The 55,256-nt window shown below is 72.0% G+C and carries 53 protein-coding genes (2 of these 53 cut by a window edge); 22 read left to right on the forward strand and 31 right to left on the reverse strand.

Annotation, left to right across the window (positions count from 1 at the left end; genetic code table 11):
• The 9 genes from ACIOMQ_RS00240 to ACIOMQ_RS00280 all read right to left on the reverse strand — a co-directional run.
• On the reverse strand, positions 1-1,305 hold the 5' portion of the coding sequence (locus tag ACIOMQ_RS00240) for a hypothetical protein (RefSeq protein ID WP_402187328.1). The gene continues 111 nt to the left of window position 1, outside the view; 1,305 of the gene's 1,416 nt are visible here — the first part of the coding sequence; the start codon lies at positions 1,303-1,305; the stop codon falls past the left edge of the window.
• A 79-nt stretch (positions 1,306-1,384) separates the two neighbouring features.
• A complete protein-coding gene (locus ACIOMQ_RS00245) occupies positions 1,385-3,307 on the reverse strand; it encodes a DUF3492 domain-containing protein (protein ID WP_402187331.1) in 1,923 nt (640 codons plus the stop codon).
• A 190-nt stretch (positions 3,308-3,497) separates the two neighbouring features.
• Complete coding sequence (locus ACIOMQ_RS00250) at positions 3,498-5,108, reverse strand: ABC transporter ATP-binding protein (RefSeq protein WP_362200555.1); 1,611 nt, start codon at positions 5,106-5,108, stop codon at positions 3,498-3,500.
• Positions 5,105-6,094: an ABC transporter permease gene (locus ACIOMQ_RS00255; RefSeq protein ID WP_402187333.1), complete on the reverse strand. Its 990-nt coding sequence runs from the start codon at positions 6,092-6,094 to the stop codon at positions 5,105-5,107. Before ACIOMQ_RS00255 ends, ACIOMQ_RS00250 begins: the two co-directional genes overlap by 4 nt.
• Positions 6,091-7,074, reverse strand: coding sequence for an ABC transporter permease (locus ACIOMQ_RS00260; protein ID WP_401753870.1), 984 nt, complete (start codon positions 7,072-7,074; stop codon positions 6,091-6,093). The genes ACIOMQ_RS00255 and ACIOMQ_RS00260 overlap by 4 nt, the downstream gene beginning before the upstream one ends.
• Before the next feature lie 2 nt (positions 7,075-7,076).
• Positions 7,077-8,801 carry an ABC transporter substrate-binding protein gene (locus tag ACIOMQ_RS00265; protein WP_402187336.1) on the reverse strand — a complete coding sequence of 575 codons (1,725 nt, stop codon included), beginning with the start codon at positions 8,799-8,801 and terminating at the stop codon, positions 7,077-7,079.
• A 240-nt stretch (positions 8,802-9,041) separates the two neighbouring features.
• Positions 9,042-9,137: an Ms4533A family Cys-rich leader peptide gene (locus ACIOMQ_RS00270; protein WP_322110005.1), complete on the reverse strand. Its 96-nt coding sequence runs from the start codon at positions 9,135-9,137 to the stop codon at positions 9,042-9,044.
• Between the two features lie 168 nt (positions 9,138-9,305).
• Entirely contained in the window at positions 9,306-10,601 is a 1,296-nt protein-coding gene (locus tag ACIOMQ_RS00275) for a DUF3152 domain-containing protein (protein WP_402187338.1), read from the reverse strand.
• 8 nt (positions 10,602-10,609) lie between these two features.
• On the reverse strand, positions 10,610-11,572 hold the full coding sequence (locus ACIOMQ_RS00280) for an alpha/beta fold hydrolase (protein WP_402187342.1): 963 nt from the start codon (positions 11,570-11,572) through the stop codon (positions 10,610-10,612).
• Positions 11,573-11,681: 109 nt separating this feature from the next.
• On the opposite strand from ACIOMQ_RS00280, the gene ACIOMQ_RS00285 reads away from it, so the two are divergent.
• From ACIOMQ_RS00285 to ACIOMQ_RS00300, 4 genes are all read left to right on the forward strand, one after another.
• The gene (locus ACIOMQ_RS00285; protein ID WP_362200537.1) at positions 11,682-11,897 is read left to right on the forward strand and encodes a hypothetical protein; all 216 of its coding nucleotides are present in this window, start codon (positions 11,682-11,684) and stop codon (positions 11,895-11,897) included.
• 168 nt (positions 11,898-12,065) lie between these two features.
• Entirely contained in the window at positions 12,066-12,707 is a 642-nt protein-coding gene (locus ACIOMQ_RS00290) for a TetR/AcrR family transcriptional regulator (protein WP_018105511.1), read from the forward strand.
• A gap of 142 nt (positions 12,708-12,849) precedes the next feature.
• Positions 12,850-13,077: a DUF3107 domain-containing protein gene (locus ACIOMQ_RS00295; RefSeq protein ID WP_218105578.1), complete on the forward strand. Its 228-nt coding sequence runs from the start codon at positions 12,850-12,852 to the stop codon at positions 13,075-13,077.
• Positions 13,078-13,389: 312 nt separating this feature from the next.
• The gene (locus ACIOMQ_RS00300) at positions 13,390-13,659 is read left to right on the forward strand and encodes a hypothetical protein (protein ID WP_362200532.1); all 270 of its coding nucleotides are present in this window, start codon (positions 13,390-13,392) and stop codon (positions 13,657-13,659) included.
• 55 nt (positions 13,660-13,714) lie between these two features.
• Here ACIOMQ_RS00300 and ACIOMQ_RS00305 read toward each other — a convergent pair whose 3' ends face one another.
• Complete coding sequence (locus ACIOMQ_RS00305) at positions 13,715-14,449, reverse strand: ferritin-like fold-containing protein (protein WP_362200529.1); 735 nt, start codon at positions 14,447-14,449, stop codon at positions 13,715-13,717.
• Positions 14,450-14,933: 484 nt separating this feature from the next.
• Here ACIOMQ_RS00305 and ACIOMQ_RS00310 point away from each other — a divergent pair, with 484 nt between their 5' ends.
• Together ACIOMQ_RS00310 and ACIOMQ_RS00315 are read left to right on the forward strand one after the other, a co-directional pair.
• Positions 14,934-16,781 carry a DEAD/DEAH box helicase gene (locus tag ACIOMQ_RS00310; RefSeq protein WP_362200526.1) on the forward strand — a complete coding sequence of 616 codons (1,848 nt, stop codon included), beginning with the start codon at positions 14,934-14,936 and terminating at the stop codon, positions 16,779-16,781.
• A 171-nt stretch (positions 16,782-16,952) separates the two neighbouring features.
• The gene (locus tag ACIOMQ_RS00315) at positions 16,953-17,801 is read left to right on the forward strand and encodes an alpha/beta fold hydrolase (protein WP_402187345.1); all 849 of its coding nucleotides are present in this window, start codon (positions 16,953-16,955) and stop codon (positions 17,799-17,801) included.
• A 33-nt stretch (positions 17,802-17,834) separates the two neighbouring features.
• Here ACIOMQ_RS00315 and ACIOMQ_RS00320 read toward each other — a convergent pair whose 3' ends face one another.
• Positions 17,835-18,722 carry an NYN domain-containing protein gene (locus ACIOMQ_RS00320; protein WP_389794315.1) on the reverse strand — a complete coding sequence of 296 codons (888 nt, stop codon included), beginning with the start codon at positions 18,720-18,722 and terminating at the stop codon, positions 17,835-17,837.
• A 217-nt stretch (positions 18,723-18,939) separates the two neighbouring features.
• On the opposite strand from ACIOMQ_RS00320, the gene ACIOMQ_RS00325 reads away from it, so the two are divergent.
• On the forward strand, positions 18,940-19,092 hold the full coding sequence (locus tag ACIOMQ_RS00325; protein WP_177328023.1) for a hypothetical protein: 153 nt from the start codon (positions 18,940-18,942) through the stop codon (positions 19,090-19,092).
• A 77-nt stretch (positions 19,093-19,169) separates the two neighbouring features.
• On the opposite strand, the gene ACIOMQ_RS00330 is transcribed toward ACIOMQ_RS00325, so the two are convergent.
• The 3 genes from ACIOMQ_RS00330 to ACIOMQ_RS00340 form a co-directional block, all read right to left on the reverse strand.
• Complete coding sequence (locus ACIOMQ_RS00330; protein WP_389794313.1) at positions 19,170-19,775, reverse strand: MarC family protein; 606 nt, start codon at positions 19,773-19,775, stop codon at positions 19,170-19,172.
• A 193-nt stretch (positions 19,776-19,968) separates the two neighbouring features.
• Positions 19,969-20,835, reverse strand: a complete 867-nt coding sequence (locus tag ACIOMQ_RS00335) for a PHP domain-containing protein (RefSeq protein WP_402187347.1) — start codon at positions 20,833-20,835, stop codon at positions 19,969-19,971.
• A 136-nt stretch (positions 20,836-20,971) separates the two neighbouring features.
• Positions 20,972-21,610, reverse strand: coding sequence for a DUF6758 family protein (locus tag ACIOMQ_RS00340; protein WP_362200510.1), 639 nt, complete (start codon positions 21,608-21,610; stop codon positions 20,972-20,974).
• Between the two features lie 157 nt (positions 21,611-21,767).
• Between ACIOMQ_RS00340 and ACIOMQ_RS00345 the strand changes: the two genes are divergently transcribed.
• Entirely contained in the window at positions 21,768-23,000 is a 1,233-nt protein-coding gene (locus ACIOMQ_RS00345) for an MFS transporter (RefSeq protein WP_402187349.1), read from the forward strand.
• A 131-nt stretch (positions 23,001-23,131) separates the two neighbouring features.
• Here the strand turns inward: ACIOMQ_RS00345 and ACIOMQ_RS00350 are convergent, their stop codons facing one another.
• A complete protein-coding gene (locus ACIOMQ_RS00350) occupies positions 23,132-23,767 on the reverse strand; it encodes a suppressor of fused domain protein (protein WP_362200504.1) in 636 nt (211 codons plus the stop codon).
• 427 nt (positions 23,768-24,194) lie between these two features.
• Between ACIOMQ_RS00350 and ACIOMQ_RS00355 the strand changes: the two genes are divergently transcribed.
• Together ACIOMQ_RS00355 and ACIOMQ_RS00360 are read left to right on the forward strand one after the other, a co-directional pair.
• On the forward strand, positions 24,195-25,310 hold the full coding sequence (locus ACIOMQ_RS00355; protein ID WP_362200501.1) for a magnesium and cobalt transport protein CorA: 1,116 nt from the start codon (positions 24,195-24,197) through the stop codon (positions 25,308-25,310).
• Between the two features lie 12 nt (positions 25,311-25,322).
• Positions 25,323-25,844, forward strand: a complete 522-nt coding sequence (locus tag ACIOMQ_RS00360) for a hypothetical protein (protein WP_401938204.1) — start codon at positions 25,323-25,325, stop codon at positions 25,842-25,844.
• 123 nt (positions 25,845-25,967) lie between these two features.
• Here ACIOMQ_RS00360 and ACIOMQ_RS00365 read toward each other — a convergent pair whose 3' ends face one another.
• The gene (locus ACIOMQ_RS00365) at positions 25,968-26,735 is read right to left on the reverse strand and encodes a hypothetical protein (RefSeq protein WP_401261230.1); all 768 of its coding nucleotides are present in this window, start codon (positions 26,733-26,735) and stop codon (positions 25,968-25,970) included.
• Between the two features lie 204 nt (positions 26,736-26,939).
• Here ACIOMQ_RS00365 and ACIOMQ_RS00370 point away from each other — a divergent pair, with 204 nt between their 5' ends.
• From ACIOMQ_RS00370 to ACIOMQ_RS00380, 3 genes are all read left to right on the forward strand, one after another.
• The gene (locus ACIOMQ_RS00370; RefSeq protein WP_362200492.1) at positions 26,940-28,214 is read left to right on the forward strand and encodes a magnesium transporter MgtE N-terminal domain-containing protein; all 1,275 of its coding nucleotides are present in this window, start codon (positions 26,940-26,942) and stop codon (positions 28,212-28,214) included.
• Positions 28,204-28,761: a DUF1003 domain-containing protein gene (locus tag ACIOMQ_RS00375; RefSeq protein WP_362200489.1), complete on the forward strand. Its 558-nt coding sequence runs from the start codon at positions 28,204-28,206 to the stop codon at positions 28,759-28,761. The genes ACIOMQ_RS00370 and ACIOMQ_RS00375 overlap by 11 nt, the downstream gene beginning before the upstream one ends.
• A 97-nt stretch (positions 28,762-28,858) precedes the next feature.
• Positions 28,859-29,992: an Mrp/NBP35 family ATP-binding protein gene (locus ACIOMQ_RS00380; protein ID WP_402187352.1), complete on the forward strand. Its 1,134-nt coding sequence runs from the start codon at positions 28,859-28,861 to the stop codon at positions 29,990-29,992.
• Between the two features lie 127 nt (positions 29,993-30,119).
• On the opposite strand, the gene ACIOMQ_RS00385 is transcribed toward ACIOMQ_RS00380, so the two are convergent.
• The 5 genes from ACIOMQ_RS00385 to sigE all read right to left on the reverse strand — a co-directional run bounded on the left by ACIOMQ_RS00385 (position 30,120) and on the right by sigE (position 35,198).
• On the reverse strand, positions 30,120-30,779 hold the full coding sequence (locus ACIOMQ_RS00385) for a hypothetical protein (protein WP_362200483.1): 660 nt from the start codon (positions 30,777-30,779) through the stop codon (positions 30,120-30,122).
• Positions 30,780-30,898: 119 nt separating this feature from the next.
• Positions 30,899-31,384, reverse strand: coding sequence for a sec-independent translocase (locus ACIOMQ_RS00390; protein WP_362200480.1), 486 nt, complete (start codon positions 31,382-31,384; stop codon positions 30,899-30,901).
• Between the two features lie 99 nt (positions 31,385-31,483).
• Positions 31,484-33,271, reverse strand: coding sequence for a trypsin-like peptidase domain-containing protein (locus ACIOMQ_RS00395; RefSeq protein ID WP_401753857.1), 1,788 nt, complete (start codon positions 33,269-33,271; stop codon positions 31,484-31,486).
• 110 nt (positions 33,272-33,381) lie between these two features.
• The gene (locus ACIOMQ_RS00400; protein ID WP_401261235.1) at positions 33,382-34,440 is read right to left on the reverse strand and encodes a zf-HC2 domain-containing protein; all 1,059 of its coding nucleotides are present in this window, start codon (positions 34,438-34,440) and stop codon (positions 33,382-33,384) included.
• Positions 34,437-35,198: an RNA polymerase sigma factor SigE gene (gene sigE / locus ACIOMQ_RS00405; protein WP_362200952.1), complete on the reverse strand. Its 762-nt coding sequence runs from the start codon at positions 35,196-35,198 to the stop codon at positions 34,437-34,439. Before sigE ends, ACIOMQ_RS00400 begins: the two co-directional genes overlap by 4 nt.
• Positions 35,199-35,380: 182 nt before the next feature.
• On the opposite strand from sigE, the gene ACIOMQ_RS00410 reads away from it, so the two are divergent.
• Positions 35,381-36,046 (forward strand): O-methyltransferase, encoded by a 666-nt coding sequence (locus tag ACIOMQ_RS00410; RefSeq protein WP_402187354.1) that lies wholly within the window; start codon positions 35,381-35,383, stop codon positions 36,044-36,046.
• A gap of 222 nt (positions 36,047-36,268) precedes the next feature.
• On the opposite strand, the gene ACIOMQ_RS00415 is transcribed toward ACIOMQ_RS00410, so the two are convergent.
• Positions 36,269-36,436: a DUF3117 domain-containing protein gene (locus ACIOMQ_RS00415; protein WP_003966491.1), complete on the reverse strand. Its 168-nt coding sequence runs from the start codon at positions 36,434-36,436 to the stop codon at positions 36,269-36,271.
• Positions 36,437-36,749: 313 nt separating this feature from the next.
• On the opposite strand from ACIOMQ_RS00415, the gene ACIOMQ_RS00420 reads away from it, so the two are divergent.
• A complete protein-coding gene (locus ACIOMQ_RS00420) occupies positions 36,750-37,562 on the forward strand; it encodes an enoyl-CoA hydratase/isomerase family protein (protein ID WP_401261238.1) in 813 nt (270 codons plus the stop codon).
• A 14-nt stretch (positions 37,563-37,576) separates the two neighbouring features.
• Here ACIOMQ_RS00420 and ACIOMQ_RS00425 read toward each other — a convergent pair whose 3' ends face one another.
• Both ACIOMQ_RS00425 and ACIOMQ_RS00430 read right to left on the reverse strand, forming a co-directional pair.
• On the reverse strand, positions 37,577-38,164 hold the full coding sequence (locus ACIOMQ_RS00425; protein WP_362200464.1) for a DNA-3-methyladenine glycosylase I: 588 nt from the start codon (positions 38,162-38,164) through the stop codon (positions 37,577-37,579).
• Positions 38,161-38,652: a DivIVA domain-containing protein gene (locus tag ACIOMQ_RS00430; protein ID WP_401261241.1), complete on the reverse strand. Its 492-nt coding sequence runs from the start codon at positions 38,650-38,652 to the stop codon at positions 38,161-38,163. Before ACIOMQ_RS00430 ends, ACIOMQ_RS00425 begins: the two co-directional genes overlap by 4 nt.
• A 103-nt stretch (positions 38,653-38,755) precedes the next feature.
• Here ACIOMQ_RS00430 and folP point away from each other — a divergent pair, with 103 nt between their 5' ends.
• Entirely contained in the window at positions 38,756-39,628 is an 873-nt protein-coding gene (gene folP, locus ACIOMQ_RS00435) for a dihydropteroate synthase (protein ID WP_401753853.1), read from the forward strand.
• A gap of 260 nt (positions 39,629-39,888) precedes the next feature.
• Here folP and ACIOMQ_RS00440 read toward each other — a convergent pair whose 3' ends face one another.
• Positions 39,889-40,647, reverse strand: a complete 759-nt coding sequence (locus ACIOMQ_RS00440; RefSeq protein ID WP_362200455.1) for a TIGR00730 family Rossman fold protein — start codon at positions 40,645-40,647, stop codon at positions 39,889-39,891.
• A 100-nt stretch (positions 40,648-40,747) separates the two neighbouring features.
• Positions 40,748-41,827, reverse strand: coding sequence for a succinyl-diaminopimelate desuccinylase (dapE, locus tag ACIOMQ_RS00445; protein ID WP_362200452.1), 1,080 nt, complete (start codon positions 41,825-41,827; stop codon positions 40,748-40,750).
• An 80-nt stretch (positions 41,828-41,907) separates the two neighbouring features.
• On the opposite strand from dapE, the gene ACIOMQ_RS00450 reads away from it, so the two are divergent.
• Positions 41,908-42,861 carry a hypothetical protein gene (locus ACIOMQ_RS00450; RefSeq protein WP_362200449.1) on the forward strand — a complete coding sequence of 318 codons (954 nt, stop codon included), beginning with the start codon at positions 41,908-41,910 and terminating at the stop codon, positions 42,859-42,861.
• Positions 42,862-43,210: 349 nt separating this feature from the next.
• Positions 43,211-43,624, forward strand: coding sequence for an ATP-binding protein (locus ACIOMQ_RS00455; protein WP_362200446.1), 414 nt, complete (start codon positions 43,211-43,213; stop codon positions 43,622-43,624).
• A 91-nt stretch (positions 43,625-43,715) separates the two neighbouring features.
• On the opposite strand, the gene dapC is transcribed toward ACIOMQ_RS00455, so the two are convergent.
• Both dapC and fdxA read right to left on the reverse strand, forming a co-directional pair.
• A complete protein-coding gene (gene dapC / locus ACIOMQ_RS00460) occupies positions 43,716-44,810 on the reverse strand; it encodes a succinyldiaminopimelate transaminase (protein ID WP_402128556.1) in 1,095 nt (364 codons plus the stop codon).
• Positions 44,811-44,992: 182 nt separating this feature from the next.
• A complete protein-coding gene (gene fdxA / locus ACIOMQ_RS00465; RefSeq protein WP_362200440.1) occupies positions 44,993-45,313 on the reverse strand; it encodes a ferredoxin in 321 nt (106 codons plus the stop codon).
• 117 nt (positions 45,314-45,430) lie between these two features.
• On the opposite strand from fdxA, the gene ACIOMQ_RS00470 reads away from it, so the two are divergent.
• Both ACIOMQ_RS00470 and ACIOMQ_RS00475 read left to right on the forward strand, forming a co-directional pair.
• Positions 45,431-46,432, forward strand: coding sequence for a GNAT family N-acetyltransferase (locus tag ACIOMQ_RS00470; protein ID WP_402187359.1), 1,002 nt, complete (start codon positions 45,431-45,433; stop codon positions 46,430-46,432).
• 22 nt (positions 46,433-46,454) lie between these two features.
• Positions 46,455-47,312, forward strand: a complete 858-nt coding sequence (locus tag ACIOMQ_RS00475) for a transglutaminase-like domain-containing protein (protein ID WP_362200434.1) — start codon at positions 46,455-46,457, stop codon at positions 47,310-47,312.
• Positions 47,313-47,536: 224 nt separating this feature from the next.
• On the opposite strand, the gene ACIOMQ_RS00480 is transcribed toward ACIOMQ_RS00475, so the two are convergent.
• Together ACIOMQ_RS00480 and ACIOMQ_RS00485 are read right to left on the reverse strand one after the other, a co-directional pair.
• A complete protein-coding gene (locus ACIOMQ_RS00480) occupies positions 47,537-49,990 on the reverse strand; it encodes a HelD family protein (RefSeq protein ID WP_401985402.1) in 2,454 nt (817 codons plus the stop codon).
• 129 nt (positions 49,991-50,119) lie between these two features.
• Entirely contained in the window at positions 50,120-52,207 is a 2,088-nt protein-coding gene (locus ACIOMQ_RS00485) for a GTP-binding protein (RefSeq protein ID WP_402187361.1), read from the reverse strand.
• Between the two features lie 305 nt (positions 52,208-52,512).
• Between ACIOMQ_RS00485 and ACIOMQ_RS00490 the strand changes: the two genes are divergently transcribed.
• On the forward strand, positions 52,513-53,046 hold the full coding sequence (locus tag ACIOMQ_RS00490; RefSeq protein WP_362200949.1) for a sugar O-acetyltransferase: 534 nt from the start codon (positions 52,513-52,515) through the stop codon (positions 53,044-53,046).
• Positions 53,047-53,508: 462 nt separating this feature from the next.
• Here ACIOMQ_RS00490 and ACIOMQ_RS00495 read toward each other — a convergent pair whose 3' ends face one another.
• Positions 53,509-54,429, reverse strand: a complete 921-nt coding sequence (locus ACIOMQ_RS00495; RefSeq protein WP_402187364.1) for a hypothetical protein — start codon at positions 54,427-54,429, stop codon at positions 53,509-53,511.
• 281 nt (positions 54,430-54,710) lie between these two features.
• Here ACIOMQ_RS00495 and ACIOMQ_RS00500 point away from each other — a divergent pair, with 281 nt between their 5' ends.
• Positions 54,711-55,256 carry the 5' portion of a class F sortase gene (locus tag ACIOMQ_RS00500; RefSeq protein ID WP_362200422.1) on the forward strand. The gene runs 177 nt beyond the window's last position, so only the first 546 of its 723 coding nucleotides appear in the window; the start codon lies at positions 54,711-54,713; its stop codon lies beyond the right edge, outside the window.

Below are 55,256 nucleotides of genomic sequence, written 5' to 3' on the forward strand. Positions count from 1 at the left end.
GAGGGCGGGCACGGCCCCGGTGCCAGCCGCCGCGACCAGGGCGTCGACGGGACGGGCGAGGAAGTGCAGACCGGGCAGCCGCCCGGTCAGGACCAGGGCGGGTGCCAGCGCTTCCACCGAGCAGGCGGCGGCGAGTCCGGCGGTGGCGGGTTCGGGGAAGCCGTGCACGGTCAGCATCCGGGCCAGCAGGAGCAGTACACCGAGCGCGGCCGCTCCGACGAAGGCACCGCCGCCCCCGTATCCCAGGTGCGCGAGGTACAGCAGTCCGGCGAGGGCGCACAGATGGAGCGCGACGACTCCGAACAACAGGGGGCGCACGCCTGCGGCGAACTCCTCCAGTGCGCGGCTGCCGATGAGTTTGCGGTGTGCGTGCACGGAGAAGAGGTGCGCGCACCAGGCGGCCGGGGCGAGGGAGAGGGCCAGCCCCAGCAGCGGTGCGGGGGTGAGCGTCCAGGGGCCCTCGGGGCCGCCGCTGAGCACTTGGTCGAGCAGTGCGTCGCCGTACAGGACATGGCCGAGGAGCCAGCAGCCGTACACCTGGGCGGCACCCGAGGAGCCGCCCTCGGCGTGCAGGGGGCCGCTGCGCAGGCCGAGGACCAGGCCGACGACCGCGACGAGCGCTCCGGTGAGGGCGATCGCGAGCCGGGCCTGGCCGCCGAGCGTCCCCTCGGTGAGCCTCAGCACCCCGGCGGTCGCGACGCAGGCGGCGCCCGGCACCAGTGCGCGGAGCGACCAGGCGGCGCGTGTCCCGGTGTCGCGCTCCGGCGCGCGGAGCCCTGATCCGGGTTCCTCCGCCACGGCGGGTACCCGGGCGAAGAGTTCCTCGGCGAGCGAGAAGACGTCGCGGTGCCGGTAGCGGGCGGCGGCGCGGTCGGTGACGCCGTGGGCTTCGAGCCCGGCGGCGATCTCCAGTGGATCGACGGCGCGCTCGCACAGTTCGCGGTGGCGGTGCATCAGCGATCTCACGGGGTCGGCCGGACCGCGGCGCGAGGTGCTGAACCTGCGCGCCGGAGCGGCGCGCGCGATCTCGGGGGGCCGGGGCGCGGCAGCCCGCGCGTCGGCGCTGCTCCCCGTGCCTGCCTGCTCCTCGGCAGTCCGCCCCTCGACGAGCAGCCCTTCGACGGCCTGCTCCGTGGCGGGGCGCGGCGCGGATGCGGGCTCGGCGCCGGAGGCCGGGGCCGAGATCTCGGTGGCGGGCGTCCCGGCGGCGGAGCTCCTGGAGACCAGGGCCCAGGAGCGAAGGTCCCCGCTTGCACCGGTGGACGGTGTGGCGGGTGCGTCGGACACCTCGGTCGGGCGGCCCATCGTCTCTCCTCCGTGATCGTCGCCGGCTTCCTCGGACCGTCCCGCCCCGCCGCTGCGGCCCGGCAGGTCCGTTTCCCGTTCACACATCGCCGCCGCCCGCCCCCCGCGCTGCCGCGCAGACGGCCCGGGGCTCGGCGGCCCAGCTGGGTGTGCGGTCGACCGGCCGCGCCGGGGCGGCGCCCGAGGCCGTCCACGGGCCCAGGACGTGTGCCTCCGGCGGGGTGGCGAAGGGGCGTGGTCCACTTTCGGCGTTCACCGCGCCGGCCTCCCTGCGCACCGGGGCGTGCGAGATCAGCTCCAGGTAGATGCCGCGATACGCCGCCAGGTTCTGTTCGACGGTGAAGAGTTCGAGCGCGCGGGCGCGCTCCGCCGCTCCGAGCCGCGCGCGGCGCTCGGGGTCGCGCAGCAGCGCGAGACAGGCGTCGGCGAGCGCCTTGGGATTGCGCGGTGGCACCACGAGCCCGGTGCCGCCGATGACTTCGACCACCGCGCCGACGTCCGGCGACACCGTCGCCCGTCCGCAGAACATCGCCTCGACGAGACCGGAGGGGAAGCCCTCGGCCACGCTGGACAGGACGACGACCCCGCCCGCCGCACAGGCCTCCGGAAGATCCGGCACCTCGGCCCCGCCGAGGTGCTCGAAGGAGACCGGGCTGTCGCCGACGGCATGTGCGCCGCCGGCCTCGTCGGGGAACAGCTGGGCGGCGAGCGCCCGGCAGTGCGCGAGACAAGCGGCCCCCTCCGGGCCCTGCGCCGCTTCGCCGACGATCCGCAGCCGGGCGGCCGGTTCGGCCTTCCGCACCTCCGCGAAGGCGTGCAGCAACGCGATCAGGTCCTTGGCGGGCCCGATCCGGCCGACCCGGACCAGCGTGTCGTCGGGGCCGCTGTCACCGCTCTCCCCCAGCACCGTGAACCGGTCCGACTCCATGCCCGGGTGGACGGTGCGCAGCTTCTCGCGCTCGGCACCGCACCGTTCCTGCCGGCGGCGGGCGTGGCTGTCACCGGATGTGACGATCGCGGCCTGCCGGTACACCTCGGTGGCAAGCCGTCCGTGGAAGGTGGCGAGCAGGGCGCGCACCGGCGCACTCAGGGGGGTGTCGCCGGCGGCGAGGTAGTGCGCCCGCAGCCGTACGCCGTGCTCGGTGACCAGCAGCGGAACGCCGAAGAAGCGTTTGGCCAGCAGCCCGGGCAGAGCGGCGGCCCCACCGGATGCGGCGTGGCAGAGGTCGACCGCGCCGAGGCTCTCCTCGTCGTACCGGTCGAGGGAGAGCGGACGCAGCACCCGGTCGAGCTCCCGGGCGAAGGCGAGGAGGTCGGGGACGGTCGCGGACCGGATGGTGCGCCCGGCGCCCGGGGCGCGGCAGGCGGCTTCGAGTACGCGTACGGCGGTTTCGGAGCGGAGTGCCGCGCGAAGCCCCCCGTGTTCGCGGGCCAGCTCGGCGAGTCCGTACAGCCCCTCCGTGAACTGCGCGTCCGCCGCACCGGGGGTCGTACGCCCCGCGTACGACTCTTCGCTCCATTCGTAGAGAGCCGCGCCCCCGCTCGCATCGCAGAGGGCCGCACTCCGGCTCGCGTCGTCGAGAGCCGCGCCCCCGCTCACGCCTCCGGCGTCGTCCGCGCCGGCCGTCGCGCCGCCCGTCGCACCCACCATGCCAGTCGCGCAGAGCGAGGCCGCGAGCGCCGTGAAGTGCGCCGTGAAGCGCCGCCGTTCACACCGCCCGTACGAGCGCTCGCCCCCGCCCGTGACCATCCGGGCGAGCAGGCCCTTGGGGGCGCGGGTGCCCGGGACGGACTCGCCGGACGTCCGCAGCGGCGCCGTCCGCACCCGGCCGGCCTGCGCCGGGAGCCGGTCCCGGCCCTGCTCCTCCTGCTCTGCGGACCGGCTGAGCGCGAAGAGATCGAACTCGTGCTGCGCGAGCCCGCGCACCAGACGGTCGCACCAGAGCCTGGACTCACCGGTCGCATACGGATGACCACCTTCGGTGAGGAGTCCGATCCGCACGAGTACACCTCCGATCTCCCTAGTGGGCGGCCACCGCGGGAACGGCGACTCACAGCGGGACGACCGTAAGCGGATACGCCGGTGGCGCGACGGACGGTTGTCCGTCGCACCACCGAAAGGGGTGAACCGTCGTAACTTTCGCACCCCGACAGCGTTCTGTCGCGCTATGGGAGTGATCGATCACGCAGGGTCAGGCCGCGGCCAACTCCTTACGGGCTGCGCGGCGCACCGCCGCGAGCGCCGGATCGAGCGCGGGTACGGCCGCCAGGAGCTGCTTCGTGTACGGATCCCGGGGGTCTCCGTACACGCGCTCCACGTCGCCCTCCTCGACGATCCGGCCCCGTCGCATGACGGCGACCCGGTCGCTGACCTGCCGTACGACGGCGAGATCGTGCGCGATGAAGACCAGTGCCAGCCCCAGCTCCCGCTGCAACCGCGCCAGCAGGGCGGTCACCTGGGCCTGGGTCGTGACGTCGAGCGCGGAGACGGCCTCGTCGCAGACGATCAGTTCCGGCTCGGCGGCCAGCGCCCGTGCGATCCCCACGCGCTGGCGCTGTCCGCCACTGAACTCGTGCGGGTAGCGGTCGTACTGCTCCGGGTCGAGCCCGACCCGCTTCAGCAGATCCCGCACCCGCGCCCGGATCACGGCCTCGTCGCGCTCCCCGGACGCCCGCAGCGGGTCGGCGACCGATTCGCCGATCGAGCGGCGCGGGTTGAGGGAGGAGACGGGGTCCTGGAAGACCATCTGCACCCGGGCCCGGCGGGTGAGCTGCCCGGAGGTGGGCTCCAGCAGTCCGACGAGCATCCGCCCGAGGGTGGTCTTGCCGCTGCCGCTCTCGCCGACGATGCCGAGGGTCTCACCGCGGCGGACCGAGAGGGAGACCCCGTCCACGGCGGCGAGTGCGGACCTGCCTCTGCCGAACACCTGGCGGACGTCGGCGGCCTCGACGAGCGGCCGGTCGTCGGCGGATGCCTCGCCCCCGGCACCGGGGCTGCGCCCCGGACCCCGGTCCTCGACCGCCGGACCGGCCGGGATGCGCGGTACCGCCGCCAGCAGCGCCCGGGTGTACGGCTCGCGCGGCGCCACGAGCACCTCGCCCACCGGCCCCCGCTCCACCGCCCGCCCCGACTGCATCACCAGCACCTCGTCGACCGATTCGGCCGCCACCCCCACGTCATGGGTGACCAGCAGCAGCCCCATCCCCGTCTCGCGCCGCAGGTCGTGCAGCAGGTCCAGGATCTGGGCCTGGACGGTGACGTCCAGGGCGGTCGTCGGCTCGTCGGCGATCAGCAGCTGGGGCTCGCAGGCCAGGGCCATCGCGATCAGCGCCCGCTGCCGCATCCCGCCGGAGAACTCGTGCGGCCGGGACCGGGAACGCCGGGCCGCGTCGGGAATCCCGACCCGGTCCAGCACGTCCACGGCCCGCGCCCGCGCCGCCCGCCGGGAAACCCGGTTGTGGACCCGGTACACCTGGGCGATCTGGTCGCCCACCGCGTAGTACGGGTCCAGCGAGGACAGCGGGTCCTGGAACACCATCGCGGCCTTCGCACCCCGCAGGGCCCGCAGTTCCGCGTCGTCCGCCGCGTTCACGTCCACCCCGGCGACCCGGACCGAACCGCCGACCCGGGCCCCGGTCCCCCGGTGCAGTCCGAGCAGCGCGTACGCCGACGCGCTCTTGCCGGAGCCGGACTCACCGACCACTCCCAGCGCGCCGCCGGCCGCCAGCGAGAACGACAGCTTCTCCACCGCGCGCACGTCGCCGAACGAGATCGAGAGATCGCGGACTTCGACCAGGCTCATGCCAGTACCACCCGTCGGTCGGCCATCGCCTGCAGAACGTCCGCGACGGCATTGGCAAGGACGACGAAGAATCCGGTGACGAGCACCAGACCGACGACGACCGGAAGGTCCACGTGCTTCACGGCGTCGACGAGTTCGCGGCCGACCCCCGGAATCCCGAAGAGCGATTCGGTGAGTACGGCGCCGCCGAACATCGAGCCGATGTCCAGCGCGCCGAGCGCGATCACCGGCGCCAGCGCACCGCGCAGTGCGTGCCGCCCGACGAGCGCCCGTTCACCGACCCCGTACGCCCTGAAGGTGCGCACATGGTCCTCGGCCAGGGTCTCCAGCATCGAGGCCCGGGTCATCCGGGCGTACGGGGCCGCGGACACCAGCGCCAGCGAGATCCAGGGCAGCAGCAGGTTCCAGGCCCACTGCTCCGGATCCTCGGTGAGGGGCACGTAGTCCGGGAACGGCAGGATCCGGAGCGCCGTGACCAGGATGATGATCAGCAGCAGCCCGATGACGAAGACCGGGGTGGCCATGCCGGCCAGGGTGATCCCGGTGAGCACGCGCTCGGTCAGCCGTCCGCGCCGCCACACCGAGAGCAGCCCGGTCCCGACACCGAGCAGCATCCACAGCACGAAGGCGCCGAGGGCGAGCGAGGCGGTGGCCGGGAGCTTGGCCAGGATCAGCTCGGTGACCTGCTGGTCGCTCTGGTACGAGAGTCCGAGGCAGGGGGCCTGGCAGTGCAGCACCCCGGTTCCGGTCGAGTAGTCGCGGCCGGCGAAGAGCCCCTGGAGGAAGTGCGCGTACTGCGTGTACAACGGGTCGCCCAGGTGCAGTTGTTCGCTGACCTGCGCCACCTGCGCGGGCGAGCAGCGCGGACCGCAGGCGATCTGCGCGACGTCGCCGGGGACGACGTAGAAGGCCGCGTAGACGACCATGCTGAGCGCGAGCAGCACGAAGAGCGCCCCGCCGAGGCGCCTGAGCAGGAACCACCTCATGCGTCCGCCTCCTTCTTCCGGCCGGTGCCGATCCGCAGCCGGGATTCGGCGCGCGGGTCGAGTGCGGTGCGTACGCCTTCGCCGAGGACGGTCAGCGCCAGCACGGTGACGAAGAGCAGCAGGGCGGGGATCAGCAGATAGGCGGGTGCCGCCTGGTACCAGGTGTCGGCGTCGCTGAGCATCTGCCCCCAGGACGGCGTGGGCGGCTTGATGCCGACGCCGAGGAAGGACAGCGCCGCTTCGACGACGATGTTCGCCGGGAAGAGCAGCACCGCGTAGGTGATGACGGGCGCGGCCAGGGCGGGCAGCAGTTCGCGCCTGGCGATCTGCCAGGGGCCCCAGCCGCTGAGCCGGGCGGCGGCGACGTGGTCGCGCGATTTCAGCGAGAGCGTCTGGGCGCGCACGATCTTCGAGATGCCGGACCAGCCGACCAGGCCGATGATCACGGCGATCAGCACGGGGCGCGGGAAGGTCGTGGGAACGACGGCGAGCGCACCGAGCGCGATGACCATGACGGGCAGCGCGACCACGACGTCGGTGACCCGGCTGAGCGCCTGGTCGACGAAGCGGTTGCCGAGCCCGGCCGCGAGGCCGATGCCGACCCCGATGATCACCTGGAGCAGGGTGGCGGCGAGGGCGACGCCGAGCGAGACCCGCGCCCCGAAGACGACGCGGGCGAACAGGTCGCGTCCGGTGAGCGGTTCGACGCCGAGCCAGTGCTCGGCGCCGATCCCGCCGAAGGAGCCGAGCGGCACCCCGCCGGTGGCGGAGTCGACGAGATCCGGATGGTAGGTGGTGGGGTCCTGGCCCTCGATGCCCGCCAGCAGCGGTGCGGCGAGCGCGGTCAGGACCAGCAGGGCGACGACGGCGGCCGCCACGAGGGCCGCGCGCCGGGCGCGCAGCCGCCGCCAGAAGGGATGGGCCCCCGAGGCGGGCGCCTCGACGGCCCCCGCCTCCTTGGCCAGTAGTGCTTCGGTCATGGTTACTTGACCGCGACCTGGGAGATGTCGAGCACACCGGTCCAGTCGCTGATCACGACGTTCTTGACGGACTCGCCGTACAGACGCTTGTAGACCGGGTGGAACAGCGGCACGGTCAGCGCCTGCTCACCGACCTTCTCGTCGAGCGCGCCCCAGCGCTTCGCGGCGGCGTCCAGGTCGGTCAGCTGGTTGATCTCGTCGATCTCCTTGTTGACCGCCGGGTCGTTCAGCTGTCCGGAGTTGAAGTTGTAGCCGGACCTGACGATCTGGCGCCCGTCGAAGACCGGTGCGAAGAAGGGCCCGCCGGACGGCCAGTCGGCACCCCAGCCGCCGAGGAAGAAGCCGGGCTCGCTCTTCACGTTGTAGACCGTGTCGGAGTAGTCGTTGCTCTCCAGTCCCTGGAGCTTGACGGTGATGCCGGCCTTCTTCAGCGCCTCCTGGAGCGCGGTGGCGATCTCCGGGCTCGTCGCGAAGTCCTTGTCGTTGGAGTGCGTGAGGGTGACGGTCAGCCCCTTGGGGTGGCCGGCTTCCTTCAGCAGCTCCTTGGCCTTGGCCGCATTGCCGGACTTCCCGGCCGGGAAGTGGTCGTACGGGGTGTATCCGAAGGCCTTCTGGTCGGGGAGGAAGGTGGTGGCGGGCTCGGCGAGCGAGGAACCGCCGGCCGCGTTGACCACGGAGGAGCGGTCGACGGCGTACGAGATCGCCTGGCGCACCTTCGGGTCGTCGAACGGCTTCACCTTCGGGTTGAAGGCGATGTAGTTGGTGTAGCCGAAGTGGCCGGTGCCGACGCGGGCGGCGAGCTTCTTGTCGCCGGTGACCTTGGCGAGTTCGGCGGGGCCCAGGTTGGTGTCGGTGGTGACGGCGGCCGCGTCGGCGCCCTGCGAGGCGGCCAGGCGCTGGTTGATGACGGCGGAGTCGAGCCCGGAGCGGACGTCGATCCGGTCGGGGTATGCCTTGCGCTCCTCGTCGGTGGCGGCCGACCAGTGCGGATTGCGCTCCAGGACGAGGCGCTCGCCGTCCCCCTCGTTCTTGACGACCTTGTACGGCCCCGAGGCGATCGGGTGCTCCTCGTACTTGGTGCCCGTGTCCTTGGCCTTCGGCACCGGGGTCGTCTGGGTCTGCGTGGCCAGGAAGGGGAATTCGCCCTCCGGCTTGTCGAGGTGGAAGACGATCGTCTTCGCGTCGGGGGTCTCGATCGAGTCGAGTCCCTTCTTGTCCTTGTACGGGCCCTGGTAGTCGGCCCCGCCGATCAGCCAGTCGCGCAGGTAGGGCGCGCCACCGGAGAGTTCCGCGGCGAAGGAGCGCTCGATGCCGTACTTGATGTCGGCGCTCGTGATCGCGGTGCCGTCCTCGTACTTCAGGCCGTCCTTGAGGGTGTACGTCCACACGGTGGCGTTCTTGCTCGGCGTGCCCAGGTCGGTCGCCAGGTCGGGGACGACCTTCGCACCGGCCGCGCCGTTCTCCCGGTTGCGGGTGGTGAGCGTGCGGAAGACGAGGGACGGGACGTTCCCGCCGCCGGAGGTGTAGAGCCGCGCGGGGTCGAAGTCCTCCTGCGGCTTGCTGTTGAGGACGGTGAGCGTGCCGCCCTTCCGGGGCTTGCCCGCCGCGCCGGTGCCGGCGTCGCTGTCCTTGCTGTTCTCGGGGCCGCAGGCCGCGGCCCCCGCAGCCACGACGAGTACTGCGGCGGCCGCTGCCACGCGGCGCGATATGACGGACGGTTGACGCATCGGAAGGTGACCTCTCGGAGTGCTGCCTGGAGAAAGGGACGGAGAGAATTTCCGTGCAGGCAGCAACGGGAGGGGATGCACACAGCCGGGCCGGTCGCCACAGGAAAAGAATGACCGGAACGCACCGACGCCGACACCGCCGCACCTGCGGACGGAGTGCACCCGGGCACGGCGGTCGGGGGTGGCCGTCCGGGCCGGTTCAGGGCTCGGACAGCGGGGCGACGCGCGCTCGGGCAGGCGTCAGCAACAGTGGATGTCGGCGACGCTGTGCCCGGTCACACCGATGAGCGCCAGCTCTATGGCTGCGCGTTCGGGGGTGACGGGGCTGCGTGACATGTCGAGAAATATGGATCACTGCCCAGAGGATGTCAACGCAGAATGAGACAGCCATCTCATCATGTGGACCGCTTGCGGGTGTGACCGTCCGGGTCCGGCGGACGGCCGCGGAGCCCGGCCCGGCCGGGGAGGCGGCCCGGCACACCCCCGGGCCCTCCCCTTTTCATTTCAACTTCCGGGGTGCACCCAGGCGTTGGGCCGGCACTTGATCCCGCCGATGTTCAGGGACTTGGTCTGCTGCTGCATCACCGGGGCGAGCGCTCCCGGCGTGCCACAGCTCACATGGTTGTGACCCAGCCGGTGGCCGACCTCATGGTTGATCAGCATCTGGCGGTAGGCGAAGAGTTCGTCCGGGCCGAACGTCGAGGACCCCTGCGCCCAGCGGTAGGCGTTGATCATCACGCGCTCGGTGGCCGCGGAGTCGCAGGAGACGTTGTCCTCGGTCGTGTCCAGACCCGACTTCTGGCACCAGTCCCCGGTGGTCCCCGGGCTGGCCAGGGTGATCACGAAATCGGGGTCGCCGGAGGAGATCCGCTCGAACGTCATGGCGCCGTCGTGCGCCCAGCTGCGGTCGTCGTTGAGCGTTTCCTGGACGGCTCGGGCGAACAGCGCGGCATCGAGACCGAGGCCCTTCTCGACATCGATCCGGTAGCGGTACTTGTGCCCCCTGCCCGGAGCCTTCGCCGACCCCGGAACCACCTCGAACTCTCCGGACCCGTGGAGCTTCGGGGCGAGCGGATAGGCCTTGGCCATCTTCTCCGCGTACGAAAGGGGCTTGACCCGCGCCACCTTCGGGGTCGGCCGGCCGTCCGAGCGGGAGGCGCCGTCGGGGCCGTCCCGGTCGACGCCCGTGGGCTGCGCGGCGCTGGTCCCGCCGCTGTCGTGGGCGACCTGTCCGGCCACGACCACCGCGAGCACGGTGGTCACCGCGGCGGCCGCGATACCCGTGAAGGTGCGGCCCCGGACGCTCTTGCCCTCCCGGCCGGTCCTGGCACCCCCGCCGTCTGCGCCGGACGCCGACGCGTCGGCGTCACCACCGCGCGGCGGCCGCTCGTCCCGCTCGTCGGCCGGGCCGGTCGGGCCGGTCGGGCCGGCCGGCCGGGTCGGCGGGACGGAAGGCCCAGGAGGTGCGGGCGGCGCGTCGAACGCCTCGACGAACTCACGCCGCGGACCCGGTATCAGCGGCCTGGTACCGGCCGGCTGCTGACGCCGGGGCACCGCCTGCTGCGGCCCGGTCCCCCAGCCGCCGCCGGGCTCACGCTGCTCGGGGTGGCCGCCACGGACGTGGCCGGTCTGCCGGGACGGGGTGTGTCCGTCCGCGCCGGATGCCGCGTCGGCCGCCCTCCGGCGGCGCCCGCTGCCGGGGCCCGGACGGACGCCCTCGCGGTCGTCGCCCTCGTTCGTGAGGGCGGCCTCGACCTCGGGGCCCGCGGGTTCGGGGCCTTTTCGACTGTGTCGTCCCACGCCCCGGATCAGCTCCCGCCGCGTTCGTCGAGCAATTCCCGGAACGCCTGGGCGACCGCCTCCGGGTACTCCATCATCGCCACGTGCCCCGCGTCGGGCAGTGTCAGCAGCCGCGAGTCGCGGAACGCCGCGGACGCCCTGCGTGCCATCCGATACGAGACGAGCTGGTCCCGTCCGCCGTACACGAGCTGGGTCGGTGCGAGCACCCGCTCGGCCTGACGCCACAGTCCGTGCTGCCCGCCGAGCGTGTACGCGTCGACGATGCCACGTGCCGAGCGGGCCATCGCGTCCCAGAAGTACGGCAGTTCCAGTCGGCGCTCCATTTCGGCCACCGCCTCGCGGAAGCCGGATTCGGAGACGCGCGCCGGATCGCCGTAACAGAGTGCCATGACGCCGCGGGTGCGCTCCTCCGCGGTCCAGTCCCTGGTCATCCGGGCGAACAGCGTCGTGACGCCGGGGAGAGCGAGCAGTCCGGTCGGCGCGGCCGACCACTGCACCCGTAGCTCGGGAAGCGCCGGCGAGACGAGGGTGAGGGTGCGCACCAGGTCGGGGCGGACCGCGGCGACCCGGGTGGCCACCGCGCCGCCGAGCGAATTGCCGAACAGGTGGACGGGCCCGCGCTCCGCCGCATCGAGGAAGCGGATCACGGCACGGGCGTGCCCGGTGACCGAGTAGTTGCCGTCGTCCGGCGGCGGCGAGTCACCGAAACCGGGCAGGTCGACCGCCTCGCCGTCCACCACGTCCTGGAGCAGCGGCATCAGCGCCGACCAGTTCTGCGAGGAGCCGCCGAGCCCGTGTACATAGAGCGCGGGCGGCAGCCCGGTGCGCTCCGGCGGCCGGGATCGGACGGTCAGCGTCAGACCGGGCAGCGCGACGGAGCACAGCTCCTCCCCCTCCGCGACCCTGACGGCGCTCACCGTGGGGGCCACCGCGGCGGCGGCGCGGACTCCCGGCAGCTCGGTCGAAGACATGCGGCAATGTTACGAGACGATCACACCGCGATTCATGTGTTCGCGGTCACAGACCGCATGGCGCCTCGAAGGGCTAGCTCCTAGGCTCGGAGCAAGGAAGGGAGTCACCATGACGGTCGACCCCAGCGACCCGGAGACCTTCGAGGACATCCAGCCGGACGAACCGGACGAGGAGACGCCCCGGGCGGACGCCGCCGAGCAGCGGACCGATCTCCAGCAGCGGCGCGACGAACCGCTCACGGACATCGACGGCGACCGTGCCAATGTGGCGGATGCGGCGGAGCAGGCCCGTGTTGTCGCACAGGACGAGGACGATTATCGCTAGTACGCCCCGCTTTGCCCCATCGGTCGGCGAATCTGCGGCTACCGCAGCCGTCCGGTCCGTGAAATTCTGCGTCCGCGCCGCGCGCACCCGGGTTACCCAAAAGTACGATGGCGGTACGGCGCAGCGTGCACGGAAAGGCTGTGTCCGATCACAAATTTGGGAGGCGGCGTGACAGCCATCGAGCAGACCGAGGCGGCGCGCCCGCGAGGCACTCGACTGCCTCGCCGCGCCCGACGCAACCAGCTGCTGGGCGCCGCGCAGGAAGTATTCGTGGCACAGGGGTACCACTCCGCCGCGATGGACGACATCGCGGAACGGGCCGGGGTCAGCAAGCCGGTGCTCTACCAGCACTTCCCGGGCAAGCTGGAGCTCTATCTGGCCCTGCTCGACCAGCACTGCGAGTCGCTGCTCCAGGCGGTCCGTACGGCCCTGGCGTCGACGACCGACAACAAGCTGCGCGTCGCCGCGACGATGGACGCGTACTTCGCGTACGTCGAGGACGAGGGCGGGGCCTTCCGGCTGGTCTTCGAGTCGGACCTGACCAACGAACCCGCGGTGCGCGAGCGCGTCGACCGGGTCTCGTTGCAGTGCGCGGAGGCGATCTCCGACGTCATCGCCGGTGACACGGGGCTGTCCAAGGACGAGTCCATGCTGCTCGCGGTCGGTCTCGGCGGTGTCTCCCAGGTCGTCGCCCGCTACTGGCTCTCCAGCCGGTCCGCCATCCCGCGCGACACGGCGGTGCAGCTGCTCACCTCCCTGGCCTGGCGGGGCATCGCGGGCTTCCCGCTGCACGGTATCGATCAGCACTGACGGCGGCGGCCGGGCGCGGCCGCCGCCGGTGTTCGCTGCGGGCGTTGCCCACCGGCCGCTGACGGCTCCCCTCAGCGGGCTAATGTGTGCTGCGTACGGCGCGGCTCACCGCGCAGGGACTGACCGTCGGAGGGACATAGCCGTGGAGGTCAAGATCGGGGTGCAGCACACGCCCCGGGAGATCGTTCTGGAGAGCGGGCTTTCCGCCGAAGAGGTCGAGAGCACGGTCGCCGAGGCTCTCACCGGTAAGGCGCAGCTGCTCAGCCTCACGGACGAGAAGGGCCGCAAGGTCCTGGTGCCGGCCGACCGGATCGCATACGTGGAGATCGGCGAGCCCAGCACGCGGCGCGTGGGCTTCGGCGCGCTGTAGGCGACACGCTCGACGCAGTGGTCGTGTCGGCGGCCCGGTGGGATCCCCCACCGGGCCGCTTTCCGTTCCGGCCCCCGGGCCGCCGGGCCACCGACCGGCGGCCCGGCCACTGCGCCGGCCGCTGTTCTCGTCGGCCGCTCGCGCCGGCCGTCTTCGCCGGTCGCTCCCCGTCGGCCGTCCTCGCCGGGCCCGTCTGCGTCGGCCGGGCGATTCCTGTGCGAACCCGCTCCGAGGAGGGTTGCGTTCCGCACCCCTCGGGTAGGACCGCTAACGACCGATTTACCCGCCCCGCAACTCGCGAGGTGATCATCTGTGATCTTGGAACCTCTTGGCTCCGTCGTGCTCGGACTCGCCCTGGCCTGGGTGGCGCTCCGCTCGCTGGCGCACCGGCTCCCGTCCCGCCGTGCCGTCTTGACCACCGGCGCTCTGGGAGCCCTGTTCGGCGCGTTTCTCATGCACTCGGTGCTGGGCCCGGGCCACGTCGTGGCCACGCTGATCGGCGCCGCACTGATCGGGGCCGTGACGCTCTCGCTGCTGATCCGCCCCCGCAGCCGCCCACTGAGCCGCTCAGCGGCGGCCTGAGGGCGTCCGGGGCCCGCCCGTGCGGACGGACGACCCGGCGGCCCGGGTGAACGGGCTAGGCCGCCAGCCCCAGCGCGGCCATCCGCTTGGTGTGCGCCTCGGTGATCCGCGAGAACATGCGCCCGACCTCCGCCAAGTCGAACCCGTCCGCCACACCGCCGACGAGCATCGTCGACAGCGCGTCGCGGTCGGCCACCACGCGCTGCGCCTGCGAGAGCGCCTCGCCCATCAGCCGTCGCGCCCACAGCGCGAGCCGGCCGCCGACCCGCGGGTCGGCCTCGATCGCGGCCCGCACCTTCTCCACGGCGAAGTTGCCGTGCCCGGTGTCGTCGAGCACGGCGAGGACGAGAGAGCGGGTGTCCGAGTCGAGCCGGGCGGCGACCTCGCGGTAGAAGTCGCTGGCGATCGAGTCGCCGACGTACGCCTTGACCAGGCCCTCCAGCCAGTCCGACGGCGCGGTCTGGCGGTGGAAGTCGTCGAGCGCCTTGGCGAACGGCTCCATCGCGCCCGTCGGCTCCACCTCGATCGCGCTCAGCCGGTCGGTCAGCCGCTCGAAGTGATGGAATTCGGCGGAGGCCATCTTCGCCAGCTCCGCCTTGTCGGCCAGCGTCGGCGCGAGTTTGGCGTCCTCGGCGAGCCGCTCGAAGGCCGCCAGCTCCCCGTACGCGAGAGCTCCCAGCAGGTCCACGACCGCTGCCCGGTACTGCGGCTCCACGGATGCGGTGGCCCAGTCCTGTGCGGCGATTCCGGTGAGCACGGGGGCTTCATTGGCGTTGTCAGGCGTCTCCATGAAGCGCAGAATAGCCCGCCCGGCGGGGTACGGAAGGGCCTGGTCAGCCAGTGACATCACACCGTTCCGACGAATTCGCCCAACACACATGCGCGAATCCGGGGTACAGTGGTATTGCGCCTAGTGAGTATTTTGGATGTTCCTGCGGCGTGAAGCTAGTGAAATCGAATGAGGATGCCCGGTCGGTGGCCCGATCGGCTCCGACCCGACAGCCCTCCACGCGGGGCGTACGACACGTACGACCGCAGATGAGGGGCCCCCTCAGCGGCACGAGCGCTCGAGCGACGGCAGTGGTCCCGCGCCACCCGGCCCATCCACGGCCGGATGACCAACCCCGGCACGGTACGACCCCCAGCGTTCGCCTCGGACCGCGTCTCACAGAAGAGGCAGCACCCTGACTACGTTCCGAGAACTCGGGATTCTTCCCGAGACGGCCGAGGCCCTTGAGGCCGTCGGCATTGTGTCCCCGTTCCCCATCCAGGAGATGACGCTCCCCGTCGCGCTCTCCGGTTCCGATGTCATCGGACAGGCCAAGACCGGCACCGGCAAGACCCTTGGTTTCGGTCTGCCGCTGCTGGAGCGCGTCACCGTCCCCGCGGACGTCGAGGCGGGCCGGGCCGAGCCCGAGAAGCTGACCGAGGCGCCGCAGGCGCTGGTCGTCGTCCCCACCCGTGAGCTCTGCCAGCAGGTCACCAACGACCTGCTGACCGCCGGCAAGGTGCGCAACGTCCGCGTTCTCGCGATCTACGGCGGCCGCGCGTACGAGCCGCAGGTCGAGGCCCTGAAGAAGGGCGTCGATGTGATCGTCGGCACCCCGGGCCGCCTGCTCGACCTGGCCGGACAGCGCAAGCTCGACCTCTCGCACGTGCGCGCGCTCGTGCTCGACGAGGCCGACGAGATGCTCGACCTGGGCTTCCTGCCCGATGTCGAGAAGATCATCACCATGCTGCCGCCGAAGCGCCAGACGATGCTGTTCTCGGCGACCATGCCGGGCGCCGTCATCGGCCTCGCGCGGCGCTACATGTCGCAGCCGACGCACATCCGCGCCACCTCGCCCGACGGTGAGGGCGCAACCGTCGCGAACATCTCGCAGCATGTCTTCCGGGCCCACTCGATGGACAAGCCCGAGATGGTCTCCCGCATCCTGCAGGCCAACGGCCGCGGACTCGCGATGATCTTCTGCCGTACGAAGCGCACGGCCGCGGACATCGCCGAGCAGCTGGAGAAGCGCGGTTTCGCGTCCGGCGCCGTCCACGGCGACCTCGGCCAGGGCGCGCGTGAGCAGGCGCTGCGCGCCTTCCGCAACGGCAAGGTGGACGTGCTCGTCTGCACCGACGTCGCGGCTCGCGGTATCGATGTCGAGGGTGTGACCCACGTCATCAACTACCAGTCGCCGGAGGACGAGAAGACGTACCTCCACCGCATCGGCCGGACCGGCCGCGCCGGTGCCAAGGGCATCGCGATCACGCTGGTCGACTGGGACGACATCCCGCGCTGGCAGCTGATCAACAAGGCGCTCGACCTGAAGTTCCCCGACCCGGTCGAGACGTACTCCACCTCGCCGCACCTCTTCGAGGAGCTCGACATCCCGGCCGGCACCAAGGGTGTCCTGCCGCGCACCGAGCGGACCCGCGCGGGTCTGCGGGCCGAGGAGATCGAGGACCTCGGCGAGACGGGCGGCCGCGGCCGCAAGTCCTCCGCCGCGTCCTCGGCGCCCGCCGTCCGCGAGGAGCGTGCGCCGCGTACGCCGCGCCAGCGCCGTCGCACGCGGGGCGGCTCGGCCGTCTCCGCCGTCGAGGAGACCGCCGCGACGGTACCCGCGCCGTCCACCGAGGTGACCGACGCCCCGTCGGAGCCGCGGACGCCGCGTCGCCGTCGCCGTACCCGCGTCGGCGCCCCGGATGTCGCGGCCGAGGCCGCGGTGAGCACGGTGGAGGCTCCGGCCGCCGCCGTGGCGACGAAGACCGGGGCCGAGCCCGAGACCGAGCCTGCGGCCGAGGCCAAGCCGCGCCGCCGCCGCACCCGGGCCGCGGTCGTGAAGCCGGTGGTGGAGGAGGTCGACTTCCAGATCGCGCCGATCTCCGAGCCGGTGACCGAGGCCAAGACGGTGACGAAGCCGCGCCGCCGCGCCCGCGTCGTCAAGCCGGTCGAGGACGAGGTCGACTTCCAGATCGCGCCGATCTCCGAGCCCACCCCGGAGACCAAGCCGCGCCGCCGCACCCGTGCGGCCGCCAAGCCGAAGACGGAGGCCGCGGCCCCGGCCGCCGAGGGCGAGACGAAGCCGCGGAGGCGGCGCGCGCCCCGTGCGGCTGCCGCCAAGGCCGAGGGCTGAGCGGCCGCTGTTCGATCCGGGGCGCCGCCCCGGAAGGGCTTGAACGTGCCGGACGGGCTTGAGGGCAACCTCAAGCCCGTCCGGCGTTCGAGGACATACCCCCGCGCCCGTCGGGCGTGACGAGGACACACCCTTCTGCCCGTCCGGCGCGACGCGGCATAACCTCGTCCCATGAGTCGGCCGCACACCTTCACCCCGCCCCCCTGCGCCCACGCCCGCCAGCTCCGCACCGCGCGCGGGGACTTCGCCGTACTGGACGCCTCGCCGAGCACCGCGCCGCGCGGCACCGCCCTCCTGCTGCCCGGGTACACGGGCAGCAAGGAGGACTTCATCGCGCTCCTCGAACCACTCTGCGCCGCCGGGTACCGGACCGTCGCCGTGGACGGTCGCGGGCAGTACGAGACTGAGGGAACGGACCATCAGGAGACTTACGCACAGGCCGAGTTGGCCCGTGACGTACTCGCGCAGGCCGCCGCCCTCGGCGCCCCCGGCGAGGGCACCGTACAACTGGTCGGGCACTCGCTCGGCGGGCAGATCGCCCGCGCCGCCGTACTGCTCGACGCCTCGCCGTTCCGTTCGCTGACCCTCATGTCGTCCGGGCCCGCGCAGGTCGCGGAGGCCCAGCAGCTCAAGGTGAAGATGCTCAGCGACGCGCTCACCACGCTGACCATGGCCGAGGTGTGGGAGGCGATGCGCGCCTTCGACCCGCCCGAGGACACGTCGACCGACGGCGAGGCTTTGCGCCGGCGCTGGCTGCGCCACCGGCCCGCCCAGCTGATCGCCACCGGTCGCCAGCTGGCGACCGAGCCGGACCGGGTGGCCGAACTCGCCGCCGCACGACTGCCCGTCCATGTGCTCTCCGGCGAGCGGGACGACACCTGGCCGGTGCCGCTGCTCGACGAGATGGCACAGCGACTGGGCGCGCGCCGCACCCGGATCTCGGGCGCCGAGCACTCCCCCAACACGGACCGCCCCGAGGAGACGGCGGCCGCACTCGTGTCCTTCTGGAACAGCCTGTGACCGAGGGGCGCGAGCGGGCCCGGTCGAGCGGGCTCAGTACTGCGACTGCAAGTGCTGCCAGAAGCCGTCGCGCAGGGCCCGCCGCAGGTGCGCGTGACCGCGCAGCGAGTGCTGCAACAGGCGTTCGGCCTCCACCAGCAGGTCCTGGTCGACCGAGCCCGGCAGGTACGGATGTCCGGGCAGCAGGTCGGCGAGGGATTCCCGGCCCCGGGCGGCCAGCCAGGCCGCGGCGATCTGCGCGCCGACGAAGCGGACGTCTTCGCGCGAGGGCGCGGGGACGTCCTCCTCGTAGGTGGTGACGGGGCGTCTGGTGACGTACGGACGGCAGAATTCCAGGTCGAAGGTGCGCTGGCTGTCGACCTCCCAGAGCAGCGGTTCGGCCTGGTTGCGCCCCTCCCCCGCCTCGATGCCCCACAGGTGCACCCGGGCCCCGTACCCCTGCGCCGCCTCGACCGCGGACACCAGGTCCTCGTCGCCGCCGACCAGTGCCGCGTCGCTGATGGCGCGGTGCCGGGCGAGCGATTCGAGGTCGGTGCGGATGAGGGAGTCGACGCCTTTCTGCTGGTTGTTGGCGTTGAGGTTGCCGAGTCTGACCTTGACGTCGGGGAGTTCGGCGATGGACTGCTGCTCGACGGTGTGGATGCGTCGCCTGGCTCCGTCGTACCAGTACACGCGCAGCAGCCGGCTGTCGGCGAAGATCGAACGGGCCTTGTCGATGAACGCCTCGATCAGCCCTTCCGCGTCGAGGTCGAAGGAGCGGCGGTCCTCGGTGCCGGTGACGAGCAGTCCGGCCGCCGCGTACACATAGCCCGCGTCCACGAAGATCGCGTGGGTCGAGGGGGTCTTCGACACCTCGGCGAGCACGCGCTGGAGCAGTTCATTGGTGCGGTCCAGGCGCTCATGGATCCCTGCCTCGTTCATTCGGGCCTCGTCGTGGGCCTCGTCGGCGCATGCTCGGTGGACTGCTGATACTTAGACATCCAAAAAATTTCCTTAGCGTAGGGAATGTTTGCAGTGTGCAAGCCGTTGTACCCCCTGTGGAGCGCGGGACAGCGGTGTCGGGCGCTCTCATCCTTGTGGACGGTTCACCGTCCTCCCAGTAGTTCTCCAGCAGGAGGATCGGACGAAGGGAAGCCTCATGCGCTTCGAGATCATGCGACTCGACGATGTCGACGGTACCGCCGTGGACAGCACCGTCGTGGACGCCGCCTCCGTCAACCGGATCGTGCAGCAGGCCGCAGCCATAGGCCAGCGCATCTATATCCGCCCGGCCGAAACCTCGGCTTCGTAACGCACAACGACGCACAAAGACGAAGCGCCCCCGCACGGAAGGTCCGTACGGGGGCGCTGTGGTGTCCGCGGGCGCCGTCAGGAGTTCTGGACGACCTGGGTGACCCCGTTGATGATCTGCTGCACGGCGATGGCGGAGAGCATCATTCCGGCGAGCCTGGTCACCAGCACCACCCCGCCGTCCTTGATGACCCGGATGATCAGCAGCGAGTAGCGCATGGTCAGCCAGAGCACGATGTGCATGGCGATGATCGCCGACCAGACCGAGATCTGGCTTCCCACGCTGTCGGCGTGCTGCACGGCCAGGATCACCGACACGATCGCGCCGGGCCCGGCGAGGAGCGGCATGCCGAGCGGCACGAGCGCCACGTTGACGTCCTTCGTCTGCGTCGGCTCGTCGGTCTTGCCGGTGAGCAGATCGAGCGCGATCAGCAGCAGGAGGAGCCCGCCCGCGATCATCAGGGCGGGTACGGAGACGTGCAGATAGTCGAGGATCTGCTGGCCGAGCACGCCGAAGACGGCGATCACACCGAAGGCGACGGCCACGGCCTGCAGCGCCATCCTGCGCTGCATCTTGGCGGGGCGGCCCGCGGTGAGGGCCAGGAAGATCGGGGTGATCCCGGGTGGATCCATAATCACAAAAAGCGTGAGAAAAAGGGATCCGAAGACAGCGACGTCGAACACAGTGAGCCTTGCGAGAAGAGAGGGGTACGGCCTGAAGGAGCGCACCCCGGAGCCAGGACGGCGGCCCGGCGGCCGGGTGCGCGGAAGGGGTAACGCGAAGGAGGGGCGAGTGGCGGTTGGCGCGCGGCCGCCGGGCCGCGCGGGGCAGGGCCTCACGCCCCGGTCGTGGCGGTGCGTCGTGACGCGTGCGCCGTTACGCGGGGCGGGGTCCGCCGGCGCCCGGCACCGGGAAGGCTCCCGTGGCACGCCGGGTGATCTCGCCGTAGATCTCGGGGTCGGTGGTGTACGCGCCGAGCCCGACGGTCTTGTGGCTGCCGTGGTAGTCGCTGGACCCGGTCGTCAGCAGCCCCAGCTCCCGGGCGAGCCCGCGCAGCCTGGCCCTGGTCGGCCCGTCGTGGTCCATGTGATCGACCTCGATGCCGTCGAGGCCGGCGGCGGCGAGCCGTGCGATCGACGACTCGGGCACCACCTCACCGCGCTTGACGGCGAGCGGGTGGGCGAAGACGGTGATGCCTCCGGCGGCCTTGACCAGCCGGATCGCGTCGAAGGGGTCGAGTTCGTGCTTCTCGGCGTACGCGCGGCCGCCGTTGGCGAGCCAGTCGGGCGTGAAGGCGTCGGAGACGGTCCCGACGACGCCGAGCTCGACCAGGGCGGTGGCGATGTGCGGCCGGCCGATCGATCCGTCCCCGGCGATCCTGGCGACCCGCTCCCACTCGATGGGGACGCCGAGCGCCTGGAGCTTGCCCACCATGGTCCGGGCGCGCGGCACCCGGTCGTCCCGGACCAGCTCGCGTTCGCGGGCCAGCTCGGGCTCGTCGGGGTCGAAGAGGTACGCCAGCATGTGCAGGCCCACACCGTCGATCCGGCAGGAGAGCTCGGCGCCGGTGACGAGGGTGAGGCCCTCCGGAAGAGCGGCGATCGCCTCGGCGTGGCCGCGCACGGTGTCGTGATCCGTGAGGGCGACGACGTCGAGGCCCGCGGCGGCCGCGTTGCGCACCAGCTCGGCGGGGGTGTCCGTGCCGTCCGACGCGGTGGAGTGGGTGTGCAGGTCGATGCGCACGACGCGTACTCCAGTGCTCGGGGCGGGACAGGGTGACGTCCCAGGATAACCGGCATTCGGGCGATACCCGGCCGGTCCGGGAGACGCTACGGCGCCGGGCCCGGGGACCGTCCGGCCCTGCTCCGCCGGACGGTCCCTAGTTGATCAGGCGCGGGGTGAGCGCCCCGCACGGCACGAGGTCCATCTCTCCCCCGGCCTCGCGCAGATCGGCGAGCACCAGCTCGTCGTACATCAGGAGTCCGGACTGCTCGGGCCAGACGATCGCCCAGAGCCAGAGTCCGCGTGCCTCGCCCGCGAAGACCGCCCGGTCCTCGGGAGCGCCCTTGACGTGCCACAGCGGGGTGGGGCGTCCGGCGGCGAGCATCTTGACGTCCGGCGGGCCGTCGACGTCCAGATGCGGGCCGGGGTCGGGGCCGTCGATGCCCGCGTAGCGCGCCCCGAGTCCGACCCCGAGCTCCTCGGTGACGAGCAGCAGCTCGCCGATGCCGCCGACCGGACCGGGGCCGGAACAGGCGACGACGGTGGCGCGGCCGCCGCTGCGGTCGTCACCCGCGCTCGCCACGCCGGTGAACAGCCAGCCCACCGGCAGCGGCCAGGGCATCCACACCGGCACCTCGGCCCGGCGCACCACCGCACTCAGCGCCTCGACGCTGGGCGGAATGGCCGGTTGTAGCGGTTGCACACTGCCGTGCACGGAGCACTGCCAGGTGTCGGCAAAGAGACCGGGCGCCCTGACCCGGCCTCCACACTTCGGGCAACTGGGTTCGCCCCTCATAGCGACCAACGGTCCTCCTCGACCGTCGCCGCGTCAAGGATGATCACCCGTCCGCAGCGTGGCCCTCCACCTGCAAATTTAGATGTAACTTGCATTCATTAGTTCCTCTAACTTATTCTGTGCATAACACAACGATCTAGTGGAGAGCGAGAAGCCCATGCGAGGAGAGGATCCGTTCGATCAGGGAGCGGCCGGCATTTTGCGCCAGCCGAAGGCCGTCTGGGCCACAGCGGGCGCCTCTGTGGTCGCGTTCATGGGAATCGGCCTGGTGGACCCGATTCTGCCGTCCATCGCCAAGGGCCTGGCGGCGACGCCGAGCCAGGTGTCGCTGCTCTTCACCTCGTACTTCCTGATCACCGCCGTGGCGATGCTCGTCACCGGCTTCGTGTCCAGCCGGATCGGCGGCCGCAAGACGCTGCTGGCCGGCCTCGCGCTCGTGGTCGTCTTCGCCGCTCTCTCCGGCACCTCGTCCTCCGTCGCCGAACTCGTCGGCTTCCGCGCGGGCTGGGGTCTGGGCAACGCGCTCTTCGTATCGACCGCGCTCGCCGTGATCGTCGGTGCGGCGGCCGGCGGGAGCGCCGCGGCGATCCTGCTGTACGAGTCGGCGCTCGGCCTCGGCATGGCCTGCGGACCGCTGCTCGGCGCCCTGCTCGGCGACGCCAGCTGGCGCTACCCGTTCTTCGGCACGGCCGCGCTGATGGCGATCGGCTTCATCTGCATCACGGCGTTCCTGAAGGAACAGCCGAAGCCGGCCAGGAAGACCTCGCTGCTCGACCCGGTCAAGGCCCTCGGCCACGGCGGCCTGGCCTCCGTCGCCACCTCGGCGTTCTTCTACAACTACGCGTTCTTCACGATCCTGGCGTTCACGCCGTTCGTGCTGAACATGACGCCGTACAAGTCGGGCGCGGTCTTCTTCGCCTGGGGGCTGCTGCTCGCGGTCTTCTCGGTGCTCGTCGCCCCGCGGCTGCAGAAGCGCTTCGGGTCGCTGAAGGTGCTCGGCGCCTCACTGGTGCTGCTCGCCGCCGACCTCGTGATCCTGGGATACGGCAGCCACACCACCGCCATCGTCTGCACGATCGTCTCCGGCGCCTTCATCGGCATGAACAACACCGTCTACACGGAGCTGGCGCTCGGGGTGTCGGACGCGCCGCGCCCGGTGGCGAGCGCGGGCTACAACTTCGTCCGCTGGTTCGCCGCGGCCGCCGCCCCGTACCTCGCCCCGAAGATCGAGGAGTGGAGCGACATCCACATCCCGTTCGTGGTCGCGGCGATCGCGGCCGTGTTCGGTGCGGTCGTCGTCTGGATCCGGCGTGCGGCGCTGACCCACGAGGCGGAGGAGCTGGAGCCGAAGCACGCCACCGAGGACGGCGTCACGGTCTTCGCCAACTGACCGCCGCGCCAACCCCGTTCCGCCCCGCCCGCGGCTCTCCCTCCTGGCCACGCGGCGGGGCTTCCCGCATGCCCGGCATGACGTACGTCCCAGTCCGCACGGCGTACGTCCCAGTCCGCATGACGTACGTCTCAGTCCAGGGGTACGGAGCCGCGCAGCGGATCACGCAGGTCCGTCCCGTGCGACAGCCACCGCTCCTGGAGCTCCTGCGCGCCGCGGACCCGCTTCCACGCGGCCTCGTTGTGCGTCATCGGCAGCAACGGCAGGAACCGCACCGGATCCCTGGGCCCGGCCGTCTCCCGGCCGCCGCCCCCCGCGGAGCCGCTGTGCGGCGCGGGCCCGTCCAGCTCCAGGTCCTCCACCAGCCCGCCCGGCTCGGCGACCAGTACGGAGCTGAACGGCGCCCCGGGCCACAGCGGTTCGCCCACGTCCAGCGAGGCGCCGGGAGCCACGACCAGGCCCTCGACCTGCGGCGAGGCCGCCAGCACGGCCAGCGGGCGCAGCACCTTGTCGGTGTCGGCGAGGCCGGCGCGCACGGAGAGGATCAGCTCGGCGCGCGGGCCCTTCACCGGGTCCGCGAGAACCGCGGCCGGGTCGGCCATCGGCTGTGCGGACATGCCGAGTGTGGCGTAGCGCACCACGTCGCCGTCGACGAAGCGGAGCACCTCGATGCGGTCCGTACCGAGGAACGTCACCGCTGCGCGGGCATCCGGTTCACCGAGGGCCGTAAGCAGCCGGGCCTCGACCAGAGCAAGAATTTCTCCCATCCCGCGAGCATAGGACGCGTATGGAACGGGCAAAGTAAAGGATTGGCCCTCAGTCGGCTGATAGTCTTGGCCGCTGGTCGGGGCAGCACGCAGAAGCGTCGCTCTCAGCCCCGACGACACGTCATCCCCCACGGGGGACCGACCGGAGGAGGTGGGGCTGCCATGGATCGAAGTCGACCGTGCAGTACCAACCGCTCTTCCGCATCTCACCTCTCTTCGGTGATCTGAAGCCTTCTCGGTCAAGGCCCAAGGCATTGCGCACGACGGAAGAGCACCCCCCTTTGCCTGTCTGTAGCGAATTTGCCTGTCTGTAGCGAACGCCGTCATCGCGCCGCCGCGGTGCCGCCCGCTTTGCGGACGTGAGCGCACGTCCCCATTCCGGGCTGTTCCACGCGCCCGACGACGGCCCTCCGTGAAGGAGCCAGCCATGTCGATGATCCGTGACCTGCGCGCCGCCGTGCGCCCGTCCCTGCGCAAGAGCAACGCCCTGCACAACACCTACGACACCACCCGTGACCCGTCCGCCTCCAGCGCGGTCGTCGACTGCGCGGTCTACCGCGACGGACGGCGCGTGGAGAGCGGCTCCTGCCGCACGCCGCACGAGGCGATGCTCCAGGTGCGGGAGGAGGGCGGCTTCGCCTGGATCGGCCTGCACGAGCCGACCGAGGAGGAATTCGCCGGTATCGCCCGGGAGTTCGGCCTCCACCCGCTCGCCGTCGAGGACGCCGTCCACGCCCACCAGCGACCCAAGCTGGAGCGGTACGACGACACCCTGTTCACCGTCTTCAAGACCATCCACTACGTCGAGCACGCCGAGCTCACCGCGACCAGCGAGGTCGTCGAGACCGGCGAGGTGATGTGCTTCACCGGCCGGGACTTCGTCATCACCGTGCGGCACGGCGGGCACGGCTCGCTGCGCGCGCTGCGGCACCGGCTGCAGGACGACCCCGAGCTGCTGGCCAAAGGGCCCTCCGCGGTCCTGCACTCCATCGCCGACCATGTGGTCGACGGCTACATCGCGGTGGCGGGCGCCGTTCAGGAAGACATCGACGAGGTGGAGATCGAGGTCTTCTCCACACCCGCGAAGGGCAGCCCGCGCGGCTCGGACGCGGGCCGGATCTACCAGCTCAAGCGTGAGGTCCTGGAATTCAAGCGGGCCGTGTCCCCGCTGCTGCGGCCGATGCAGCTGCTGAGCGAGCGGCCGATGCGGCTGATCGACCCCGACATCCAGAAGTACTTCCGTGACGTCGCCGACCATCTGGCGCGGGTGCACGAAGAGGTCATCGGCTTCGACGAACTGCTGAACTCGATCCTCCAGGCCAACCTGGCGCAGGCGACCGTCGCGCAGAACGAGGACATGCGCAAGATCACGTCCTGGGCGGCCATCGTCGCCGTACCGACGATGATCTGCGGCGTCTACGGCATGAACTTCAAGCACATGCCCGAGCTGGGCTGGAAGTACGGCTACCCGATTGTGCTGGGCGTCATCGGGGTGGTCTGCTTCTCCATCCACCGCACACTCAAGCGCAACGGCTGGCTCTAATAGAGTGCGGACATGACTGCTGCTGACGCTGACGTGCCGCTGGGCCGGGCTCTCGTCGAGGAGGCCACCAAGAAGTCGGGCCTCGTCTGGGTGCGGGGCACCGGGCCCGCGCGGGCGCTGTGGCACGTATGGCACGAGGGTGCGGCGCATCTGGTCGGCGACGGCCCTGGCGAGCAGCCGTTCCCGGCCGGTCTCGCCGACGGTTCCACCGTCGAGGTGACCGTGCGCAGCAAGGACAAGGGCGGCCGGCTGATCGCCTGGACGGCCGCCGTGTCGGAGCTCGCGCCGCGCTCCGAGGAGTGGGAGGCCGCGGTCGCCGAACTCAAGGGCAAGCGGCTGAACGCGCCGGACGCCGAGCAGCTGACGGAGCGGTGGGCGCGCGAGTGCCGGGTGCTGCGGCTGACCCCCGGTGAATTCCGCACGGAGCTGCCGGACGGCTCGCTGGCGGCGGCCCCCCTGCCGACGTCCGCGACCACCCGCCGGCCGGTGCCCGCCGGGCTGCCGCGACTGCTGAAGCGGGGCCGCAAGGGCTGACGGAGGCCGGGCCCGTCCGCCCTGATCCGCCGCGCGGAACCGGGGCCGGTCCGCCGGACAGCGCCCGGGGCCGCCTCCGGTCTCCGAGCGGCGTCCGGGGCCCGCGGCTCGCGCGGCCCGCTCTCAGGAGGACGTCTTGGGCAGCTGCTGTCCGTAGTCGACCGTGTCGCCCTTGGCCGGGGCCTCCAGGGGGAAGTCCTTGCCCCAGTCCGACAGGGTCACGATCCCGCCGCCGCCACCGCGCGCGAAGCGCAGGGGATACGGCGTGCCCTCCAGCGAGACGTCGAGTGTGCCGCCCTCGCCCTTGCCGCCCGTGATCTGCACGGTCCGGGTCGCTCCGACCTTCTCCCGGTCGCCCTTGTTGAGGGTGCCGTGCAGGCTGAGCAGGCCGTCGAGCAGGGTCTTCTTGTCCGTGAAGCCGCGCAGCTGCTTGTACGTGGGGTCGCCCTCGGGCACCTTCACGTACTTGTCCTGGAGCTTGTCCGCGGCCGCCCCGCCCGCGTCGCTCTGTGCGCCGGACTTCTCGTCGTGGCTCCAGAATCCGGAGTCGGCCTTCAGATAGAGCTCGTCACCGATCCGCAGCAGCTCGAAGGTGCTGTTCTTCGAGACGACGGAGCCGGCGCCGCCCTTCTCCTTGAGCCGCATGTTGAGCTTGTACGTGCCGCCCTTGCTGACCAGTGTCCCGGCCAGGCGCACCGCGTCGGCGGATTCCGCGGCGGCCTGCGCCTTCTTCTCGATCTCCGCGGCGGCGAGCTTGCCGACGCCGTTGGTCCCCTGGTCCGGATCCTCGCCCCCGCACGCCGTGAGAGCGGCGGTCAGCCCCGCGCTGAGCACGACGGCGAGGGCGGTCCGGCGGCGGCGGACCCGGACGGGCGGGGCGGAAGAGGTCACGGGCGCACTGCCTCTCATCTGCGGGGCGGGGGGTGGCAGACGGCAGCGTACCCGTGCCGTGCACACCTTCCGGCAGGGAGCCGTACGGACGGGTCCACCGGGGCGGCCCGGAGCGGTACGGGCTAGCCTGATCCCGTCATAACGGTTAATTAACTGCCAAACGGACCGGACAGCGAAGTCGTACACGGAAGAAGGAGGCGCGCCATGGCGGCAGGTGCCCCCCGGGTCTTCGTCTCCCACCTCGCCGGCGTCCCGGTCTTCGACCCCTACGGCGATCAGGTGGGCCGCGTGCGCGACCTGGTCGCGATGTTGCGGGTCGGCGGCCGGCCGCCCCGGCTGCTCGGCCTGGTCGTCGAGGTGCTCAGCCGCCGCCGGATCTTCCTCCCGATGACCCGGGTCACGGGGATCGAGTCCGGCCAGGTCATCACCACCGGCGTGGTCAACATGCGGCGCTTCGAACAGCGGCCCACCGAACGCCTGGTGCTCGGCGAGTTCCTCGACCGGCGCGTCCGCCTCGTGGAGACCGGCGAGGAGGTCACCGTCCTCGATGTCGCCATCCAGCAGCTCCCGGCCCGCCGCGACTGGGAGATCGACAAGTACTTCGTACGCAAGGGCAAGGCCGGGGCGCTCCGGCGCAAGGGCGAGGCCCTGACGGTGGAGTGGTCGGCGGTCAGCGGGTTCTCACTGGAGGAGGACGGGCAGGGCACCGAGTCCCTGGTCGCCACGTTCGAGCAGCTGCGCCCGACCGACGTGGCCAACGCGCTGCACCATCTGTCGCCGAAGCGGCGGGCCGAGGTCGCCGCCGCGCTCGACGACGACCGGCTCGCCGACGTCCTGGAGGAGCTTCCCGAGGACGACCAGGTGGAGATCATCGGCAAACTGGCGGAGGAGCGCGCCGCCGATGTCCTGGAGGCCATGGACCCGGACGACGCGGCCGACCTGCTGTCCGAGCTCCCCGAGGCGGACAAGGAGCGGCTGCTGACCCTGATGCGGCCGGACGAAGCGGCCGACGTGCGGCGCCTCATGGCGTACGAGGAACGGACCGCGGGCGGCCTGATGACCACCGAGCCGATCATTCTGCGGCCGGACGCCACGGTCGCCGACGCGCTCGCGCGGGTCCGGCAGGCCGACCTGTCCCCGGCGCTCGCCGCCCAGGTGTACGTGTGCCGCTCGCCCGACGAGACGCCGACCGGCAAGTACCTGGGCACCGTGCACTTCCAGCGGCTGCTGCGCGATCCGCCGTACGTGCTGGTCAGCTCGATCGTCGACAGCGATCTCGTGCCCCTCACGCCGGACACCCCGCTGTCGGCCGTGACGAGCTATCTGGCCGCGTACAACCTGGTCTCGGTGCCGGTCGTGGACGAGAGCGGCTCGCTGCTCGGCGCGGTGACCGTCGACGACGTGCTCGACCACCTGCTGCCGGAGGACTGGCGGGAGACCGACTTCCACGGCGAGGAGGAGGTCGCCCGTGGCCGCTGAGGACCGCTCGAAGGCGACGTCGACGGGCGCCTCGGGCATCGCGCACCCGCCCCGTTCCCGGCTGGACCAGCCGAAGGCGCCGCGGCGGCGGCTGCTGCCCGAGTACGACCCCGAGTCGTTCGGCCGGCTCTCCGAGCGGATCGCCCGCTTCCTGGGCACCTGGCGCTTCATCGCCTGGATGACGCTGGTCATCATCGTCTGGGTGGTCTGGAACGCCTTCGCGCCCGTGGCGTGGCGGTTCGACGGATACCCGTTCATCTTCCTGACGCTGATCCTGTCGCTCCAGGCCTCGTACGCGGCCCCGCTGATCCTGCTCGCGCAGAACCGGCAGGCCGACCGCGACCGGGTCACCTACGAGCAGGACCGCAAGCAGAACGAGCGCTCCATCGCGGACACCGAGTACCTCACCCGGGAGATCGCCGCCCTGCGGATGGGCCTCGGCGAGGTCGCCACCCGCGACTGGATCCGCTCCGAACTGGAAGACCTCGTGAGGAACCTGGACGACCGGCGCCCCCCGCACCCGGCCGAGAGCGACGAAGACCACTGACGGGGCTACTCGCGCGTAGCAACAGGCGCGGCGCCCCCTCCCACCGCTCACCACCACCCTTGCGAGGAGCGCTGCGCGCACCCGTACTATCGACAGTATGGCTACGGAAGACGCGGTGCTTGAGGCACTGGCGACAGTGAACGACCCGGAGATCCACCGTCCGATCACCGAACTCGGCATGGTGAAGTCGGTCGAGATCGACGCTGACGGTGCAGTCGCTGTCACGGTCTTTCTCACCGTCTCCGGCTGCCCGATGCGCGAGACGATCACCAAGAACGTGACCGACGCGGTGGCAAAGGTCGAGGGCGTCACCCGCGTCGACGTGACGCTCGACGTGATGAGCGACGAACAGCGCAAGGAGCTCGCTTCCTCGCTGCGCGGCGGCACGGCGGAGCGCGAGGTCCCGTTCGCCAAGCCGGGCTCGCTGACCCGGGTCTACGCGGTCGCGTCCGGCAAGGGCGGCGTCGGCAAGTCGTCGGTCACGGTGAACCTGGCGGCCGCGATGGCGGCCGACGGCCTCAAGGTCGGTGTCGTGGACGCGGACATCTACGGGCACAGCGTGCCCCGGATGCTCGGCGCCGACGGCAAGCCGACCCAGGTCGAGAACATGATCATGCCGCCGTCGGCGCACGGCGTGAAGGTCATCTCCATCGGCATGTTCACCCCGGGCAACGCCCCGGTGGTGTGGCGCGGGCCGATGCTCCACCGGGCGCTCCAGCAGTTCCTCGCCGATGTGTACTGGGGCGACCTGGACGTCCTGCTGCTCGACCTGCCGCCGGGCACCGGTGACATCGCGATCTCGGTGGCGCAGCTCGTGCCGAACGCCGAGATCCTGGTCGTCACGACCCCGCAGCAGGCGGCGGCCGAGGTGGCCGAGCGGGCCGGCTCGATCGCCGTGCAGACCCACCAGAAGATCGTCGGTGTCGTGGAGAACATGTCGGGCCTGCCGTGCCCGCACTGCGACGAGATGGTCGACGTGTTCGGCACCGGGGGTGGCCAGAAGGTCGCCGCGGGCCTGACGAGGACCGTCGGCGCGGAGGTGCCGGTGCTCGGCTCCATCCCGATCGACGTACGGCTGCGCGAAGGCGGCGACGAGGGCAAGCCGGTCGTGCTCTCCGACCCCGACTCCCCGGCCGGCAAGGCGCTGCGCACCATCGCGGACAAGCTGGGGGGCCGTCAGCGCGGCCTGTCGGGCATGTCACTGGGGATCACCCCGCGCAACAAGTTCTGAGGCGGCGGGGGCCGGCCCCGGTTCTCTCCGCGGCGCGGACGGGCCCCGTCCTCGAACGCCGGACGGGCCTGGTCTGCCAGGCCCGTCCGGCGTTCGAGGGGCGGCCGGTCGCCCCTGCGTCGCGCCGCTACGCGTACGTCGCGATGTCGCCGACCACCGAGAACCCCAGCCCGTACGCGCTCATCCCCCGCCCGTACGCCCCGATGTGCACCCCGCCGTGTGCCGAACCCGCCAGCACCCAGCCGAACTCGGACTCGCGGTAGTGGAACGGCACGGGGACGCCGTCCACCGGAAGTGACAGCACCGACCACGCGGAGCCGTCCAGGTCGTCGGCGAGTTCGAACGCCGTCTCCGTCTGCTGGTCCAGCCAGTCGTCGCGCAGCGAATGGTCCAGCTGCGGAGGCCATGTGCAGGCGAGCAGTCCGGACCCGGCCAGCCAGGCCGCGGAGGAGACCGAGGTCGCGTCCAGCACCCCCGTACCGTCACCGCTGCGCCGCACGGGGCTGCTGGCCACCGTCACGACGGCGGCGAATCGTTGTTTCTCGGCACCGGCGTCGGTCCGCATCGACGGTTCGTCACCGTGCCCGAGCGAACCGTGCTGCACCGTGCCGTCCGCGGCGGTGCCCACCTGCATCAGCCAACGGGGCCCGGTGAAGGCCTCGTCCAGCGCGTACCAGGGAAACGGAGCTGCCAGATATCCGTCGACAATACGCCGGGCCGCCGGCACCTCCTCCGTGCCGGCTGTGCCCGGCACGCCTTCCGCGCCCACCCGACTGGTCGTCTCCATCTGCGCGGCCCGCCTCCTCGATCCGTTGGGTCCGGAGCGGCCCGCCCCCCACGGGCGTCCTCACAACCGGACAGATGGAGAATAGCCATACCCTCCGGACGACCCGGGATTGACCACCGTCAGGTGGCGTCGGCGTCGAACGGCGGGTGGTCGTCCTTCGCGGGCTGTGCACGCTTCTTGAGCAGGTCCGGAGTACCGCCGGAGCCGTTGGCTGCGGTGATCGCCGAGCCGCTCGACACGCCGCCACGGGAGTCCGCGGACTCCACGGCCGCGCTCTCCCGTCCGTTCACCGCGTCGGTGACCTCGGCCAGATCCTTGCGCAGGTCGAAGCTCTCGCGGATCTCCTTCAGCCCCAGATCGTCGTTGCCGTCCATGAGCTGCTTGCGGACGAACGTCTTGGGGTTGAGGTCCTCGAACTCGAAGTCCTTGAACTCCGGGCCGAGCTCCGTGCGGATGTCCTCCTTGGCGCTCTCCGAGAACTCACGGACCTTGCGGATGAAGCGCGAGGCGTCCTGGATGACCTTGGGCAGCTTGTCCGGGCCGAAGATCAGCACGCCCAGGATCGCGAGCGTCGCCAGCTCGAGTACGCCTATGTCATTGAACACCCTGTTGCTCCTCGTGTTCTCCGAGACCGTGTCGGTCGAGGTCCGGACCCGGCCCACGGTACCCGCCGAATCTGTCCGCGCGGTAGCGTCCCGCCGCCGTCACGTGCCGGTTGCCGAACCAAGGGTCAAAGAGATGGACAGGTCTTTACCACCTCGGGTCAGGCCGAGGTCCAAACGGTCGCCGGGCCGGTGCGCGCGGATCTTCACGATCAGCTCCTCGCCGCTGTGCACCCGTCGGCCGTCGACCTCGGTGATGACGTCCCCGGGCTTGATCCCGGCCTTGGCCCCGGGCCCGTCAGGGGTCACCGCGGGCTTGCCGGCCGACCCCTTCGTGCCGACCTTGGCGCCGTCCCCCGTGTACTTCATGTCCAATGTGACGCCGATCACCGGGTGAGTGGCCTTCCCGGTGTTGATCAGCTCCTCGGCGACCCGCTTGCCCTGGTTGATCGGGATGGCGAAGCCGAGTCCGATGGAACCGGACTGCCCGCCCTCGGCGCTCGAATCGCTGTCGGCGGCACGGATGGCGCTGTTGATGCCTATGACATGGGCATCGGTGTCGACGAGCGGACCACCGGAATTGCCCGGGTTGATCGGCGCATCGGTCTGCAGCGCGTCGACGTAGCTGACGTCGCTGCCGTCGCCCTTCTCGCCGCCCGCGGTGATCGGCCGGTCCTTGGCGCTGATGATGCCGGAGGTCACGGTGTTGGACAGGTCGAAGGGGGCCCCGATGGCCACCACGGGGTCGCCGACCTGCACGTTGTCGGAGTTGCCGAGCGGCAGCGGCTTGAGGCCGGAGACGCCGCTGACCTTGACCACGGCCAGGTCGTAGCCGCTGTCCTTGCCGACGACCTCGGCGCGCGCGGTCTCGCCGCCGCTGAACGTCACGGTGATCTCGCCGCCGGACCCGGCCGGGGCGACGACATGGTTGTTGGTGAGGATGTGACCGGAGTTGTCGAGCACGAATCCGGTACCGGTGCCGGATTCGGTCGTGCCGCTGACATGGAGGGTGACCACGCTGGGCAGTGCGCTGGCGGCGATGCCCGCGACGCTGTCGGGGGCGCGGCCGCCGCTGCTGCGGCCGGTCTGCGGAAGCTCGACCTGGGTGAGGCCGCCGTTGCGCTCGATGTAGGCGCCGATGCCGCCGCCGATGCCGCCCGCCACCAGGGCGAGCAGTACCGCGCCCACGAGGAGGGAGCCGCGGCGGTTCTTCTTGCGGCCGCCGTCGGCGCCGAGGGGCGGACCCGGGTTGGTCAGCGGCTGCCGGGGCGCACCCCAGGGGTCGTACTGGAGCCACTGCGTCGGCTGGGCCTGCTCCGGCAACGGGGGTGTGGGCGGGGGCGTGAACCCGGGAGCGGCGGGGTGGGTCGGCGCGGCGGGGACGGGCGGTGCCGCGGGGTGGGTCGGTGCCGCAGGGTAGTTCGGTGCCGTGGGGAGGCCCGCGCCGTTCGTTCCCGCGTACTGCGCGGGAACGGGGGTGCCGTGCGCGGGGGTCGGAACCGGCCGCTGCACGGGGGGTGCGGGCGCCCAGGGGCCGGGTCCGCCGTAGGGCGGGGTGCTGTACTCATCGGGCTGATGCAGCGGCGCCATGGGCCGCGTGGCTGGTACGGGCGCCATGGGCTCGGGCGCGGGCGGCGACACCGGCTCGGGTGTCGGTGCCCCGGCCGGGTGTACGCCCGCCTCCGTCACACCCGTCGCGTCCGCCGCATCTGCGGCCGTCGCGTCCCTGGTGCCCATGACGGCCGTCGCGTCCGCCGTACCGGCCGTACCGGTCGTGGGCGCCGTGTCCTCGGCGGGGGACGGCTCGTCCGGCGCTGTGCGGGTGGTGCGTCCCGGCGCGGGCCGGCTCCACCATTTCGCCTTCGGCCCGGTGGACTTCCCGTCTTCCATGTTCTCCCCGCAACTGCCGCAACTGGCCTCTGCACGCCCCCTCGGGGGCGTCCCTCCCGGAACTGCTCCCGGAATTCAACCAGGTTTGCGAATGCCTGCGCAGACCCCGGTCAGCGCCGGGAGGAAAGCGGCAGACCGCGATCGGCGGGGGTGGGGAGGGCCGAGGCCGACGGAGGCGTCCAGGACGGCGACACCGAGGGAGCCGGGGACTGGGGGGCGAGCCGCCCGAGCACCTGTGCGAAGAGCGGGGTGGTACCGGTCGGGCGTATCAGAGGGGGCGCGGACACATTGGTCAGTCCCTGAACGGCGAAGGTGTTCCCCGCGAGCGTTCCGGACGCCAGGGTCCCGGACGCGAGGTTCCCGGAAGAGAGGTCTCCGGAGGAGAGCAGTGCGGGACCGGTGGAAACCACCGCCGGTGTGAAGTCCGGCCGGGGAAGCGGGGCAGCGTCGGCGGTCGAGCGGTCGCCCGCCCCGGTCCCGGACAGCGCACCCTGGCCGCCACCGCTGCGGCGGCTCACCGAGCTGCCGCCCTCGCTGCGGGAAGCGGCGTCCAGCGGAGTCACCGTGTTGCCTGCGCCCGCCGCCCGTGCCGGGGCGTTGGGACCCGCGCCCGTGGGCAGGGCACCGCCCAGGGCGATGGCCGCCAGCGACACGGCGCTGGCCGCCGCGAAGGCGAATCTCCGGCCGCGCCACGGCGACCGGTCCGGCTCGCGGCCCACCTCATGGATCCGGAAGCCCGAACGGGAGGACGACCCGCCCGGCAGAATCGCGGTCGAGCCGTGCGGAGCCGGGAAGAAACCGAAGCCTCCCAGAGGTGAATTCCCCGGCGGATCGGTGCGGCTGCCGGACTGCTGGATCACGGGGAAGAACCCGTCCGCGAAGCGCCCGGAGCCGCCGAATGGTCTTCCCTCGCTGTCGTCGTCACCCCCCGGTCCCCCGGGAAGGCCCTGCAACCGGGCAAGGAACCCCTCGGACGGCGAAGGCGGGGCGGACTGCGCGAAGACGCTCTTCAGACGTCGCTGGGCCGCGGCCTCGGCCTTGCACTTGGCGCAGGTCGCGAGATGGGCGAGGACCCGTTCGCGAGCGTCGTGTTTCAGCTCGCCGTCGACAAGCGCGGCGAGCCGGTCCCCCAGGTGCTGTTCCGCAGGGGTCGGGCCTGTGCCACTCACGCCGTTCCGCCCTCCCCTGCCAGGATCGCGCCCGCCAGCGAGCGCTGCTCGGCACGGGCCTCGGGCGAACGGTGCTTGAGCGCCTTGCGCAGGTGCGAGCGACCGCGGTGGATACGGCTGCGCACGGTGCCGAGCTTCACGCCCAGCGTCGCGGCGATCTCCTCGTACGAGAGGCCCTCGATGTCGCAGAGCACGACGGCGGCACGGAATTCCGGCGCGAGAGTGTCCAGCGCCTGCTGCACGTCCGCGTCGAAATGCGTGTCGTTGAAGACCTGCTGCGGGGACGGCTCACGGCTCGGCAGCCGCTCGGCGGCGTCGTCACCGAGGGAGTCGAAGCGGATCCGCTGCTTACGACGGACCATGTCCAGGAACAGGTTGGTCGTGATGCGGTGCAGCCAGCCCTCGAAGGTGCCCGGCGTATAGGTCGACAGCGACCGGAACACACGCACGAAGACCTCTTGGGTGAGGTCCTCCGCATCGTGCTGGTTGCCCGTCAGCCGGTAGGCGAGGCGGTACACACGGCCGCTGTGCGTGCTGACGATCTCTTCCCATGAGGGCGGCGTCCACGCCTGGGAGTCCGCGTCTGAGGCGAAGGTCGCGGTCGGTGCGGAGACGTTGGAAGAACGGTCAGCGAAGTTGGTCACGGATTTCGGCTCACCCGCCGACCTGAGAAAGCGCCGCAGCACTCCTCTCCGATCCACAGGCGCAGCCGCACCTCCCCTATCGGCTCTGGTGGTGTCCAGTGGAGCCCCTACCATAGCGACCTCGCCCGTTAGCTCCGGATAAGCCTTTTTCCTGCTGGGGCCGGGGATCACCCCGGGAACAGCCGGCCCATGACTCCCGGACCCGATCCGCGGGCCGATTCCATGCGCTTTCCCCTGCCCTTGGACAACGCCTGGTCCCATCTGCGGGTTCCCGGGTGCAGCGGATACAGTCACCGTTGCGCCAACTACGGGGACAGGAGAGGGTCATTACCGCCAACCGGCAGACGAGCTGGGCGTTCGCCGACGCCTTTGTCGCCGAGGACGAAGCATTGCACTGGGCCCGGGACCGGGCCCAGGAGGCAGGGCTCCGCCCGGTGTCGCCAGGTACCGGCGCCGCGCTGCGCTTGCTCGCTGCCACGACGGACGCCAAAGCGGTGGCCGAAATCGGCACCGGGACCGGCGTGTCCGGACTCTATCTACTGCACGGCATGCGGCCCGACGGAGTGCTGACCACGGTCGACCCCGAGCCCGAGCGCCAGCAGTTCGCCCGTGAGGCGTTCCGGGCCGCGGGGTACGCCGCCAATCGGGCCCGCTTCATTCCCGGCCGCGCCCTGGACGTGCTGCCGCGGCTCGCCGACGGCGGATACGACCTCGTGTTCTGCGACGGCGACCGGCTGGAGAGCCTGGACTGCCTCGCTGAATCGTTGCGCCTGCTGCGGCCCGGCGGTCTGGTCTGCTTCGAGGGCGTCTTCGCGGACGGCCGGACGATCGACTCCGCGGCGCAGCCCGCGGAGGTGCTGCGGCTGCGGGAGCTGCTGCGGGCGGTACGCGAGAGCCAGGAGCTGATGTCGACGCTGCTGCCGGTGGGCGACGGCTTGCTGTGCGCGGTGCGGAGGGGCTGACACCCCACCCCGGGTGCGAGGGACGGGGGAAGGACCTGCCCCCGACCGGCGGCCGCGGATGCCCTCAGCCGCCGGACGGGCTCGATCCTGCCGCCGCGGCGTCCGAAGCGCCCGGCCGGCTCGGTCCGCGGACCCGGTTCCGTCGGCACACCGGTGGCGGACGCATCGCTGCCCCGGCACGGGTACCGTGCCGGGGCAGCGAAGAAGTGTGGGCGCCTCTGCTCAGCCGACGACCTTCTTGAGGGCATCGCCGAGGGCATCGGCCTCGTCCGGAGTCAGCTCCACGACAAGCCGACCGCCGCCTTCGAGCGGAACGCGCATGACGATGCCCCGCCCCTCCTTTGTCACCTCGAGCGGGCCGTCGCCCGTCCGCGGCTTCATGGCCGCCATGCTCGTTCCCCTTCCTGAAACCAGCTCATCGCAACCGGCGGCCCCATGACAGGCGCTGTGTCACCGGCATCGAACACATTGCTTCCAGGCCATTATCCCGCATCACAGACCCCGATGACCAACATCGGTCTGCATCGCTTGCGCAACGCGCTCTCTCAAAACCACCCAATTCGGCGATCCAGCTGCGATACTCCGCCCTCTTCCCCCCTCCAACGGAGCGCAATTGTTAGACGCAGGTCACATGTCGTCTCCGCCCCGGGTCGGCCATGCTTGCCTGGACAGGCATTGCCCGAGGTGCAGAGGGGACAGCGAAATGGCCGACCAGTTGGCGGACAGCGTGCTCTACGACGTGAGCGACGGGCTCGCGACGATCACGATCAACCGTCCCGACGCGATGAACGCCCTGAACACCGCGGCCAAGGTGGCGCTCCGGGAGGCGCTGGAGTCCGCGGCGGCCGACACCGCCGTACGGGCCGTCCTGCTCACCGCGACCGGGCGTGCCTTCTGCGTCGGCCAGGATCTGAAGGAGCACGTCGGCAAGCTCGACGAGGCCCGTGAGTCCGGTGGCGGCAATGCGCTGAGCACCGTGAAGGAGCACTACAACCCGATCGTGCGGGCCCTCACCGAGATGCCCAAGCCGGTCGTGGCCGGGGTGAACGGGGTCGCGGCCGGCGCCGGTTTCGGGTTCGCGCTGGCCTGCGACTACCGGGTGGCCGCCGACACCGCCTCGTTCAACACGTCCTTCGCCGGAGTCGCCCTCACCGCCGACTCGGGCGTCTCCTGGACGCTGCCCCGCCTGATCGGCCGGAGCCGCGCCGCGGACCTGCTGCTCTTCCCGCGTTCGGTCTCCGCGCAGGACGCCCACGAGCTGGGCATCGTGAACAAGCTGGTGCCCGCCGCCGACCTGGCGGCCGAGGCCGCCGCCGTGGCCCGCGCCCTGGCGTCCGGTCCCACGGTGGCGTACGCCTCGCTCAAGGAGTCCCTGGCCTACGGCGCCGCTCACACGCTGAGCGAGGCGCTGGAGAAGGAGGACGAACTCCAGACGAAGGCGGGCGCGTCCGAGGACCACACGATCGCGGTGCAGGCGTTCCTAAACAAGGAGAGGCCGAAGTACCTCGGGCGGTAGCCGGCCCCCCGGGTCTACGCCCCGGTGCCGCGCGCCACGCAGTCGGCCAGGTGGTCGTCGACCAGCCCGCAGGCCTGCATCAGGGCGTAGGCCGTCGTCGGTCCGACGAACCGCAGCCCGCGCTTCTTGAGGTCCTTGGCCAGCGCCGCGGACTCCGGGGTGACCGCGGGCACGTCCGCGACGGTGCGCGGTGCCGGGCGGCCGGCCGGGTCGGGGGCGTGGGACCAGATCAGCTCGTCCAGCTCGCCGGGGCGCCAGTCGGCCAGCACCTTGGCGTTGGCGAGGGTCGCCTCGATCTTCGCCCGGTTGCGGATGATGCCGGCGTCGGCGAGGAGCCGCTCCTTGTCGGCGTCGGTGAACTCCGCCACGGCGGGGATCTTGAACCCGGCGAAGGCGGAGCGGAAGCCCTCGCGGCGGCGCAGGATCGTCAGCCAGGAGAGGCCCGACTGGAACGCCTCCAGGCAGAGCCGTTCGAACAGGGCGTCGTCGCCGTGGACGGGCCTGCCCCATTCGGTGTCGTGGTACGCGAGGTAGTCCTCGGTGGAGAGCCCCCAGGGACAACGCAGTCCGCCGTCCGGGGCCGTTTCCGCGCCGCCGCTCATCGTCGGGGCTCCTCTCCGGGTCGCTGGGTGGGTCGGGGAGGCTGCCCCGGATCCGGCCGGGGTTCGCTCCGGGTCTCCTGAGAGGACACCTCCCACGGCGCCCTCGGACGGTCCCCGGGTGGCTCCGGGGGCAGCTGCGGCCGGTCCTCCGGCCGCTTGAGGAGATCCGGACCGCCGACCGCGGTCGCCTGCGCCCCGGCCAGCGCCGACTCCAGCTCCGCGATCCGCGCGTCCCGCTCGGCCAGCTCGGCACCGAGCCGGTCGAGTGCCTCGTCGACATCCGTCATGCGGTAGCCGCGCGCGGCCACCGGCAGCCGCAGCGCCTCGACATCCGCACGGCCGACCGGACGCGTCGTCGGCAGCGGGTCGGTCAGTTGCTCGGGCGCCACGTCCTGCAGGACGGCGCTCTTCCCCCCGCCGACCACCGCGAGGGTGACCGCGGCCACGACCACCACCATCGCCAGCAGCAAGAACCAGAACACGCGCATCTCCCCGGAAGCGGAAACCTGTCCGGCTCCGATCGTGCCATGCGGCACCGACAGTTAGGGTCGCAGGCGACCCACGGGCGATCTACCAGAGGAGAAACACGGGATGCGAAGCGGTGCGCTCAGGCTGGGGCGGCGCGAATTCGGTGCGCACGAGCCGGTGATCATGGCGATCGTGAACCGTACCCCGGACTCCTTCTACGACCAGGGCGCGACGTTCCGGGACGAACCGGCGCTCGCCCGGGTCGAGCAGGCGGTGGCGGACGGCGCGGCGATCGTCGACATCGGCGGGGTGAAGGCGGGCCCCGGTGACGAGGTGACCGCCGAGGAGGAGGCCCGTCGCACGGTGGGGTTCGTCGCGGAGGTGCGGCGCCGCCACCCGGACGTGGTGATCAGCGTCGACACCTGGCGCCACGACGTCGGCGAGGCGGTCTGCGAGGCCGGCGCGGACGTGCTGAACGACGCGTGGGGCGGCGTCGACCCGAAGCTCGCGGAGGTCGCCGCGCGGTACGGGGCCGGCCTGGTGTGCACGCACGCGGGCGGCGCCGAACCGCGGACCCGGCCGCACCGGATCGCGTACGACGACGTGATGGCGGACATCCTGCGGGTGACGGCCGGGCTGGCCGAGCGGGCGGTCGGGCTCGGGGTGCGGCCGGACGGGATCATGATCGACCCCGGTCACGACTTCGGGAAGAACACCCGGCACTCGCTGGAGGCGACGCGTCGGCTGGAGGAGATGACGGAGACCGGGTGGCCGGTCCTCGTATCGCTGTCCAACAAGGACTTCGTCGGGGAGACGCTCGACCGGCCGGTGAAGGAACGGGTGATCGGGACGCTGGCGACGACGGCCGTGTCGGCGTGGCTGGGGGCGCGGGTGTACCGGGTGCACGAGGTGGCGGAGACGCGGCAGGTGCTGGACATGGTGGCGTCCATCGCGGGGCACCGGGAGCCGGCGGTCGCGCGGCGCGGGCTGGCGTGAACGATCGGGGCTCCGCCCCGGACCCCGCGCTCCGGCGGCCGGACGGGCCGGATCCTGCCGCCGTTCGCGGCGGGCCGGCCCGTCCGTGCGGACGCCCTCAGGGCTGTCCCGTAGCCCCTGGTGGATCGGCGTGCGGCGTCGGATGCGGTGCATCGCACGGCGGAGGGACGCCCTAGTACTGGATGTGTTCGGGCGTTCCGACAACGCGGCGAGGTGCCGTGGCTGCCCTCGCACGCCCGCCGGGCATTGCGGGACAGCCCTTACTGGCCGACCCGGCCGACCTCCTTCGTGACGAGGTTGACCGCCTCGTCCACGTCGTCGGTGACGTGGAACAGGAGCAGGTCGTGCTCGGACGCCTTGCCCTGTGCCACCACCGTGTCCCGCAACCAGTCCACGAGCCCGCTCCAGTACGCGGTGCCGAACAGCACGATCGGGAAGCGGGTGACCTTGCCCGTCTGGACGAGGGTGAGGGCCTCGAAGAGCTCGTCCAGGGTGCCGAGGCCGCCCGGCAGGACGACGAAGCCCTGCGCGTACTTCACGAACATCGTCTTGCGGACGAAGAAGTAGCGGAAGTTGACGCCGATGTCGACGTGCGGGTTGAGACCGGACTCGAAGGGCAGCTCGATGCCGAGGCCGACCGAGACGCCCTTCGCCTCCCGCGCCCCCTTGTTCGCCGCCTCCATGGCTCCGGGGCCGCCTCCGGTGATCACCGCGAAGCCGGCCTCGACCAGGGCCTTGCCGATCCGTACGCCCGCCTCGTAGTCCGGCCCGCCGACCGGGGTGCGGGCCGAGCCGAAGACGCTGATGGCGCTCGGCAGCTCGGCGAGGGCGCCGAACCCTTCGACGAACTCCGACTGGATGCGCATCACCCGCCACGGGTCGGTGTGCACCCACTCGGAGTCGCCCTCGGTGTCCAGCAGCCGCTGGTCGGTGGTGCCGGGCTGTACCTGGTCCCTGCGGCGCAGTACCGGCCCCTGCCGCTGCTCCTCGGGGACCTGCGCTCCCTCGGGGTTGCCCATGACCTGCTCCCTCCGACGACGATCGATGACCATCACCGATGACCATCCGTGTCAGGTCAGGGTAGATCCACCGAGGTTACGGCGAGGGGAATGCCGTGGGTCAGCTGGTGAGCCAGGAGCGGAGCCGCTCCTCGCAGTGGGTGATCCGGTCGACCACCACGTGCTCGTCCCGCTTGTGCGCGAAGAGCGGGTCGCCGGGTCCGTAGTTCACCGCGGGGATGCCGAGGGAGCCGAAGCGGGAGACGTCGGTCCAGCCGAACTTGGGCCGGGCGGTGCCCCCGACCGCCGCCATGAACGCCTTGGCCGCCGGGTGGGAGAGGCCGGGCATGGCCGCGCCCGAGTGGTCGTCGACGGTGAATTCGGCGACTCCGCAGTCCGCGAAGACCTCGTGGACGTGGGCCAGGGCCTCCTCGGCGGTGCGGTCGGGGGCGTACCGGAAGTTGACGACGACGGTGCAGGCATCGGGGATGACGTTGTTGGCGACGCCGCCCTCGATCCGTACCGCGTTCAGGCCCTCGCGGTATTCGAGGCCGTCGATGACCGGGCGGCGCGGTTCGTACGCAGCGAGGCGGGCCAGGACCGGCGCGGCGGCGTGGATGGCGTTGGACCCCATCCAGCCGCGCGCGGAGTGGGCCCGCTCCCCTTCCGTGCGGAGGAAGACCCGCAGCGTGCCCTGGCAGCCGCCCTCGACCTGGGCGTCGGAGCCCTCCAGGAGGACCGCGAAGTCGCCGGTCAGCCATTCGGGGTGGGCGGCGGCGACGTGGCCGAGCCCGTTGAGATGCGCGGCGACCTCTTCGTTGTCGTAGAAGACGAAGGTGAGGTCGCGGTTGGGCTCGGGCACGGTCGCGGCGATCCTCAGCTGCACGGCGACACCCGACTTCATGTCGGAGGTGCCGCAGCCCCACAGCACGCCGTCGTCGTCGAGCCGGGACGGCACATTGCCGGCGATCGGCACGGTGTCGATGTGTCCGGCGAGTACGACCCGTTCGGCACGGCCCAGGTCCGTCCGCGCGACGACGTTGTTCCCGTGCCGGTCGACGGTCAGGTGCGGCAGGGGGCGCAGCGCCGACTCGATCGCGTCGGCGAGCTCCTTCTCCTGCCCGCTGACCGACGGGAAGTCGACGAGCCGGGCGGTGAGCGCGGGGCCGTCCAGAGTGAGGTCAAGCGTGCTTTCAGGCATGGAACCGACCCTAAGGGAACGGAACAGGACCTGATGGACTGGGCCCTCGGCCCGGCCCTGTACTCCAGTACGGTGGCCCCGTGCCCCGGACCGTCTCCCCCCGCCGACACACCGGCCGCAGCCGTCTCCTCCGTGCCGCGGCCGCCCTCGGCGTCCTCGCCGCGCTGGGCGGCTATCTGACCGTGCAGTACATATCGGGCAACCAGAGCGCCGAAGGGTGCACCGTGGAGTCCGCCGACGGTTCGGCCGGCAAGAGCCGTACGTACTGGCTGAGCGCGGAGCAGGCCTCGAACGCCGCGACGATCTCCGCGGTCGGCTCCTCGCGCGGGATGCCGGAGCGCGCGGTGACGATCGCGCTGGCGACGGCGTTGCAGGAGTCGGGGCTGCGCAACATCGATCACGGCGACCGGGACTCGCTGGGGCTGTTCCAGCAGCGCCCCTCGCAGGGCTGGGGCACCGAGAAGCAGATCCTGGACCCGGTCTACTCCGCCGGGGAGTTCTACCGGCACCTGGCCGAGGTCCCCGGCTATTCGCGGCTGCCGCTGACGGTCGCCGCGCAGCGGGTCCAGCGCAGCGGCTTCCCGCAGGCGTACGCGAAGCACGAGCCGGACGCGGCGTTGCTGGCGGCCGCGCTGACCGGCCGTACGCCCGCCGCGCTGAACTGCACGCCGCCGCGGACCACGGCCGCGACGGCCGACGCGGCGCGGGTGCGGACGCAGCTGGTGCGCGCCTTCGGCAAGGACGTGCTGCCGCCGGAGCAGCTGTCGGCGCGGGCGGACGGGAAGGGCGCGGCCGGTGCGCCGGCGGGGGTCGGGAGCACCGTCTCGGTGCCGGTGCGGGCGACCCTCCCCGCCGGGGACGACGACCCGTCGCGGCGCGGCTGGGAGCTCGCGCACTGGGCGGTCGCACAGTCCGAGACGCTCCGGCTGGACGAGGTCGCGTACGCGGGCCGGGTGTGGAAGGCGGGGTCGGGATGGCGGACGGAGCACGGGGAATCGGGCACCGCCGAGGTCCGCATGCGGCTCGTCCGGTAGCCGCCCCGCACGAAAGCCGCTCCACACCGCCTCATGCGGCAGTCGTTCAGTAGTACGGAAGGCCACCCGGAGGCGTGGTCCGAGCTCATCGGAACATCCTCTCGCACGGCGGTTCCCGTCGCCTCTGCCCCGATCCCCAACTCCCCTGCGTACAAGGAGAAGTGACGGTTCATCGGGCCATTCGGGAATGGGGCGTGCGTCCGGGTTCGTCCATGGCGGATTATGTGACGCATTGCCGACTCTTTACCTCGGTGCACCGCAACCTCCCCCGCCCTTACGACGGTTGTCATTGCGTCCGATCAACGGACAGACCGATTCCTCACTTTCCTCATTCCGTCGAAGGAGCATCATGTCCCTCCCCCTGACCCGCCGGATCGCCCGTGCCGCGCTGCTGATCGCCGCGGGTGCGGCCCCCGTGGTCGGTGCGGCCGGAGCCGCAGGTGCCGCGGCGCTCCCGCAGACCCCGGAGCTCGGCGGTCTGACCACCGTCGACGGCGCCGGCCTCGGCAAGACGGTCGACGGCGCGTCGCAGCAGGGCACCAAGGCGGCGGGCGAGACCGGCGGCAAGATCGTCGGGACGACCCTCCCGGCGGCGGGCAAGACCGTCGGCAAGGCCGGCGCCCAGGCCGCCCCCGCCGTGCAGAACGCCGCCGGCGGTGCCGCGGGCAGCGCGGGCGAGGTCCTCGGCAGCGCCGCCGGTGCCGCGACCCAGGGCGGTCTGCCCACCCAGGGTCTGCCCACGAAGGGTCTGCCGATCGGCTGACCCGCACCGGCCACCGGCCGGCGCGTCACACGCGAGGGGCCTCGGGAGTGCGCACTCCCGAGGCCCCTCGCGTGTGATGTGCCGTCGGCCGTCAGGCCAGTCGCTTGACCGCGGCGGCCACCCGCTCGTCCGTCGCCGTGAACGCCACGCGCACGAAACGGTCACCGGCGGGCCCGTAGAAGTCGCCCGGCGCCACCAGGATGCCGAGTTCCGCCAGGTACTCCACGGTCTCCCAGCAGGGTTCGTCGCGCGTCGCCCACAGGTAGAGGCTCGCCTCGCTGTGCTCGATCCGGAAGCCGTGGGCCTCCAGCGCCGTGCGCAGGGCCGCGCGCCGCTCCGCGTACCGGGTCCGCTGCTCGGCGACGTGCTCGTCGTCACCGAGCGCCGCGACCGCCGCCGCCTGGACCGGGGCGGACGTCATCATGCCGCCGTGCTTGCGGATCAGCAGCAGATCGCCGAGGACGGACGCGTCGCCCGCGATGAAGGCCGCACGGTACCCGGCCAGGTTGGAGCGCTTGGAGAGCGAGTGGACGGCGACGACGCCCTCGTACGTACCACCGCAGACGTCCGGGTGCAGCACGGAGACGGGTTCGGCGTCCCAGCCCAGCTCCAGGTAGCACTCGTCGCTGAAGACCAGCACGTCGTGCTCGCGCGCCCAGGCGACGATCCGGATCAGCTCGTCCTTGGACAGGACGCGGCCGGTCGGGTTGGACGGGGAGTTGAGCCAGAGCAGTTTCAGGCCGGCCGGGTCCAGCTCGGTCGGGTCGTCGTAGACGACGGGCTCGGCGCCGCAGAGCCGGGCACCCACCTCGTACGTCGGGTAGGCGAGGCGCGGGTATGCCACCCGGTCGCCCGCGCCGAGACCGAGCTGGGTCGGCAGCCAGGCCACCAGCTCCTTGGAGCCGACGACCGGCAGGATGTTCTCGTGTGCCACGGAGACGGCGCCGAGCCGCCGCTCCACCCAGCCGGTGATCGCGTCCCGCAGCTCGGCGGTCCCCCACACCGTCGGATAGCCGGGGCTGTCCGCTGCGGCGACGAGCGCCCGCTGGATCAGCTCGGGCACCGGGTCGACGGGGGTGCCGACGGACAGGTCCACGATGCCGTCCGGGTGGGCGGCGGCCGTCGACTTGTAGGGCGCGAGCCTGTCCCAGGGGAAGACCGGGAGACGGGAGGAGACTGCGGACACGGATCTCTGCTTTCTCGTACGGGGATGACGAGGCCCGGTCGGGCCACGAGGGGCACTCGGGTCGACGAGGTCCTCGGGCTCATGGGCTCTGCTCGGTCACGGGCCGTCCGGCGGCACAAACGCCTCGGTCCCGCACGGGGACGAGCCGTACGGGACCGGGGCGGCGCACGTGCCGGCGCCGACTACTGGTTCTGCGGCGGCAGAGCGGCGATGAACGAGTGGTCGCGTTCGATCAGGCCCAGCTTGGAGGCACCACCGGGCGACCCGAGGTCGTCGAAGAACTCGACGTTCGCCTTGTAGTAGTCCTTCCACTCCTCCGGGGTGTCGTCCTCGTAGAAGATCGCCTCGACCGGGCACACCGGCTCACAGGCTCCGCAGTCGACGCATTCGTCCGGGTGGATGTACAAGGACCGCTGGCCCTCGTAGATGCAGTCGACGGGGCACTCTTCGATGCAGGCCTTGTCCTTCACGTCGACACAAGGCTGCGCGATGACGTAGGTCACGCTGTCGTTCCTCCTCGGTAGGGCGTTGGCTCTCGCGCGGGAGCGCGGCGTCGTCGATGCCCACACCTAGTATCTCCGTTCCCGGGCACGAACCGAACAGGAGGGGCGGAGAGAGCTGTGGAATTCACCGTCGGCGGACAACTCGAAGTCCGAATTACACCGGCTGACGTGGGCAAACGGGTATCAGTCCGGCGCATGTCGGAACGTGGCTCGCAAGGGGCGAAATTCACCGACACGGTCGGTGTTCTCACATCGTGGGACCACGGTGTGCTGTCGATCACAGCGAAGAGCGGTGATTCCGTCCGCATCACGGAATCGACGCTGGTGGCGGGCAAGGTCGTGCCCGCCGCCCCGGCCCGGCGGCGCGGCCCCGCGGCCTCCTTCGACGAGCTCGCGCCCATCTGCGCCCGCGCCTGGCCGCCCGAGGAGAGCGAGCCGCTGGGCGACTGGCGGCTGCGCGCCGCCCGGGGCTTCACCCGGCGCGCCAACTCCGTCCTGCCGCTCGGCGACCCGGGCATGCCGCTCGACGAGGCGCTCGGACACGTCGGGCGGTGGTACGCGGAGCGGGACCTGCCCGCGTACGTCCAGACCGCGACCGGCGCCGAGGGCACCCAGGAGCTGCTCTGTGCCGAGCTGGAGGAGCGCGGCTGGCGGCGCGAGGTGACGGCGGAGGTACGGATTGCCGCGCTGGCGCCGATCGGGGATCTGGACGCCGAGGTGTCCCGGGTGCGGCTGAGCCGGGACCTCGACGAGGCGTGGCTCTCCCGCTACCAGCGCTTCGAGACTCCGGGGCCGCACGTCCTGAAGGTGCTGCGCGGCGGCCCGTCGGTGTGGTTCGCCACCGTGCCCGGCGAGGCCGGGGGCGCGGCGCCCGCCGCGATCGGGCGGTGTGTGGTGGACGGGCGCTGGGCCGGTTTCATGGCCGTCGAGGTGGACCCCGCGCAGCGGCGCCGGGGTCTCGCCTCCGGCGTGATGGCCGCGCTCGCCCGCAAGGCCCTGGACGAGGGCGCCTCGGCGGCGTGGCTCCAGGTGGAGGCGGACAACGACGGGGCGCGGGCGCTGTACGAGGGCATGGGGTTCGCGGTCCATCACCGGTACCACCACTTCCGGTCGGCGTGACGGGGCGGGGCGGGCGAACGTGATGAGTCCTCACCGGCCTGACGGGCCCGGACACCCCGGGCGTGACGAGTGGTGCCGGCAGTTCGCCGAGGAGGCGCGCGCCGAGCGGCCGGACCTCGCGCTGCTCTGCCTGCTGCTGGGCGCGGTGGCCGACCCGGCGCTGGGCACGGACGGGATCGACGCGGCGCAGATCGAACTGGACGAGCTGGCGGGCCGGCTTCCGTACGGGGTGCGGGGCGGCCGGGCCTGGGCCTCGGCGCTGGCCGGGCTGCTCGGCGAGCGGTGCGGCTTCGCGGGCTCGTCGGCGGACTACCAGCGGCTGGAGTCGTCGCTGCTGCACGAGGTGCTGCGGCGGCGGCGCGGGCTGCCGATCCTGCTGTCCGTGGTGTGGATCGAGGTGGCGCGGCGGGCGGGCGCTCCGGTGTACGGGGTGGCGCTGCCCGGCCATTTCGTCGTCGGATTCGGCGATCCGGCCGAGCGGGTGCTGGCCGACCCGTTCGACGGCGGTCGCCCGATGACCGGGCAGGACGCGGAGCTGCTGGTGGCGGGGGCGACCGGGGAGCCGCTGGAGGAGTCGATGCTGGTGCCCGCGCGGCCGCTGGAGATCGTGCTGCGGATCCTGAACAACATCAGGGCGTGGGCGGCGGCCCGCCCGGAGCGGACGGATGTGGCGCTGTGGGCGGTGGACCTCTCCCTGCTGCTGCCCTCGCACCCGGCACGGCTGCGGTACGAGCGGGCGCAGTTGCTCGTGCAGAGCGGGCAGTTTCTGCGCGGGGCGGCGGAGATGGAGGCGTACGCGGATGTGGTCGACGGGGTCGAGCCCGAAGCGGCGGAAGCGATCCGGCGGAGGGCGCGGGCGGCGCGGGCGCTGCTGAACTAGTGCCGTGACCGGCAACGTTTGCCCAGTGAGGAGCGGTGCCCGGTGCGTGCGGTCACAAGGCGGACGAAAGTCCTTGTAGCGGAGCTACCAGGGCTTTCGGCCAACGCTGCGAGCGTGCGTGCCGGGCGACGCGACGGGGCAAACATGGCCGGTCACGGCACTGGGGCGCGGGATGCGTGGTCTCCCCCCTCGCCCCGCCCTCCCGCTCCGTCATCCCTGCCCCGTCACCGCCGTTCCGTCACCGCTGCCGCCAGTACCTCGGGGGCCGGACCCTCGTGGACGATGCCCAGGCGTTGTGTCGCCCGGGTCAGGGCCACGTACAGGTCGTTCAGGCCCCGCGCCGAACGGCCGAGGACGGCCGCGGGGTCGGCCAGCAGTACCGCGTCGAACTCCAGCCCTTTGGCCTGTCGCACGCCGAGGACCACGACCCGGTTCTCCAGGTCGGGCTCCTCCCCGTACGCCGCCCCCGGCACCGCTCGGGCGACCGCGGCTCCCAGTTCGTCCCGCCGCGCGTCGGGGACGATCACGGCGAGCCGGCCCTCGTCGAGCGCCGCCGCCTCCTTCGCGGCCAGGTCGGCGAGGGCGCGGGCGGTGTCGTCGGTGCGCAGCCGCCAGGGGGCGACGCCCGTCTCCCGTACGGAGCGCGGCGGTTCGAGCCCGGGGCCGAGCGCGGCGAGCACATCCGCGGTGGACGCCATGATCTCGGCGGGGGTGCGGTAGTTGACGGTGAGCGACGACTGCCGCCACCGGTCGCCGACGTGCGGGGCGAGCGCGGACGCCCACGAGGAGGCCCCGGCGGCGTCGCCGGTCTGGGCGACGTCGCCGACCAGGGTCATGGAACGGGTCGGGCAGCGCCGCATCAGCAGCCGCCAGGCCATCTGGGAGAGTTCCTGCGCCTCGTCGACGATGATGTGGCCGAAGACCCAGCTCCGGTCGGCGAAGGCCCGTTCGGCGACGGTACGGGTGGTGCGTTCCTCGTGGCGGCCGGCGAGGGTCCGCGCGTCGACCAGTCCGGCGAGGCCGCCCTCCTCCTCGTCCTCCCCGTCGCCCGCCGCGAGGTCCAGGACCCCCTGCGCGTACGCGACGCCCTCGGCCCGCTCGCGGGCGGCGGCCGCCTCGGCCGCGCGGTCGTCCCGGCCGAGCAGTTCGGCGGCCTCGTCCAGCAGCGGCACATCGGCGGCGCTCCAGCCGGCGGCGCCGTCCGGTGCGCGGAACAGCAGCTCCCTTTCCCTGTCGGTGAGTCCGGGCGCGGCGGCGGCCAGGCGCGCGCGCTGCCCGTACAGGTCGGTGAGGAGCTGCTGCGGGGTGAGGGGCGGCCACAGGGCATCGAGCGCGGCCCGTACGTCGGCGTCGGCGGCGAGCAGGCGCCGGGCGTCGTCGATGTCCTGTGCCTCGGTGCGTTCGCGCGCGGTGGCCGAGTCGTCGTCGCCGAGCAGCCCCGGCAGGGCGTCCAGATCGGCGCGTACGGCACGGTCGAGAGCGGCCTCGGCGAGCACCTCGGCGATGTCCGCCTCCAGCCGGTCGGTGAGGTCGCGGGTGGCTGCCACGGACCGCCGGGCGAGCGCGTCCACGATCTCGCGCCGGAAGACGGGGGCGGCCAGGTTGTGCGGCAGCCGGGTGGCGCGGGCGGTGTCGGCGGCGCGTACGCACTCCTCGTGGTCGAGGCGGACGACGTCCCCGTCGAACTCGACCGCGAGCCCGCACCCCGCCGGCGCCTCGGAAGGGCCGCTTCCCACCGCGGCCGCCCCCGCCTCCCGGCCCGGCGCGGCCCCGTACCCGGGCGCCGTCGGCACCTGCCGGTCGCGCACCGCCGCGGCGATGACGCCCGCCATCTCCGTACGCCCCTTGAGCTCGGCGGTCTCCGGTTCCTCGGCGCGGTCCGCGCGGACTCCCGGGTACAGCTCTCCGACGGTGGACAGCAGCACGCTGTTCTCGCCGAGGCCGGGCAGCACCTGGCCGATGTATCCGACGAAGGTGGGGCTGGGGCCGACGACCAGGACGCCGCGGGAGGCCAACTGCTGGTGGGTGTAGAGCAGATACGCGGCCCGGTGCAGGGCGACAGCGGTCTTGCCGGTGCCGGGCCCGCCCTGGACCACGAGAACGCCGCGGTGGTCGGAGCGGATGATCGCGTCCTGCTCGGCCTGGAGAGTGGCGACGATGTCGTGCATGCGGCCGGTGCGGCCGGTGTCGAGGGAGGCGAGCAGGGCCGCCTCGCCGGTCAGCTCGCTGTCCGGCACGCCGTCCCGGTCGAGCACTTCGTCGTCGAGCCGGACGACCCGCCGGCCCCGGGTGGTGAGGTGGCGGCGTCTGCGCACCCCGTGCGGGGCCGCGGGCGTGGCGACGTAGAACGCGCGGGCTGCCGGGGCACGCCAGTCGAGCAGCAGCGGGTCGTCGTCGGCGGACTCGGCGGGCAGCCCGATCCGGCCGATGTAGTGCTGCTCCCCGTCGCGCAGGTCGAGCCGCCCGAAGCAGAGCCCGTTCTCGGCGGCGTCGTACCGCGCGAGCTGTCCGGCGTACCGGGCGGCGGCCGCCTCCCGCTCCAGCCGCCCCTGCCGGGTGCCGCCGGTTTCCCGCAGCGCACCGGCCAGCTGATGCCCGGCGTGCTCGCGAAGGGCCTCCACGCGGGCGTGAAGCAGGTCGAGATGGTTCTGTTCGTGGTCGATCTCAGCTCTGGACAAGGGTGTACCGACTCCCTGCGGGCGGTGGCGGGCGGCAGGGAGTCAGGGTGCCTTACATCGGGGCAGAACGGGAGCCGTGCAGGTCGGGGCATGTGTGTACGGGCGGGGGACGGGCCCAGGAGTCCTGAATCAGTGCGTTTCTCCTCGTCCGGCGATCCTGCGCACCGTGTGCAGCAGGTACTCCTTGCGGTTGAGCGGATCGCGGTCGGTGCGCGGCCGGTCCGGGGGCGTGCCCACGACCGCGCGATAGGAGTCGAAGCAGGATTCCAGGAGCCCTTCGCCGCGCGTGAGGGCCGGAAGCCGCTGTTGCAGTGCGTGGACCCGGGCCGCCGGAATCTCGCCCTCCAGCACACATGCGGCACCGTGCGGGACCGGTGTCCCGGGGACGGCACGCAGCTGCGCGAGTACCGGCAGCAGCGGGCCGAGCAGGTCCGCGGGGAGTTCCAGGCGGAAGCGGTGCATCGGCTCGTAAACCGTGGTCCCGGCCTGTTTCAGCGCGCTCATCAGGACCAGGGGGGTCAGGTTGCGGAAATCCCCCGCCGTGCTCGACATGCTCTTGTCGAAAACGGCATGGGAATGGCTCTGCCGCGGCCAGTAGCCGGAATGCGTCAGGGTGACGGTGCAATCGGCCACCTGCCAGCCGTGGATTCCCTGCCGCAGGGTCTCCCCGACGGTCTCCTCCACTGCCCTCATCAGCGAGAAGGGCATCGATCCGAGTTCCACCTCCAGCCGGTATTCGATACCGCTGCCGACCGGGCCGGGATCGATCCGGAGGCCGACGGTCGCCAGAAAGGGATTGGGGTGCTGGTCGATCACCTCGTACGCGGCCCCGCTGCGGTTCGGCCGTTCCAGGCATATCGTCGTGGTCTCGCGGAAGGTGACGTCGATTCCGAATTCATCGGCGAGCGTCGCCTGGATGACCTCCTTCTGCACCTCGCCGTAGAGCGAGACGGACACTTCTTTCCGGATGTCGTCCTGACGCAGATTGATCAGGGGGTCCTGCTCGGCGAGTCGGGCGAGCGCGAAATGCAGTTCACCCCTGCTCGCCGGAGCGCAGGGGACCACGACCGATTCCAGCGTCGGCGGCGCGAACCACTGCCCCGGCCGGGCCGTGTCCGGCACGCCGACCGGATCGCCGACCCGAATGCCGCCGAGCCCCCACAGCTTCGCGATCCGGCCCGCGCCGACCGCCGCCCCGCGCACGGCCGAACCGCGGTCGAAGACACTGATCGCGGTCACTTTCCCGGCACCGCGCCCGCTCGCGCGCCCGCCCCCGCACCCGTCCTCGCGCCCGCTCGCGCACCCGTCCTCGCGCCCGCTCGCGCTTCCGTCGCCCCGGCCGAACGGCAGCCGGTCGCGGATCCGTACCGTGCCCGAGAACACCCGGACGTACGCGATCTTCTCGCCGCCCGGCCCCCGCTCCACCTTGAAGACGGTGCCGGAGACCGGCCCGTCGGCATCGCCCTTGCTCGCGGGCAGCAATTCCCTGATTCCGCTGGTCAGGGCGTCCACACCCGCTCCGGTGACCGCCGATCCGAAGAACACCGGATGCACCAGCGCCTGTCCGGTCTGCACCGCCAGCTCTGCGCGCAGCCTGCTGTACGGGAGCGGCGCCGGGCGCTCGACGTACGCGGCCAGCAGAGCGTCGTCGTGGTCGGCGAGAAGCTCGGTCAGCCGGTCCGCGAAGTCCGCGTCGGCCCCGGTGTACGGCGTACAGCGGGCATCCGGGTGGCCCGGCCCGACGACCGGTCCCATCGCGATCACGGCCGGGGTGAGCCTTTCGGCGATGCTCCGCAGGAGGGGCTCCTCCCGCGCGCCGCCACGGTCGACCTTGTTCACGAAAATGAGCGTCGGAATGCGCAGGCGTCGCAGTGTCCGCATCAGAACACGGGTCTGCGCCTGGACGCCCTCGACCGCCGAGATCACCAGCACGGCGCCGTCGAGCACGCTCAGCACCCGTTCCACCTCGGCGATGAAATCCGGGTGCCCGGGTGTGTCGATCAGATTGACCGTGAGGTCGTCGAGGGCGAACGAGACGACGGCGGACTTGATGGTGATGCCGCGTTCCCGTTCCAGTGCCAGGGAATCGGTCTGGGTGTTCCCGTCGTCGACGCTGCCGATCTCGTCGATGACACCGGCGGCGTGGAGCAGCCGCTCGGTCAGGCTCGTCTTACCGGCGTCGACATGCGCCAGAATTCCCAGATTCAGCGTGTGCACGAAACTCCATGTCTTCGAGAGCGGTGGCAATTCCCGTCTGAATGAACATGAGAGTTCCGCGCATGGTCTTCTCCTCGGTCGGTCGAGTGCTGCGAGGCAGTACAGCAGGCGGCCGCTCGCGCGACAACCGAATTACCGGCGTCCGGGACTACCGGCGTCCGGGCGGGCGCGGCGCGACGGCGGTGCGAATGACGGTGGGGTGCATATGACACTCTTTTCTGTCGTTGCGTCTTCGAGTCGTCGCGTCGGGTCGAGCGCCCCGTCGAGCAGGAGGAACAGAGAAAGTGACCAGTCAGAAGGAGCGCATGCTCGCCGGGGAGCCCTACATCGCCGACGATCCCGAACTGGCCGCCGACGCGCTGCGCGCGGCCGTGCTGAGCGAGCGGTTCAACGCGACCTCGGCCGCCGACCCGGACGGCCGGCGCGCCGCGCTCACCGAACTGCTGGGCAAGCTGGGCGACGCGGTGGAGGTCCGGCCTCCGCTGCGGGTGGACTACGGCTCGCAGATCACGATCGGAGCAGGCACCTTCATCAACTTCGGCGCCGTCCTCCTCGACGTCGCGCCGATCACCATCGGGGCCGACGTGCAGATCGGCCCGAACGTCCAGCTCCTCACCCCGACCCACCCGGTCGAACCCGAGCCCCGCCGGGCGAAGTGGGAGGCCGCGCGGCCCATCACCATCGGCGACAACGTCTGGCTCGGCGGCGGCGTCATCGTCTGCCCCGGTGTGACGATCGGTGAGAACACGGTGGTCGGCGCGGGTGCGGTCGTCACGAAGGACCTGCCGGCCGGTGTGGTCGCGGTCGGCAACCCGGCCCGCGTCGTCCGGGAGATCTGAGCCGGCCGGAGCAGCCGGAGGAGCAGCCGGAGGAGCAGAGCGGTCGGCGTTCCGCCCCGGACACCGGGCCTCCTGACGGCGGGACGACAGGGTGACGGGGTGAGGGGGACGACCGGGCGACCGGGCGACCGGGCGACCGGGCGACCGATCCTGGGGCAGCGATCACACCGGGGAAGCCGAAGACAAGCAGCACGGCTTCGGCGCGTCACCGGATCGCGTACGCCGTTGCGCGGATTCCACGGAGAGCCGCCGCACGCGGTCCCACCGGCGCCGGGGCGCGTCCCCCGCACCAAAAGCATCTCCGATCTCTCCTCAACTCGCCTGATTTCCAGCCGTGTTGATGCCGACCCGGGCCGATCTCGGGCCGCGTGGCCGACCCCGCCGCCGGGCGGAGATCTCGGCAAACGAGTGGATCGCCGCCGCCCAAACCTCGCGTGGCACCGCATGCAATCCAACGGGTGATTATCGGCTTTTCGCCACCCGAAGGGCCCACCGCGTAGCTCCAATGCGGCGCTCCCCGATGGCGCGGGTCCGCATTCCGGCTGACGGTGGATCACGTCGCCACTGCTCCACACTGAGTCGACAGCCCGTCACTCTTCGCAGTCGCGGCGGAAGGAATGTGTTCAGATGCGCTCTGCCCGCACACTGTTCGCTTCGGCCGCTGTCACAGCGGTCCTCGCCATCACCGGCCCCTCCGCCTACGCCATGGTCACGGCGGCGGACTCGGGTCACAACAACGGCTCCTCGTCCTCGCGCGGCGACGAGAACGGAAGGGACGACAACGGCGACCGCGGCGGAGACCGCGGCGGTCGGGACGAAGGCGGCGACCGCGGCGATGACCGCGGCGGCCGCGACGAGGGCGGCGACCGCGGCGGAGACCGCGGTGGCCGCGACGAAGGCGGCCGCGGCGGAGACGAGGGCCGGCCGCGCGGTGGTGTCCACGCCGGTGGCGGCTTCATGGCCCGGGTCGTCAAGGGTGACGAGGGCGGCCGCGGCGGCGACGAAGGCGGACGCGGCGGCGACGAAGGCGGTCGCGGCGGAGACGACGAGGGCGGTCGCGGCGGAGACGACGAGGGCGGCCGCGGCGGAGACGAGGGCGGACGCGGCGGCGACCGCGGCGGCCGTGACGAGGGCGGCCGCGGCGGCGACGAAGGCCGGCCGCGCGGTGGTGTCCACGCCGGTGGCGGCTTCATGGCCCGGGTCGTCAAGGGTGACGAGGGCGGACGCGGCGGCGACGAAGGCGGACGCGGCGGCGACGAGGGCGGTCGCGGCGGAGACGACGAGGGCGGTCGCGGTGGCGACTACGGCGACGAGGGCGGTCGCGGTGGGCGCGGCGGCGACGAGGGCGGACGTGGCGAGGACAGGCCGCGCGGCGGGGTGCACGCCGGTGGCGGCGGGATGGCGATGACCGGTAGCAGCCTGGCCGCCGGTTCGGCGCTGCTGCTCGGTGGTGTCGGCGTCGGCGCGTACAAGCTTCGCCGCCGTCAGTCGTCGGGGGGCGCGATCGCCTGACCGGGCCCAGCCCTCAGCCGGTCGTCACGCTGTCGCGGCCGCCACCCCTCGGGGCGGCGGCCGCGGCACCTTCGTTTCCCCACCGGTCCGCACCGGTCGAGCCCCAGCGCACTTCTCTCCCCCAGCACCGCGCAAGTGAAAGGCACGTTCCCATGGCCGCCCCGCAGTCGCCCGGCTCCACTCACACCCGGACTGCCCCCGGATCCACACTAGGCCGCGCCTTGATGTGGCCCGCCGTGACAGCCGGGCTCGGCATGCTCCTCATCTACAACTCCTTCGGCACCTCGGCCGACGACAAGCCGCCTGCCCCGCCCGCCGCCGCGGTCGCACCCGCCGTACCCGAGGTCCTCGGCTCCCATGCCGCGCCCCGCCCCGTCGCCCCGTCGGAACGGCCCGTCGGCCCCGCGCTGCTGCGTTCCGTCCCGACGCGGCTGCAGATTCCGTCCCTCGGCGTCAACGCCCCGTTCACCGGCCTCGCCCTCGGCGCCGGCGGCCGGCTGAACCCGCCGCCCGCCAACGACCCGAACATGGTGGGCTGGTTCAAGGACGGCGTCACCCCCGGCGAGCGCGGCGCCTCGATCGTCGCGGGCCACGTCGACACCATGACGGGTCCGGCCGTGTTCCTCTCGCTTCAGTTCCTCAAGCCGGGTGCCACGGTCGACATCACCCGCGCCGACGGCTCGGTCGCCACGTTCAAG

It is taken from the genome of Streptomyces sp. NPDC087845 (genome assembly GCF_044742755.1).
Classification (GTDB): domain Bacteria; phylum Actinomycetota; class Actinomycetes; order Streptomycetales; family Streptomycetaceae; genus Streptomyces.

What these genes read in the sequence shown, in the direction of transcription:
- ACIOMQ_RS00250 (WP_362200555.1), bottom strand. Translation starts at nt 5,108, where the DNA reads ATGAGCCTGGTCGAAGTCCGCGATCTCTCGATCTCGTTCGGCGACGTG.
- ACIOMQ_RS00255 (WP_402187333.1), bottom strand. Translation starts at nt 6,094, where the DNA reads ATGAGGTGGTTCCTGCTCAGGCGCCTCGGCGGGGCGCTCTTCGTGCTG.
- ACIOMQ_RS00260 (WP_401753870.1), bottom strand. Translation starts at nt 7,074, where the DNA reads ATGACCGAAGCACTACTGGCCAAGGAGGCGGGGGCCGTCGAGGCGCCC.
- ACIOMQ_RS00265 (WP_402187336.1), bottom strand. Translation starts at nt 8,801, where the DNA reads ATGCGTCAACCGTCCGTCATATCGCGCCGCGTGGCAGCGGCCGCCGCA.
- ACIOMQ_RS00270 (WP_322110005.1), bottom strand. Translation starts at nt 9,137, where the DNA reads ATGTCACGCAGCCCCGTCACCCCCGAACGCGCAGCCATAGAGCTGGCG.
- ACIOMQ_RS00280 (WP_402187342.1), bottom strand. Translation starts at nt 11,572, where the DNA reads ATGTCTTCGACCGAGCTGCCGGGAGTCCGCGCCGCCGCCGCGGTGGCC.
- ACIOMQ_RS00285 (WP_362200537.1), top strand. Translation starts at nt 11,682, where the DNA reads ATGACGGTCGACCCCAGCGACCCGGAGACCTTCGAGGACATCCAGCCG.
- ACIOMQ_RS00305 (WP_362200529.1), bottom strand. Translation starts at nt 14,449, where the DNA reads ATGGAGACGCCTGACAACGCCAATGAAGCCCCCGTGCTCACCGGAATC.
- ACIOMQ_RS00310 (WP_362200526.1), top strand. Translation starts at nt 14,934, where the DNA reads ATGACGCTCCCCGTCGCGCTCTCCGGTTCCGATGTCATCGGACAGGCC.
- ACIOMQ_RS00315 (WP_402187345.1), top strand. Translation starts at nt 16,953, where the DNA reads ATGAGTCGGCCGCACACCTTCACCCCGCCCCCCTGCGCCCACGCCCGC.
- ACIOMQ_RS00320 (WP_389794315.1), bottom strand. Translation starts at nt 18,722, where the DNA reads ATGAACGAGGCAGGGATCCATGAGCGCCTGGACCGCACCAATGAACTG.
- ACIOMQ_RS00325 (WP_177328023.1), top strand. Translation starts at nt 18,940, where the DNA reads ATGCGCTTCGAGATCATGCGACTCGACGATGTCGACGGTACCGCCGTG.
- ACIOMQ_RS00340 (WP_362200510.1), bottom strand. Translation starts at nt 21,610, where the DNA reads ATGAGGGGCGAACCCAGTTGCCCGAAGTGTGGAGGCCGGGTCAGGGCG.
- ACIOMQ_RS00345 (WP_402187349.1), top strand. Translation starts at nt 21,768, where the DNA reads ATGCGAGGAGAGGATCCGTTCGATCAGGGAGCGGCCGGCATTTTGCGC.
- ACIOMQ_RS00350 (WP_362200504.1), bottom strand. Translation starts at nt 23,767, where the DNA reads ATGGGAGAAATTCTTGCTCTGGTCGAGGCCCGGCTGCTTACGGCCCTC.
- ACIOMQ_RS00355 (WP_362200501.1), top strand. Translation starts at nt 24,195, where the DNA reads ATGTCGATGATCCGTGACCTGCGCGCCGCCGTGCGCCCGTCCCTGCGC.
- ACIOMQ_RS00360 (WP_401938204.1), top strand. Translation starts at nt 25,323, where the DNA reads ATGACTGCTGCTGACGCTGACGTGCCGCTGGGCCGGGCTCTCGTCGAG.
- ACIOMQ_RS00370 (WP_362200492.1), top strand. Translation starts at nt 26,940, where the DNA reads ATGGCGGCAGGTGCCCCCCGGGTCTTCGTCTCCCACCTCGCCGGCGTC.
- ACIOMQ_RS00380 (WP_402187352.1), top strand. Translation starts at nt 28,859, where the DNA reads ATGGCTACGGAAGACGCGGTGCTTGAGGCACTGGCGACAGTGAACGAC.
- ACIOMQ_RS00385 (WP_362200483.1), bottom strand. Translation starts at nt 30,779, where the DNA reads ATGGAGACGACCAGTCGGGTGGGCGCGGAAGGCGTGCCGGGCACAGCC.
- ACIOMQ_RS00395 (WP_401753857.1), bottom strand. Translation starts at nt 33,271, where the DNA reads ATGGAAGACGGGAAGTCCACCGGGCCGAAGGCGAAATGGTGGAGCCGG.
- sigE (WP_362200952.1), bottom strand. Translation starts at nt 35,198, where the DNA reads ATGGTAGGGGCTCCACTGGACACCACCAGAGCCGATAGGGGAGGTGCG.
- ACIOMQ_RS00415 (WP_003966491.1), bottom strand. Translation starts at nt 36,436, where the DNA reads ATGGCGGCCATGAAGCCGCGGACGGGCGACGGCCCGCTCGAGGTGACA.
- ACIOMQ_RS00420 (WP_401261238.1), top strand. Translation starts at nt 36,750, where the DNA reads ATGGCCGACCAGTTGGCGGACAGCGTGCTCTACGACGTGAGCGACGGG.
- ACIOMQ_RS00425 (WP_362200464.1), bottom strand. Translation starts at nt 38,164, where the DNA reads ATGAGCGGCGGCGCGGAAACGGCCCCGGACGGCGGACTGCGTTGTCCC.
- ACIOMQ_RS00430 (WP_401261241.1), bottom strand. Translation starts at nt 38,652, where the DNA reads ATGCGCGTGTTCTGGTTCTTGCTGCTGGCGATGGTGGTGGTCGTGGCC.
- folP (WP_401753853.1), top strand. Translation starts at nt 38,756, where the DNA reads ATGCGAAGCGGTGCGCTCAGGCTGGGGCGGCGCGAATTCGGTGCGCAC.
- ACIOMQ_RS00440 (WP_362200455.1), bottom strand. Translation starts at nt 40,647, where the DNA reads ATGGGCAACCCCGAGGGAGCGCAGGTCCCCGAGGAGCAGCGGCAGGGG.
- dapE (WP_362200452.1), bottom strand. Translation starts at nt 41,827, where the DNA reads ATGCCTGAAAGCACGCTTGACCTCACTCTGGACGGCCCCGCGCTCACC.
- ACIOMQ_RS00455 (WP_362200446.1), top strand. Translation starts at nt 43,211, where the DNA reads ATGTCCCTCCCCCTGACCCGCCGGATCGCCCGTGCCGCGCTGCTGATC.
- ACIOMQ_RS00475 (WP_362200434.1), top strand. Translation starts at nt 46,455, where the DNA reads ATGAGTCCTCACCGGCCTGACGGGCCCGGACACCCCGGGCGTGACGAG.
- ACIOMQ_RS00490 (WP_362200949.1), top strand. Translation starts at nt 52,513, where the DNA reads ATGCTCGCCGGGGAGCCCTACATCGCCGACGATCCCGAACTGGCCGCC.